The 54,616-nt window shown below is 67.4% G+C and carries 55 protein-coding genes, 1 tRNA gene and 1 pseudogene (2 of these 57 cut by a window edge); 23 read left to right on the top strand and 34 right to left on the bottom strand.

Annotated features, from left to right (window positions below):
• The 4 genes in view from fmt to def (C5F44_RS06210) are tightly spaced (at most 50 nt apart) and all read right to left on the bottom strand, a layout consistent with a single transcriptional unit that may run on beyond the window.
• A protein-coding gene (gene fmt, locus C5F44_RS06225; RefSeq protein ID WP_107672640.1) for a methionyl-tRNA formyltransferase crosses the window boundary here: on the bottom strand, positions 1-24 show its 5' portion. The gene continues 873 nt to the left of window position 1, outside the view; only the first 24 of its 897 coding nucleotides appear in the window; its start codon is at positions 22-24; its stop codon lies off the left edge, out of view.
• On the bottom strand, positions 25-525 hold the full coding sequence (gene def / locus C5F44_RS06220) for a peptide deformylase (protein WP_107672639.1): 501 nt from the start codon (positions 523-525) through the stop codon (positions 25-27).
• Positions 522-1,010, bottom strand: coding sequence for a peptide deformylase (def, locus tag C5F44_RS06215; protein WP_107672706.1), 489 nt, complete (start codon positions 1,008-1,010; stop codon positions 522-524). Before def (C5F44_RS06215) ends, def (C5F44_RS06220) begins: the two co-directional genes overlap by 4 nt.
• A 50-nt stretch (positions 1,011-1,060) precedes the next feature.
• Positions 1,061-1,576: a peptide deformylase gene (gene def, locus C5F44_RS06210; RefSeq protein ID WP_107672638.1), complete on the bottom strand. Its 516-nt coding sequence runs from the start codon at positions 1,574-1,576 to the stop codon at positions 1,061-1,063.
• Positions 1,577-1,783: 207 nt separating this feature from the next.
• Between def (C5F44_RS06210) and C5F44_RS06205 the strand changes: the two genes are divergently transcribed.
• Positions 1,784-2,956, top strand: coding sequence for a MalY/PatB family protein (locus tag C5F44_RS06205; protein WP_107672637.1), 1,173 nt, complete (start codon positions 1,784-1,786; stop codon positions 2,954-2,956).
• A 55-nt stretch (positions 2,957-3,011) separates the two neighbouring features.
• The gene (locus C5F44_RS06200; RefSeq protein ID WP_107672636.1) at positions 3,012-3,551 is read left to right on the top strand and encodes a L,D-transpeptidase family protein; all 540 of its coding nucleotides are present in this window, start codon (positions 3,012-3,014) and stop codon (positions 3,549-3,551) included.
• A 6-nt stretch (positions 3,552-3,557) separates the two neighbouring features.
• Here C5F44_RS06200 and C5F44_RS06195 read toward each other — a convergent pair whose 3' ends face one another.
• A complete protein-coding gene (locus C5F44_RS06195; protein ID WP_107672635.1) occupies positions 3,558-3,911 on the bottom strand; it encodes a hypothetical protein in 354 nt (117 codons plus the stop codon).
• A 224-nt stretch (positions 3,912-4,135) separates the two neighbouring features.
• On the opposite strand from C5F44_RS06195, the gene cbiB reads away from it, so the two are divergent.
• Genes cbiB through C5F44_RS06175 form a run of 4 tightly spaced genes read left to right on the top strand, consistent with a single transcriptional unit; the run spans position 4,136 to position 7,836 of the window.
• Positions 4,136-5,035, top strand: coding sequence for an adenosylcobinamide-phosphate synthase CbiB (cbiB, locus tag C5F44_RS06190; protein ID WP_107672634.1), 900 nt, complete (start codon positions 4,136-4,138; stop codon positions 5,033-5,035).
• Between the two features lie 7 nt (positions 5,036-5,042).
• Positions 5,043-5,981 (top strand): glycosyltransferase family 2 protein, encoded by a 939-nt coding sequence (locus C5F44_RS06185; protein WP_107672633.1) that lies wholly within the window; start codon positions 5,043-5,045, stop codon positions 5,979-5,981.
• A gap of 25 nt (positions 5,982-6,006) precedes the next feature.
• Positions 6,007-6,546, top strand: coding sequence for an MOSC domain-containing protein (locus C5F44_RS06180; protein WP_107672632.1), 540 nt, complete (start codon positions 6,007-6,009; stop codon positions 6,544-6,546).
• Between the two features lie 54 nt (positions 6,547-6,600).
• On the top strand, positions 6,601-7,836 hold the full coding sequence (locus C5F44_RS06175) for a glycosyltransferase (protein ID WP_107672631.1): 1,236 nt from the start codon (positions 6,601-6,603) through the stop codon (positions 7,834-7,836).
• On the opposite strand, the pseudogene smc reads toward C5F44_RS06175, so the two are convergent.
• A pseudogene (smc, locus tag C5F44_RS18235) lies at positions 7,837-11,293 on the bottom strand (chromosome segregation protein SMC).
• Positions 11,294-11,423: 130 nt separating this feature from the next.
• Positions 11,424-12,395: a helix-turn-helix domain-containing protein gene (locus C5F44_RS06165; RefSeq protein ID WP_146161909.1), complete on the bottom strand. Its 972-nt coding sequence runs from the start codon at positions 12,393-12,395 to the stop codon at positions 11,424-11,426.
• 133 nt (positions 12,396-12,528) lie between these two features.
• Here C5F44_RS06165 and C5F44_RS06160 point away from each other — a divergent pair, with 133 nt between their 5' ends.
• The 4 genes from C5F44_RS06160 to C5F44_RS06145 all read left to right on the top strand — a co-directional run bounded on the left by C5F44_RS06160 (position 12,529) and on the right by C5F44_RS06145 (position 15,195).
• Positions 12,529-13,536: an alpha/beta hydrolase family protein gene (locus C5F44_RS06160; RefSeq protein ID WP_107672629.1), complete on the top strand. Its 1,008-nt coding sequence runs from the start codon at positions 12,529-12,531 to the stop codon at positions 13,534-13,536.
• Positions 13,537-13,772: 236 nt separating this feature from the next.
• On the top strand, positions 13,773-14,159 hold the full coding sequence (locus C5F44_RS06155) for a GFA family protein (RefSeq protein ID WP_181318202.1): 387 nt from the start codon (positions 13,773-13,775) through the stop codon (positions 14,157-14,159).
• Positions 14,156-14,626 carry a GNAT family N-acetyltransferase gene (locus tag C5F44_RS06150; protein WP_235822536.1) on the top strand — a complete coding sequence of 157 codons (471 nt, stop codon included), beginning with the start codon at positions 14,156-14,158 and terminating at the stop codon, positions 14,624-14,626. The genes C5F44_RS06155 and C5F44_RS06150 overlap by 4 nt, the downstream gene beginning before the upstream one ends.
• A gap of 32 nt (positions 14,627-14,658) precedes the next feature.
• Positions 14,659-15,195: an NADPH-dependent FMN reductase gene (locus C5F44_RS06145; protein WP_107672627.1), complete on the top strand. Its 537-nt coding sequence runs from the start codon at positions 14,659-14,661 to the stop codon at positions 15,193-15,195.
• Between the two features lie 10 nt (positions 15,196-15,205).
• Here C5F44_RS06145 and C5F44_RS06140 read toward each other — a convergent pair whose 3' ends face one another.
• From C5F44_RS06140 to C5F44_RS06120, 5 genes are all read right to left on the bottom strand, one after another.
• The gene (locus C5F44_RS06140) at positions 15,206-17,647 is read right to left on the bottom strand and encodes a GcvT family protein (RefSeq protein WP_107672626.1); all 2,442 of its coding nucleotides are present in this window, start codon (positions 17,645-17,647) and stop codon (positions 15,206-15,208) included.
• Positions 17,640-18,518, bottom strand: coding sequence for a phosphotransferase (locus C5F44_RS06135; protein ID WP_107672625.1), 879 nt, complete (start codon positions 18,516-18,518; stop codon positions 17,640-17,642). The genes C5F44_RS06140 and C5F44_RS06135 overlap by 8 nt, the downstream gene beginning before the upstream one ends.
• A gap of 118 nt (positions 18,519-18,636) precedes the next feature.
• Complete coding sequence (locus C5F44_RS06130; protein ID WP_107672624.1) at positions 18,637-20,598, bottom strand: ABC transporter permease; 1,962 nt, start codon at positions 20,596-20,598, stop codon at positions 18,637-18,639.
• Positions 20,595-21,605 carry a quaternary amine ABC transporter ATP-binding protein gene (locus tag C5F44_RS06125; RefSeq protein WP_107672623.1) on the bottom strand — a complete coding sequence of 337 codons (1,011 nt, stop codon included), beginning with the start codon at positions 21,603-21,605 and terminating at the stop codon, positions 20,595-20,597. Before C5F44_RS06125 ends, C5F44_RS06130 begins: the two co-directional genes overlap by 4 nt.
• A 67-nt stretch (positions 21,606-21,672) precedes the next feature.
• Positions 21,673-22,626 carry an ABC transporter substrate-binding protein gene (locus C5F44_RS06120; RefSeq protein ID WP_228156725.1) on the bottom strand — a complete coding sequence of 318 codons (954 nt, stop codon included), beginning with the start codon at positions 22,624-22,626 and terminating at the stop codon, positions 21,673-21,675.
• A 180-nt stretch (positions 22,627-22,806) separates the two neighbouring features.
• Between C5F44_RS06120 and C5F44_RS06115 the strand changes: the two genes are divergently transcribed.
• Positions 22,807-23,565, top strand: a complete 759-nt coding sequence (locus C5F44_RS06115) for a DeoR/GlpR family DNA-binding transcription regulator (RefSeq protein ID WP_107672622.1) — start codon at positions 22,807-22,809, stop codon at positions 23,563-23,565.
• A 6-nt stretch (positions 23,566-23,571) separates the two neighbouring features.
• Here the strand turns inward: C5F44_RS06115 and C5F44_RS06110 are convergent, their stop codons facing one another.
• Together C5F44_RS06110 and C5F44_RS06105 are read right to left on the bottom strand one after the other, a co-directional pair.
• Positions 23,572-24,225 (bottom strand): RluA family pseudouridine synthase, encoded by a 654-nt coding sequence (locus tag C5F44_RS06110; protein WP_107672621.1) that lies wholly within the window; start codon positions 24,223-24,225, stop codon positions 23,572-23,574.
• Positions 24,222-25,118: a homocysteine S-methyltransferase family protein gene (locus tag C5F44_RS06105; RefSeq protein WP_107672620.1), complete on the bottom strand. Its 897-nt coding sequence runs from the start codon at positions 25,116-25,118 to the stop codon at positions 24,222-24,224. Before C5F44_RS06105 ends, C5F44_RS06110 begins: the two co-directional genes overlap by 4 nt.
• A 109-nt stretch (positions 25,119-25,227) precedes the next feature.
• Here C5F44_RS06105 and C5F44_RS06100 point away from each other — a divergent pair, with 109 nt between their 5' ends.
• On the top strand, positions 25,228-25,650 hold the full coding sequence (locus tag C5F44_RS06100; RefSeq protein ID WP_107672619.1) for a VOC family protein: 423 nt from the start codon (positions 25,228-25,230) through the stop codon (positions 25,648-25,650).
• Here the strand turns inward: C5F44_RS06100 and C5F44_RS06095 are convergent.
• From C5F44_RS06095 to C5F44_RS06085, 3 genes are all read right to left on the bottom strand, one after another.
• Positions 25,620-26,864 (bottom strand): NnrS family protein, encoded by a 1,245-nt coding sequence (locus C5F44_RS06095; protein ID WP_107672618.1) that lies wholly within the window; start codon positions 26,862-26,864, stop codon positions 25,620-25,622. The two genes, C5F44_RS06100 and C5F44_RS06095, sit on opposite strands and share 31 nt — an antisense overlap.
• Before the next feature lie 76 nt (positions 26,865-26,940).
• Positions 26,941-27,453: a flavin reductase family protein gene (locus C5F44_RS06090; protein WP_107672617.1), complete on the bottom strand. Its 513-nt coding sequence runs from the start codon at positions 27,451-27,453 to the stop codon at positions 26,941-26,943.
• Positions 27,454-27,597: 144 nt separating this feature from the next.
• A complete protein-coding gene (locus C5F44_RS06085) occupies positions 27,598-28,722 on the bottom strand; it encodes an aminotransferase class V-fold PLP-dependent enzyme (protein ID WP_107672616.1) in 1,125 nt (374 codons plus the stop codon).
• A 458-nt stretch (positions 28,723-29,180) separates the two neighbouring features.
• On the opposite strand from C5F44_RS06085, the gene C5F44_RS06080 reads away from it, so the two are divergent.
• Entirely contained in the window at positions 29,181-29,600 is a 420-nt protein-coding gene (locus C5F44_RS06080) for an acyl-CoA thioesterase (protein ID WP_107672615.1), read from the top strand.
• A 262-nt stretch (positions 29,601-29,862) separates the two neighbouring features.
• Here C5F44_RS06080 and C5F44_RS06075 read toward each other — a convergent pair whose 3' ends face one another.
• Positions 29,863-31,797, bottom strand: coding sequence for a methyl-accepting chemotaxis protein (locus tag C5F44_RS06075; protein ID WP_107672614.1), 1,935 nt, complete (start codon positions 31,795-31,797; stop codon positions 29,863-29,865).
• Positions 31,798-31,925: 128 nt separating this feature from the next.
• Here C5F44_RS06075 and C5F44_RS06070 point away from each other — a divergent pair, with 128 nt between their 5' ends.
• Both C5F44_RS06070 and zapE read left to right on the top strand, forming a co-directional pair.
• The gene (locus tag C5F44_RS06070) at positions 31,926-32,579 is read left to right on the top strand and encodes a VOC family protein (protein WP_107672613.1); all 654 of its coding nucleotides are present in this window, start codon (positions 31,926-31,928) and stop codon (positions 32,577-32,579) included.
• A 22-nt stretch (positions 32,580-32,601) separates the two neighbouring features.
• A complete protein-coding gene (zapE, locus tag C5F44_RS06065; protein ID WP_107672612.1) occupies positions 32,602-33,696 on the top strand; it encodes a cell division protein ZapE in 1,095 nt (364 codons plus the stop codon).
• On the opposite strand, the gene C5F44_RS06060 is transcribed toward zapE, so the two are convergent.
• The 9 genes from C5F44_RS06060 to serB form a co-directional block, all read right to left on the bottom strand.
• Positions 33,684-34,385, bottom strand: coding sequence for an energy-coupling factor ABC transporter ATP-binding protein (locus C5F44_RS06060; protein ID WP_107672611.1), 702 nt, complete (start codon positions 34,383-34,385; stop codon positions 33,684-33,686). The genes zapE and C5F44_RS06060 overlap by 13 nt on opposite strands.
• The gene (gene cbiQ, locus C5F44_RS06055; RefSeq protein WP_107672703.1) at positions 34,382-35,092 is read right to left on the bottom strand and encodes a cobalt ECF transporter T component CbiQ; all 711 of its coding nucleotides are present in this window, start codon (positions 35,090-35,092) and stop codon (positions 34,382-34,384) included. Before cbiQ ends, C5F44_RS06060 begins: the two co-directional genes overlap by 4 nt.
• A complete protein-coding gene (locus C5F44_RS06050; protein WP_181318201.1) occupies positions 35,089-35,634 on the bottom strand; it encodes a cobalamin biosynthesis protein CbiL in 546 nt (181 codons plus the stop codon). Before C5F44_RS06050 ends, cbiQ begins: the two co-directional genes overlap by 4 nt.
• Positions 35,635-35,636: 2 nt before the next feature.
• Positions 35,637-36,260 carry a cobalt transporter CbiM gene (gene cbiM / locus C5F44_RS06045; RefSeq protein ID WP_107672609.1) on the bottom strand — a complete coding sequence of 208 codons (624 nt, stop codon included), beginning with the start codon at positions 36,258-36,260 and terminating at the stop codon, positions 35,637-35,639.
• A 1-nt stretch (position 36,261) separates the two neighbouring features.
• Positions 36,262-36,999: a DUF4198 domain-containing protein gene (locus tag C5F44_RS06040; protein WP_181318200.1), complete on the bottom strand. Its 738-nt coding sequence runs from the start codon at positions 36,997-36,999 to the stop codon at positions 36,262-36,264.
• 303 nt (positions 37,000-37,302) lie between these two features.
• Positions 37,303-38,007, bottom strand: coding sequence for an SDR family oxidoreductase (locus C5F44_RS06035; RefSeq protein ID WP_107672607.1), 705 nt, complete (start codon positions 38,005-38,007; stop codon positions 37,303-37,305).
• 124 nt (positions 38,008-38,131) lie between these two features.
• Entirely contained in the window at positions 38,132-38,893 is a 762-nt protein-coding gene (locus tag C5F44_RS06030; protein WP_107672606.1) for a TSUP family transporter, read from the bottom strand.
• A gap of 7 nt (positions 38,894-38,900) precedes the next feature.
• Positions 38,901-39,380, bottom strand: coding sequence for a GNAT family N-acetyltransferase (locus tag C5F44_RS06025; RefSeq protein WP_107672605.1), 480 nt, complete (start codon positions 39,378-39,380; stop codon positions 38,901-38,903).
• A complete protein-coding gene (serB, locus tag C5F44_RS06020) occupies positions 39,377-40,252 on the bottom strand; it encodes a phosphoserine phosphatase SerB (RefSeq protein WP_107672604.1) in 876 nt (291 codons plus the stop codon). Before serB ends, C5F44_RS06025 begins: the two co-directional genes overlap by 4 nt.
• 155 nt (positions 40,253-40,407) lie before the next feature.
• Between serB and C5F44_RS06015 the strand changes: the two genes are divergently transcribed.
• The 6 genes from C5F44_RS06015 (at position 40,408) to C5F44_RS05990 (ending at position 45,529) form a co-directional block, all read left to right on the top strand.
• Positions 40,408-41,565, top strand: a complete 1,158-nt coding sequence (locus tag C5F44_RS06015) for a phosphoserine transaminase (RefSeq protein ID WP_107672603.1) — start codon at positions 40,408-40,410, stop codon at positions 41,563-41,565.
• 61 nt (positions 41,566-41,626) lie between these two features.
• Positions 41,627-43,225, top strand: coding sequence for a phosphoglycerate dehydrogenase (serA, locus tag C5F44_RS06010; RefSeq protein WP_107672602.1), 1,599 nt, complete (start codon positions 41,627-41,629; stop codon positions 43,223-43,225).
• Between the two features lie 105 nt (positions 43,226-43,330).
• Positions 43,331-44,065, top strand: coding sequence for a metallophosphoesterase family protein (locus tag C5F44_RS06005; RefSeq protein WP_107672601.1), 735 nt, complete (start codon positions 43,331-43,333; stop codon positions 44,063-44,065).
• A 139-nt stretch (positions 44,066-44,204) separates the two neighbouring features.
• Positions 44,205-44,281, top strand: a tRNA-Pro gene (locus C5F44_RS06000).
• 313 nt (positions 44,282-44,594) lie between these two features.
• The gene (locus C5F44_RS17790; protein ID WP_146161908.1) at positions 44,595-45,131 is read left to right on the top strand and encodes a hypothetical protein; all 537 of its coding nucleotides are present in this window, start codon (positions 44,595-44,597) and stop codon (positions 45,129-45,131) included.
• Positions 45,132-45,265: 134 nt separating this feature from the next.
• Positions 45,266-45,529, top strand: coding sequence for a Rossmann-fold NAD(P)-binding domain-containing protein (locus tag C5F44_RS05990; RefSeq protein WP_107672599.1), 264 nt, complete (start codon positions 45,266-45,268; stop codon positions 45,527-45,529).
• Positions 45,530-45,594: 65 nt separating this feature from the next.
• On the opposite strand, the gene C5F44_RS05985 is transcribed toward C5F44_RS05990, so the two are convergent.
• From C5F44_RS05985 to C5F44_RS05955, 7 genes are read right to left on the bottom strand one after another with little or no spacing between them, the layout of a single operon-like run.
• Positions 45,595-47,100, bottom strand: coding sequence for a M81 family metallopeptidase (locus C5F44_RS05985; RefSeq protein WP_107672598.1), 1,506 nt, complete (start codon positions 47,098-47,100; stop codon positions 45,595-45,597).
• A gap of 13 nt (positions 47,101-47,113) precedes the next feature.
• Positions 47,114-48,061, bottom strand: a complete 948-nt coding sequence (locus C5F44_RS05980; RefSeq protein ID WP_107672597.1) for an ABC transporter ATP-binding protein — start codon at positions 48,059-48,061, stop codon at positions 47,114-47,116.
• On the bottom strand, positions 48,058-49,017 hold the full coding sequence (locus tag C5F44_RS05975; RefSeq protein ID WP_107672596.1) for an ABC transporter ATP-binding protein: 960 nt from the start codon (positions 49,015-49,017) through the stop codon (positions 48,058-48,060). Before C5F44_RS05975 ends, C5F44_RS05980 begins: the two co-directional genes overlap by 4 nt.
• Positions 49,014-49,853 carry an ABC transporter permease gene (locus tag C5F44_RS05970; RefSeq protein ID WP_107672595.1) on the bottom strand — a complete coding sequence of 280 codons (840 nt, stop codon included), beginning with the start codon at positions 49,851-49,853 and terminating at the stop codon, positions 49,014-49,016. Before C5F44_RS05970 ends, C5F44_RS05975 begins: the two co-directional genes overlap by 4 nt.
• Positions 49,850-50,776, bottom strand: a complete 927-nt coding sequence (locus tag C5F44_RS05965; RefSeq protein ID WP_107672594.1) for an ABC transporter permease — start codon at positions 50,774-50,776, stop codon at positions 49,850-49,852. The genes C5F44_RS05970 and C5F44_RS05965 overlap by 4 nt, the downstream gene beginning before the upstream one ends.
• Positions 50,777-50,799: 23 nt before the next feature.
• A complete protein-coding gene (locus C5F44_RS05960; protein WP_107672593.1) occupies positions 50,800-52,383 on the bottom strand; it encodes an ABC transporter substrate-binding protein in 1,584 nt (527 codons plus the stop codon).
• The gene (locus C5F44_RS05955) at positions 52,380-53,336 is read right to left on the bottom strand and encodes a MurR/RpiR family transcriptional regulator (protein WP_235822535.1); all 957 of its coding nucleotides are present in this window, start codon (positions 53,334-53,336) and stop codon (positions 52,380-52,382) included. Before C5F44_RS05955 ends, C5F44_RS05960 begins: the two co-directional genes overlap by 4 nt.
• A 110-nt stretch (positions 53,337-53,446) precedes the next feature.
• Between C5F44_RS05955 and menC the strand changes: the two genes are divergently transcribed.
• A complete protein-coding gene (menC, locus tag C5F44_RS05950; RefSeq protein ID WP_107672591.1) occupies positions 53,447-54,580 on the top strand; it encodes an o-succinylbenzoate synthase in 1,134 nt (377 codons plus the stop codon).
• Positions 54,577-54,616 carry the beginning of a GNAT family N-acetyltransferase gene (locus tag C5F44_RS05945; RefSeq protein ID WP_107672590.1) on the top strand. It continues 671 nt past the right edge of the window, so the window shows 40 of its 711 coding nt (coding positions 1-40); its start codon is at positions 54,577-54,579; its stop codon lies beyond the right edge, outside the window. The genes menC and C5F44_RS05945 overlap by 4 nt, the downstream gene beginning before the upstream one ends.

The following is a 54,616-nucleotide window of genomic DNA, read 5'->3' as shown; positions in this document are numbered from 1 at the left end:
CGTTCCCATGAAAATGATTTTCACTTACCGCCTCCGCAGCTTGTCGGCCTTGGCAATCAGCATCTTCCGCTTCAGCGCCGACAGCCGGTCAAAATACATCCGGCCCGCCAGATGGTCGATCTGGTGCTGCACGCTGGTCGCCCAGAGATCGACGAAATCCCGCTCCTCGGTCTCGCCCCGGTCGTTCAGGAACCGCACCGTCACCGCGCGCGGCCGCGCGATCACCGCCGAAACCCCCGGCAGGTTGGGCGAGGCTTCCTCATGCTCGCGCAACTGCACGCTGGCATGAAGCACCTCGGGGTTGGCCATACGGATCGCCTGCCCGCGCCTGTCGGAACAGTCCACCACGGCCAGCCGCAGCGGCACACCGATCTGCACCGCCGCCAGCCCCACGCCGGGCATCGCGTCCATGGTCTCGATCATGTCCTCCCAGATCGCGCGGATCTCGTCGGTGATCGCCTCCACATCCCGCGCCGGGGTCTTCAGCGCCGGATGCGGCCAGGGCAGGCAGGGGCGCACGCTCATGCCAGCACCGCCGCTTCCGCCTCGGCCCGCGCCTGCGGCGACAGCCGGTCCAGCGTCAGGATGCCGTCCAGATGGTCATACTCATGCTGGGCACAGATCGCCTCGAACCCGGTCAGCACCGCCTCCTGCGGCCCGCCGTCCAGATCGGTCCAGCGCATCCGCACCGCCTCGGCCCGTTCGACCTGCGTCACCGGCCCCGGAATCGACAAACAGCCCTCCGGCCCCACCACCCGCGCGCCCATCAGTTCCACCACCTCGGGGTTCACCAGCACGCGCGGCGTGCGCGGGCCGTCCTTCCAGCCCGCATCCATCACGAACAGCCGCAGCAGCCGCCCCACCTGCGGCGCCGCCAGCCCGCGCCCCGGCGCGGCATACATCGTGTCCAGCATGTCGTCCGCCAGCGCCCGCAGGTCATCAGACAGCACGGCGGGGGCGCAGGGCGTTGTCAGAACCGGGTCGGGCCAGCGCAGAATGGGCAGGATCATCGGATCACCTTCCTTGTCTGCCCGCGCCATAACCGATCAGCGCCGCAAGGTCACCCCATGCGGGCGCGCTCGCGCTTCACCTTTTCCAGCTTGCGCAGCACCATCTGCCGCTTCATCGGCCCCAGATAGTCAATGAACAGCTTGCCATCCAGATGGTCCATCTCGTGCTGCACGCAGGTCGCCCACAGCCCGTCAAAGGTGCGCTCCTGCGGGGCGCCGTCCAGATCCATCCAGCGCACCGTCACGATCGAGGGGCGCTTCACCTCGGCATATTGTTCCGGCAGCGACAGGCAGCCTTCCTCGAAGATCGACACATCTTCCGACGCCCAGACCAGTTCCGGGTTGATCAGCACCATCGGCTCGGCCGGGCCGTCCTTGATGCAATCCATCACCAGAAGCCGGATCATCGCGCCCACCTGCGGCGCGGCCAGCCCGATGCCGGGCGCGACATACATGGTTTCCAGCATGTCGGCGGCCAGCGCCTTCACCTCGGGGGTGATGTCGCGGACCGGCTCGCATACCTTCTTGAGCCTGGGATCGGGATGGATGAGGATGTTGCGGATCATGGCCCCTGATCTAGGGGAACCAAGCCCCCCCTTGCAAGAGGGCCGCATCACCCCCGCGCCCGGGGCGCGCATCGGTCGCACCGGGTATGATTTCCCGGTTTATTTGCCACTTTTGGATCAAATTACCAAATGTTCCGGTAAAATCAGAATGACATCCCACCAAGGCCGGATTATCAGGAACAACAGACACAACCACGGCAAGCCAGCATGAACTTCGACACCCCGATCAACCGCAAGGGCACCCACTGCGTGAAGTGGGACATGATGGAATCCCTCTATGGCGTTTCGGCCGACACCGGCATCGCCATGTGGGTCGCGGACATGGAGTTCCGCCCCCCGCAATCGGTGCAGCGGGCGCTGGAAAAGATGCTGTCGCACGGCGTCTACGGCTATTTCGGCGATGACCGCCCCTATCTTGAGGCGATTCGCTGGTGGATGGACAGCCGCCACGGCTGGCAGGTCGATCCCTCGCACATCTTCACCACACACGGGCTGGTGAACGGCACCGGGCTGTGCATCGACGCCTTCACCCAGCCCGGTGACGGGGTGGTGCTGATGACGCCGGTCTATCACGCCTTCGCCCGCACCATCCGGGCCGCCGGCCGCCGCGTGGTGGATTGCCATCTGAAAACCGTCAATGGCCGCTACGAGATGGACTTCGACGCCTGGGATGCCCAGATGACCGGCGCCGAGAAGATGCTGATCCTGTGTTCCCCGCACAATCCCGGCGGCCGCGTCTGGACCCTGGCCGAACTGCAGGCCACCGCCGATTTCTGCCGCCGTCACAACCTGATTCTGGTCTCGGACGAGATCCACCACGATCTGGTGTTCCCCGGCCAGACACATCACGTCATGGCCAAGGCCGTGCCTGAAATTGCCGACCGTCTGGTGATGATGACCGCCGCCACCAAGACCTTCAACATCGCCGGCGCCCATACCGGCAATGTCATCATCGCGGATCCGGCCCTGCGCCAGAGATTCGCAGACCGGATGATGGCGCTTGGCATCTCGTCCAACAGTTTCGGGATGCACATGGTCACCGCCGCCTATTCACCCGAAGGGGCCGAATGGGTCGATGCGCTGGTGGCCTATCTGGACGGCAACCGCCGCCTGTTCGACGCGGGCGTGAACGCCATTCCCGGCCTGCGCTCGATGCCGCTTGAGGCCACCTATCTGGCCTGGGTCGATTTCGCCGGCACCGGCATGACCAAGGCGGAAATCCTGAACCGGGTGCAGAAACAGGCACAGATCGCCCCGAACCACGGCGACAGCTTCGGTCCCGGCGGCGAAACCTTCCTGCGGCTGAACCTTGCCGCCCCCCGCGCCCAGGTGGCCGAGGCGGTTGACCGGCTGCAAAAGGTGTTCGCCGACTTGCAATAAGGGTGTCGCAGCATCGTGATGGCACCGCAGCACCTGCTGCGCTAGTTTCCCGGCCATGAAGACGATTGCCCGGCTGTTTGCCCTTCTTGTCCTGCTGGCGGTGATCGGTGCCGCGGCGCTCCTCTGGGTGCGCCCGGCCCCGGCGCCGGTGCCGCAGCCCCTGCCGCCGCTGGTTGGCACCGTTGACCGCATCGTCATCGAAAAGGCCGCCCGCCGCATGGTGCTGATGCAGGCCGGTCAGGCGGTGCGCAGCTACCGCATCGCCCTTGGCTTCACCCCCGCCGGCGACAAGGCGCGCCAGGGTGATGGCCGCACGCCCGAAGGCGTGTTCACCATCAACCGCCGCAACGACAAATCGGCCTATCACCTGTCGCTGGGCCTGGATTACCCGCAGGCAGAAGACCGCGCCCGCGCGCGTGCGGGCGGCTATGATCCCGGCGGTGACATCATGATCCACGGCCAGCCGAACAGCCTGCCCGAAGGCTATATCGTCAAGGGGGACTGGACGGCCGGCTGCATCGCCGTGACCAATGCCGAAATGCGGGAAATCTGGGCCGCCACCCCGACCGGCACCCCGGTCGAGATCCGGCCCTAGGCCCGCTCAGGCCCGGGGCAGATAGCCCACCGGCGCGTTCTCGTCGCGCAGATAGTCCAGCGCAGGGCGGTCGGTCACGGCCGTCGCGCGCTTGAATTCGCACAGCAATTCGCCGTCCTCATTGGCCGAGGCCACGATCAGGCACTGGAACACATGCCGCGATCCGTCGAACACATCGACCAGACCGCGCAGCTTGCCCGGGGCCAGATCGGCATCCAGCGCAAAGCCGTCGTGCCAGAACCGCAGCACCGGATAGACCGCATCGCCCACCTGCACCCGCAGCCGCGACCGCTTGCGAAGCTCGCGCTTGCGCGCCGCCTCAAGACCGTCTCTCACATGGGTCGGCAGGAATTCCAGCATGGTCTCTCTCCTCTGACTCAACTCTGTGTCGCCGCGCGCCAAAATCAAGCCTGCTTCTTTCTGCACCCTCTCTGTTGCAGGAATGTGAAGCCCCAGTTGCAGCATTGCCGCACCCTGCCCCCCGTCCGGGCGATCTTTCCCTTGCGGCACCCCCGCCAATCCGGTCCAACCGGGGCATCCCTGCCCCAGCCCGATTCGCCCCCCGATTTGCCCCGGTTCACCCCATGACCCTTGTCCTTGCCATGATCCTCGACGCGCTCTTCGGTGAACCCGACTGGCTCTGGCGTCGCCTGCCCCATCCCGCGGTGCTGATGGGCCGCCTGATCGCGGCGGCGGAAACCCGTTTCAACCGCGGCCCGGGCCGCCGTGCGGCAGGCGTTCTGGTCATTGCCGTTCTGGTGGCACTGGCCGCCCTGACCGGCTGGCTGATCCACATCCTGCCCGATCATGGCGTGATCGAAGTGATTGTCGCCGCAATCATTCTGGCGCAGCGTTCGCTGGTCGATCACGTCCGCGCCGTCGCCACCGCGCTGCGTCGCAGTCTTGAGGATGGCAAGCGTGCCGTCTCCATGATCGTCGGCCGCGACACCGCCCCGATGGCCGAACCCGATGTCGCCCGCGCCGCCATCGAAAGTGCGGCGGAAAACCTTTCCGATGGCGTCATCGCCCCGGCCTTCTGGTTCCTTGTCGGCGGCCTGCCCGGCCTTCTGGCCTACAAGATGGCCAACACCGCCGACAGCATGATCGGCCACATGACCCCGCGCTACCGCGAATTCGGCTGGGCCGCAGCCCGCCTTGACGATCTTCTGAACCTCATCCCCGCCCGGCTGACCGCGCTGCTCATCGCGCTCACCTCCGGCTGGTTCGACCCGGCCCCCGTGCTGCGCGACGCGCCCAAGCACCGCAGCCCCAATGCGGGCTGGCCCGAATCCGTTCTGGCCCCGGTGCTGGACGTTGCGCTGGCCGGCCCGCGCAGCTATGTCGGCAAGATGACAGATTTCCCCTGGGTCTGGCCCGAAGGCCGCCGCGACCCCGGCCCCGACGACATCGACGCCGCCTGCGCCGCGCTCTGGCGGGCCTGGGCCGGGATGCTGGCCCTCGTCCTGCTGTTCGCCCTGGTTTAGGTTTCACATGACAGAAGACCTGCCGCCAGAAGATCCGCCCGCCTGCATCGACTGGGCGCTGGTCGCCACGATCAAGGCCCCGCAGGACCAGGTTCTTGCCTTCCTGGCCCATCACCTTGATCTGGGCGCCGCCGCCATTACCCTGTGCTTTGACGATCCCGATGATCCGGCCATCGCCGCCGTGCAGGATATTCCGCGCGTTTCCGTGCTGCGCTGCACCCCTGAATACTGGGCCCGGGTCGGCAACGGCATCCGCCCCGACCGGCACCAGAACCGGCAGGCCCGCAACGCGCTGCGCGCCTGGCGCCTCTGCCCCTTGCCGTGGATCGGCCATATCGACGTGGATGAATTCCTGCTGCCTGACCGGCCGATGGGCGAAATCCTCGCCTCGGCCCCGGCCCATCACCCCATGGTGCGGCTGGAACCGTTCGAGGCGATGCACGACCCGTCGCTTCCCGATGACATCTTCACCGCCCGCCTCTTCCGCGGCCCCCTGAAAGGCCCGCGCGCCTTTCTGCGCGACATCATCTTCGGGCGTTACGCCCCGGCCATGCCCAACGGCATGTTGTCCCATTCCGTCGGCAAGGCCTTCTTCCGCACCGGCGTGCCCGGCTTCACCCCGCGCCTGCATGGCGGCTCGATGAACGGTGTCCGCATGGACGGCCCCCCGATGGACCGCCGGGTGAAACTTCTGCATTTCCACGCCCAGGACCGCGCCAAGTGGACGGCGGCCCTGCCCTTCCGTCTGGCGCGCGGCGCCTATCAGAAGAACGAAGCCCTGTTGCAGGCCCTGTCCGGGGCCACACCGGACCAGATCGACGCCTTCTATACCGCCACCCAGATGCTGACCCCGGAGATGGCCGAAATCCTGTGGCAGGAAGGGCGTCTGGTCGAGGTGAACCTTGATCTGCGCCGCAAGGTGGCCGACCTTCTGGCGCAATCCTGATGCCGCTTTGCGAAAGGCCCCGCCGATGATCACCATGGATGCGCTGATGGCGGCCTTGCCGCAGGTGCTGGCCGCGCCGAAACAGGCGACCGTTGCGCGCCAACTGACCTTCCGCCCCGGCTACAACCAGCGCACCCACCCTGACCGGCTGCGCCTGACCGTGGCCGAAGGCGTGCCCGGCGAACGCTGGCTGACCGCCCCCTGGGCGCGGCTGCCCGACGGCCGCCCCGATCCGGCGATCCAGGTCTCGATCCTGCCCAGCCGCGTGCATGATCTTGTCCGCATCCACCCCGACCAGCCGCATCCCGGCGACACCATCCTTGCCGATCTTGACACGACCGAGGCGAACCTGCCCGAAGGCACCCTGCTGCGCGCCGGCACCGCAACGCTGCGCGTCTCGGGCCTGTTCAACGATGGCTGCGTCAAGTGGAAGGCCCGCTACGGCGCCGCCGCGAAAGACTGGATCACGATGCCCGGCCACCCGCCGCTGCGCCTGCGCGGCATCCTCTGCGCCATTGTCGCCGATGGCGAAATTGCCGTAGGCGATACAATCGCAAGGCTCTAGAACCGTCTGAACGGCGCACGGCAACCGCGCGCCCTCGCCATAACGGGGCTGCCGATGCGAAAACCCATCCTTTTCGACATCACGATGCCGCTGCCCCACGCGGTTGATCCCTTCACCACCGGCATCGGCCGGGTTGAACGGGCCTGGCTTGCCCTGCTCGCCTCGGCACCCGAGCCTGCCTATTTCTTTCTGGAACATCGCGGCACCGTCTCGGTCCTTGGCCCCGGGGCAGGGCAGGTGCTGGCAAACTGGATCGCCCGGCGCGACCCGGCCGATCTGCCGCCGCTGTCGCGGCTTCTGCTGCGGCTGGGCCGCACCCGCGCCGCGCTGCGCTTCGCCGTCATGCGCCACGCGCTGCTGCGACGGGTTCCCGCCGGCGAGAATGATCGCCTGCTTCCGGGCCTGCGCAGGCTGTTCCCCGCCGGGGCCTGGTTTCTTGGCGTCAGCCACCGCCCCATGCCCGAAGCGCGGTTCCGCACCTTCCGCGCCGCCGGGGTGAAAACGGCCATCCTCATTCATGACACGCTGCCGCTGGACCATCCCGAATGGCATTTCGAGGATTCGACCGCCGCCGCCGCCCTTGTCCGCGAAACCCTGCGCGACGCCGATCTGATCCTCTGCAACTCGGCGGTGACCCGGGCCGATTATCTGCGCAATGCCCGGATGCTGGCCCCAAACCTGCCGCCGCCGCCCGCCGTGGTGGCCCATCTCGGCCTGCATGACCGCCCCGCCGTGCCGCCCGGCCCGCTGCCCCCCGGCATTGCACCCGACCGGCCCCTGTTCATGGCCCTTGGCACCATCCAGCCGCGCAAGAACCTTGGCCTTCTGGTCGAGGCCTGGGATCGGATGGCCACCCGCATTCCGCCCCAGCACCTGCCGCAACTGGTGATCGCCGGAAGCTGGGGCTGGAAGGTCGAGGAACTTCGCGCCCGGCTTGACCGTTCGCCGCTGCGGGGCACCGCAATTCATGTGCTGGACCGGCCCGATGATGCCACCGTCCAGGCGCTTCTGCGCGCAGTCAACGCCCTGCTGATGCCCAGCTTTGCCGAAGGCTATGGCCTGCCCCTGATGGAGGTCGCCCGCGACGGGATTCCGGTCATCGCCTCTGATCTGCCGGTCTATCGCGAAATCGCCGGCACCTATCCGGCCTATTGCCCGCCCGACGCGCCCGAGGACTGGATCACCCGAATCCTGTCCTTCACCGGCCCGCCGCGCCGCCTGGCCCCGCCGCCCATTCCCACCTGGCAGGCGCATTTCGCCACCGTCCGCGCAGCGATGGATGCCACCTGATCAGGCGACCAGCGCCTCGGCCTTCTTCAGGTCAACGCTGACCAACTGGCTGACGCCCTGTTCCTGCATGGTCACGCCGAACAGCCGGTCCATCCGCGCCATCGTCACCGCATGGTGGGTGATGACCAGGAACCGCGTCTCGGTGCGCCGGGTCATCTCGTCCAGCATGTCGCAGAACCGCGTCACGTTGGCATCGTCCAGCGGGGCGTCCACCTCGTCCAGCACGCAGATCGGCGCGGGGTTCGCCAGGAACACGCCGAAGATCAGCGCCAGCGCGGTCAGCGTCTGCTCACCGCCGGACAGCAGGCTCAGCGTTGCCAGCCGCTTGCCGGGCGGCTGGCACATGATCTCCAGCCCCGCCTCCAGCGGATCGTCGCTTTCCACCAGCACCAGCCGCGCCTCGCCGCCACCGAACAGATGGGTGAACAGCGCGCCGAAACTGGCGTTCACCTGTTCAAACGCCGTCAGCAGCCGTTCGCGCCCTTCGCGGTTCAGCCCGGCAATCCCGGCGCGCAGCTTCTTGACCGCCTCTTCCAGATCGCCCTTTTCCTTGGCCAGCGCGTCATATTCCGCCGAAACCGTGGCGGCATCCTCTTCGGCGCGCAGGTTCACCGCCCCCAGCGCCTCGCGCTGGCGTTTCAGCCGCGCCACGTCCTGATCCAGCACATCGGCCGCCGGCATCTTGTCGGGATCGCTGCGCAGCGAAACCAGCAGTTCCTGCGGCGTGCGGTCCGCCTCCTCGGCAATCCGCTCGGCCGCCAGCGCCACCGCCTCGCGCGCCGCATCCAGCCGCGCCTCGGCCCGTGCCTTGCCTTCGCGCGCCTCGCCCGCCATGCGCTCGGCCTCGCGTTCGGCCATCTGCGCCTCGCGCAGGGCCGTCTCGGCTTCGGCCAGCGCCTCGGCCGCCACGCGCCGCCGCGCCTCGGCGGTTTCAATCGCCTCGTCCAGTTCCTCGCGCTTGGCGGCAATCTCCTCGGGCGCCGCGCTGGCATCGTCCAGCTCGGCCTCGGCCTCGGCCCGGCGCTCGGCCAGTTCGGCGCTGCGGCGCTCTGCGGTCTCCAGCCGGTGCTTCCAGCCCGACAGTTCCTTCATCGCCTCCTGCCGGCGCCGCACCCGCGCCTCGCCCTCGCGGCGCACCTCGTCATGCGCGCTGCGCCGCGTCAGCATGGCGATCCGCGCCGCCTCGACGGTGATCTTCGCCGCCTCCACCGCGTTGCGCGCCGCCTCAAGGTCGGGCAGCTCCTTCGCCGCCGCCTCGGCCTCGCGCGCCCGGCCACGGGCCGACATCGCCTCATCCTCGAACCGCGCCACCGCCGACCGCGCCGCTTCCAGCTTGCCGCCCGCCAGCGCCCGGTCGGCCTCGGCCCGGCTCAGCGCCCGGTCCGCCTCGGACACCCGCTGATCCGCCGCCCGCCGCGCATCGCGCGCCATCTGGTCGGCCCGCGCCAGTTCGGCCAGCCGCGCCTGCAACGCCTCATGCGCCGCGCGCGCGCCCTCGGCCCGCGCCTCGGCCTCGCTCAGCTCGCCCTTCAGGCGCTGCAGCCGGTTCAACTGCTGCAACCGCAGCGCCGCCGCACTGGGCGCGTCCTCGGCCCCGGAACGGAAGCCGTCCCAGCGCCACAGGTCGCCCTCCAGGCTGACCAGCCGCTGCCCCGGCTTCAGCGCCTCTTGCAGATGAAAACCTTTTTCACGGCTGACGACGCCAATCTGCGACAGCCGCCGCGCCAGCACCCCCGGCGCCTCAACCCGGTCGGCCAGCGGCTCCACCCCTTCGGGCAGCGGCTGGGGCGCGATATAGGGTTCCAGCAGCCCCCAGCCCGACCGTTCGCCCGCCGCAACCTCGGGGGCGCGCAGGTCATCGGCCAGTGCCGCGCCCAGCGCCGCCTCATAACCCGGCTCCACCACCAGCCGGTCCAGGATCTGATGCCCCGCCTGCGCCTCGCGGTCCACCAGCCGCGCCAGCGCGCCCGCCTCGGCCCGCAGGGCGCTGGCCTCGCCTTCGGCCTCGCTGCGCGCCGCCCGCGCCTCGGCCTCGCGGCCCTGCACCTCGGCCCGCGCCGCCTCGGCCGCCTCCAGCGCCGCCTCGGACTGTTCCGCCAGTTCCGCCGCCACCTCGCGCGCTTCCTCGGCGGCTGCCTGCGCCTCTTCCGCCGTCGGCCACCGCCGTTTCCGCCGCCGCAACCGCCTCGCGCGCGCGCACCGCCTCGGCCTCGGCCCGGTCCACCCCGGCCTGCGTTTCCGCCAGCAGCCGCGCCGCCGACTGGTGCCGCGCCGCCAGCCGCGCCGAATCCTCGGTCGCCTCGCTCAGCAGCGTCTCGCGGTCGGTCAGGATGGCGCCCGCCTCGCGCGCGGCTTCCACCGCCTCGGCCAGCCGCTCGTCATGCCCCTCATGCGCGCGGGAAATCTGTTCAATCTCCCAGTCCAGCCGGCCGATCACCTCGCCCGCGTCGCGGTTCAGCCCGGCCTCGCGCTCCATATCGGCGCCAAGCTGGGCGATCCGCCCCCGCAGCGTCTCGATCAGCGCCATCGCGCGCGCTTCCTGATCGCCCAGCGCCTCGCGCTGCAGGATCAGCCGTTGCAGGATCGCGCCCGCAATCGCCTCTTCCTCGCGCTTCGGCGGCAGCGCATCCTCGGCCGCCTCGCGCGCCTTGCCCGCCGCGCGGGCCGCCGCCTCGGCCTGCCCCGCCGCGATCAGCCGCTCACGCAGACCCGCCTCGGCCAGCCCCCGCGCCTCGTCCGCCTCGCGCCAGCGGCGATACAGCAACATGCCTTCCGCCAGCCGCAGCTCTTCGGAAATCTCGCGATACCGCGCCGCCTGCCGGGCCTGCCGCGTCAGCACACTCAACTGCTGGGCCAACTGCTCCAGCACGTCGTCCACCCGCGTCAGGTTCTGCTCGGTGCCCTGCAACTTCAGCTCGGCCTCGTGCCGCCGCGCATACAGGCCCGAGATCCCCGCCGCCTCTTCCAGCACCCGCCGCCGCGCCTTCGGCTTGGCGTTGATCAGCTCGGAAATCTGCCCCTGCCGCACCAGTGCCGGGCTGTGGCTGCCGGTCGAGGCATCCGCGAACAGCATCTGCACATCGCGCGCCCGCACTTCCTTGCTGTTCGCCCGATAGGCGCTGCCGGCATCGCGGGTGATCCGCCGGACGATCTCGATCATGTCGCTGTCGTTGAAGCCGCTCGGCGCCAGCCGGTCGGCGTTGTCGATCATCAGCGCCACCTCGGCAAAGTTCCGCGCCGTCCGGGTGGCCGCCCCGTTGAAGATCACGTCTTCCATGCCGCCGCCGCGCATCGCCGTGGGGCGGTTCTCGCCCATCACCCAGCGCAGCGCCTCCAGCAGGTTCGACTTGCCACAGCCGTTCGGGCCGACCACGCCGGTCAGCCCCTCATGGATCACCAGATCCGTGGGGTCCACAAAGCTCTTGAACCCGTTCAGCCGCAGCTTGGTGAAACGCACCTGTCCCTCTCGACTCGCCCAACCCCCGATCCTCTCGCTTTCCCGCGACGAGTCAACCGCAGCCCGCAATCAATGGCGTCCCCCGCCCGCCTTATCCACAACATCTCGCGCCACCCCTGTCGGCTGGCGGTTACCCTTCGCTCCGCCAGCCGCTCGGCGCCTTGCCGGTCACCCGCAGGAACTCGCGGTTGAAGTTGGATTTGGTGGCAAAGCCGCTGGCCAGCATCGCCTCGGTCACCGTTGCCCCTCCGCGCAGCAACTCGGCTGCGTGGGCCACCCGCCAGCCGTTCACCACCCGGCTGATGTTCTCGCCCTTCACCCGGTTCACCGCAGCGGACAAGGCCTTGGCCGGCACCCCCAGCCGCCGCGCAATCCGCGCCAGCGTCAGATCCGGGTCCAGCCACAGCCGTTTCTCGGCCATCAGCCTGTCCAGCGCCTGCACCAGGTCCGCGTCGCCCGCGGTTGCGCGCGGCGGCTCCTCCGGCTCGGCCACCGTCGCCACCTCGTCGGCCAGCATCAGCGCCCCCAGCGCAAGCAGCGAGGCGGTTGAAAACACCGTCACCATCCAGCCCAGCCAGGCCTGATGTCCCAGCACCGCCGCGCCCATCATCACCCCATCCGTCAGCCCTGACACCACCAGCGCCCAGCCCAGCCAGCGCCACAGGCGCAGCGGCCGCTCGCCCGCGCCCAGCCGCGCATGGGCCATCTCGCCCGCCCCACGCAGCGCCAGCAGCACCGCCGCGCCATAGGCCAGGAACGACAGCAGGATCGCGGCATCCAGCACCTCGCGCGCAAAGATCCGGGCGAACAGCCCGAACCCCGGCCCTGCCAGATGCCACAGATCGCCCAGCCGCAAGGGCCGACGCGTGGCCGAAACAAAGGCCACCCAGGCCAGCGGCGGCAAGGCCAGTGCCAGAACGGGCTGCACCCAGCTCAAGGCCTCGATCCCATAATGCAGCCGCCCCGCCACTACGGCCGCCTGCACCGCGCAGGCCGCAATCAGAACCAGCAGCGGCGGCGGCGTTTCCCCCTTGGCCCAGGCGCGCAGCCCCAGAAACCCCAGCACAAGCGCCACGAAGATCGGAACAGGCAAGGTCGGCATCGGCATCTCCTTTCACTGCTCTCATACGTCCTTGAACCCGTCCCGCGCGACCTGAAACCGGTTTCAGGACGCCAAACCACCTCACCTGCCGCATCAGAGCCTCATCGCAACCTCCTCAGAAAGGCCAGATCCGATGAAAACCGTGCTCGCCCTCCTCCTGCTCTCCACCGCTGCCAGTGCCGAATCCCTTCCCGGTTTCGATCACCTCACCATCGACGCCCCCCACCGGCCCCGCCCGCTGCAGGCCGCCATCTGGTATCCGGCCGCATCCGAAACCTACACGGTCCCCCTCGGCGCCAACCCCGCCTTTGCCGGGACCAGGGTTCAGGTCGGCCCCGCCATCGCGGCAGGCGCGCACCCGCTGGTCATCCTCTCGCACGGCTCGGGCGGCAACATCGAAAACCTTGGCTGGCTGGCCGAAGGGCTGGTCGCCCGCGGCGCCATCGTGGCCGGTGTCAACCATCCCGGCGCAACCTCCGGCGACAGCAGCCCCCGCCAGTTGCCGATGACCATTGACCGCACCCGCGACCTTTCCGCCCTTCTGGCAACCCTCAAGGCCGACCCGGCCTTCGGCCCCCGGATCGACGCCGGAAATGTCACCGCCCTCGGCTTCTCACTCGGCGGCGCCACCGTGCTGGCCGCAGGCGGCGCGCTGTTCGATGCCAAGGCCTATGCCGCCTATTGTGACCGCTTCGGCACCGATGCCCCTGACTGCCTGTTCATGGCCAAGGGCGGCGTCGATCCACATGCCCTGCCGCCCGAATTTCAGGCCGACATGCGGATAGATGGCCTCTCCCGCATCGTCGCCGTCGATCCCGCCTTTACCTATGCGGTCATCGACGACAGCCTCTCCCGCCTGCCTCCGGTGCACCTCGTCACCCTCGGCGGCCCCGATCATGTCTGGCCCGCGGTCGATATTGGCCCCGACGGCTCGAATTTCATCGCCCGCCTGCCCGATGCCAGTCGCACCGTGATCAATCCCGCCTGGCATTTCTCCTTCCTCGGCCTCTGCACCGCGCAGGGCCCCGCCCTGCTGGCCGACGAAGGGGATGATCCGGTCTGCGACAATCCGGCAGGCTCGGACCGCGCCGCCGTCCACGCGCAGATCATCGAAGATGTGGCCGCAGCGGTCGGTCTTTGAAGACCGGCCAACCGGGGGGGGCGGGTTCCGACGCCCGCCCCCCTGATTCGCGGAAAATGGTTAACGGCGCAGGTCCGCCGGCGCCTTATGCACATGAACCATACGCAGATCATACGTCGGCCATACCTTGCCTGCACCAAAAATATGACGCCATTTCAGCAGGTTAACCCAACGCACGCTGCCGCCCGTTGCATCGCATCGCAAACCACCGTCCGATGCCCGGAAAAGAGGCCGCCATGATCCCGCCTTTCACCGGCCGCTGCCTGTGTGGCGCCGTCACCTACCGCTGCACCGCCACCCCGCTCTGGCAGGCGCATTGCCATTGCGAAAGCTGCCGCCGCGCCACCGCCTCTCCCTTCACCTCGTTCTTCGGCATCGCCAACGGCGCCTGGAGCTGGACCGGCACCGCCCCTGCGACCTACCCCTCCTCCCCCGGAACCTGGCGTGACTTCTGCCCGGTCTGCGGCACCCAGATGGCCTATCGGTCCACCCGTTTCCCGGGGGAAACCCACTTCTACGCCGCCACGCTGGACGATCCCGCGGCCTATGCCCCGACCGAACATGTCAACAGCATCGAAAAGCTGCCCTGGCTTCACCTTTGTGACGGGCTTCCCCTGAAATGACGCCGTATCAATGCCTTGCGCCCTTTGATTGGTCGGCCCTCCTGACCCTGATCCAGACCGAATTCGCCTTCATGGAAGGTCGGATCGACCCGCTCTCCTCGATGCACCGGCTGACCGCCGCCGCCATCGCCGAACAGGCGGCGAAGGCTGAGGTCTGGGCGATCGGCACCCCGCCGGCCGCCTGCGTTTTCCTGACCGCAAAGCCGGGCGCCCTTTACATCGGCAAGCTCGCCGTCGCCGCCCCGCATCGCGGCCAGGGCCTTGCCCGCCGCCTGATCGACCTTGCCGAAAGGCGTGCCCGCGCCCTGGGCCTGCCGGCGCTGGAATTGCAGACGCGGGTGGAACTGGTTGAAAATCAGGCCACATTCCGCGCCCTTGACTTTGTCGAAACCCGCCGCACCGCCCATGCGGGCTACGCCAGGCCCACCTCTGTCACCTTCCGCCGCCCCCTTGCGCCAACCGCCTGACAGTCTAGCTTGAGCCGGGAAAGGAGCCCCTCATGCTCACCCTTCTCGGCATCCCTGGCGCCCTGCGCTCCGGCTCGACCAACCGCCTTCTGCTGGCACAGGCCCGCCTGGCCTTTGGCGCGGCCCATTACACCGAGGCCGACCTGCGGCTTCCGCTCTATGACGGCGATCTGGAGGATCGGGAGGGAATTCCCGAACCCGTGCAAACACTTGCCGGCCAGATCGCCGCGGCGGATGCCATCGTGATCGCTACGCCGGAATACAACAAGGCGCCCCCCGGCGTGTTGAAGAACGCGCTTGACTGGGTCAGCCGCACCAAGGGCGGGCCGTGGAAGGAAAAGCCCGTCGCCATCATCTCCGCCGCCGGCGGCCGTGGTGGCGGGGACAGGTCGCAATTCGCCCTGCGGCTGATGCTGACACCGTTCCAGCCCCACCTTCTGACCGGCCCCGAGGTTCTGGTGGCCGACAGCGGCAATGCTTTCGATGCCGATGGCCGCCTGAAAGACCCGCGTTATCAGAAGGTTCTGGATGAGCTGATGCAGGCGCTGCGCAAGGCAGCGGGGGGCTGACCCCCGCCCCTCAGCCCTTCACCCGCAGCCCCTTCGGGTCATGCAGCGGCTCCAGGCTGACGGTCGCCGGCACCCGTTCGCTCGCAACCTCCAGCTCATAGTCGCCGGACAGGACGAAGTAGTCGCTCACCCCCCCGGCCTGGCGCACATAGCCCAGGCCGATGGCCCGGTCGACCGTATGGCCATAGCCGCCGGATGACAGCCAGCCCACCCTTTCGCCGTTGCGATAGATGGTTTCGCGCCCCAGCAGCACCACATCGGGCGAGGCGGTGAAGGTTGCCAGCCGCTTCTTCACGCCCCCCGCAAGCTGCGCCTCAACCGCCGCCCGGCCAATGAAATCGACGTTCGATTTCATCTTGCAGGCCCAGGCCAGCCCAGCCTCGACCGGGGTGTGATCCGGCCCGATGTCCGATCCCCAGGCGCGATACCCCTTTTCCAGCCGCAGCGTTTCAATCGCGCGATAGCCCGCATTCACCAGCCCCAGCCCGGCCCCGGCGCCCATCAGCGCCTCATAGACCGTCACCGCCACCTCGGTAGGCATGTGCAGCTCCCAGCCCAATTCGCCCACATAGGTCACCCGCAGCGCCAGCACCGGGCAGCCGGCGACCGAGATCGCCTTCGCCGTGCCGAAGCGGAACCCGTCATTCGACAGGTCATCCGGGCAGACGCGGCCCAGAATCTCGCGCGCCTTCGGCCCCATCAGCGACAGCACCGCCCCGCCCGAGGTGACATCGACCAACTGGCAGTTGCCCTGCAAGTTACGGGAAATCCAGTCGAAATCATGGGTGGCAAAGCCGGTGCCGGTGACGATGTAGAATTCATCCGCCGCGCGCCGCACCACCGTCAGATCACATTCGATGCCCCCCTTGCGGTTCAGCATCTGGGTATAGGTCAGGCTGCCGATAGCCCGGTCCACATTGCCCGCGGCAATACGGTTCAGCGCCGCCGCCGCGTCCGGCCCCTTCAGTGTGAACTTGGCGAAGGAGGTCTGGTCGATCAGCACCGCGGCCGAACGCGCCGCCTGATGTTCGCGCCGCACCGCCCCCCACCAGCCGGGCCGCTGATAGGAATAGCGGTCCACCGGCTGTTCCCCGCCGGCCAGATCGGCAAACCAATTGGGCCGTTCCCACCCCAGCTTTTCGCCGAAACAGGCCCCGGCGGCCTGCAGATGGGCGTAAAGCGGTGACCGGCGCGTCGGCCGGCAGGACCGCATTTCCTCGGACGGCCAGGCAATGGTGTAATGCTTGCCATAGGCCTCCATCGTGCGGTTGCGCACCCAGTCCACCGACCGATGCACCCCGCCGAACCGGCGAATGTCCACCGGCCACAGGTCGAACGGCGGCTCGCCCTTGGCCACCCATTCCGCCAGCGCCATCCCCGCCCCGCCGCCCGAGGCGATGCCAAAGGCGTTGAACCCGGCCCCGACGTAGAAGTTCCGCAATTCCGGCGCCTCGCCCAGAATGAAGTTGCCATCGGGGGTGAAACTCTCTGGCCCGTTCAGCAACTGCTTCACGCCCGCCCCGGCAAGGGCCGGAACCCGGGCGATGGCATTCTCCATGAACTGTTCGTAATGGTCCCAGTCCGGCGTCAGGGTTTCAAAGTGGAACCCCTCGGGAATACCCTTTACCGCCCAGGGCTTGGGGTTCGGCTCATAGCCACCCCAGACCAGCCCGCCGACCTCTTCCTTCCAGTAGGTCAGCCGGTCGGGGTCGCGCAGCGTGGGCAGGCCGGGGGTGACACCCTCGATCCGCTCGGTGATCATGTACTGGTGTTCCACGCTGACCAGCGGCACGTTCACCCCCACCGTGGCCGCCAGATCGCGCGTCCATTGGCCGGCGCAGACCACCACCTTTTCGCATTCGATGATGCCGAAGGGGGTTTCCACCCCGCGAATACGGCCATCCTCGACGATCACCCGCGTCACCGGCGTATCCTCGAAGATCTTCACCCCCGCCATCCGGGCACCGCGCGCCAGCGATTGCGTGATGTCGGACGGGTTCGCCTGCCCGTCGGTCGGCAGATAGGCCGCGCCGACCACATCGTCGATGGTCATCAGCGGCCACAGCTCCTGCGCCTCCTTCGGGGTCAGCAGGTGCATTTCCAGCCCGAAGGAATGCGCCGTAGTGGCCTGCCGCTTCACCTCGGTCCAGCGTTCGGCGTTGCAGGCCAGCCGCAGCCCGCCGTTCATCTTCCACCCGGTCTGCAAGCCGGTTTCCTGTTCCAGCGTGCGGTACAGCGCCACCGAATGGCCCAGCAACTGGGTGATGTTGGCGGATGTGCGCAACTGCCCCACCAGCCCCGCCGCGTGGAAGGTGGTGCCGCTGGTCAGCTTCTTGCGCTCCAGCAGCACAGTGTCGGTCCAGCCCAGCTTGCCCAGATGATAGGCGACCGAGCATCCGACGATGCCGCCGCCGATGACAACCGCCTTGGCGGTGGAAGGAAGGTCAGCCATGGCTCTCCTCGAAGGCGGCCAGCGCCGCGCGATAGGTGGTCAGGTTGGTGGCCGTGTAGGCCGCGAAATCGAAGTCCAGTTCGGAGTGTATTTCCGAAACCATGCTCCATAGCGTCTCACGCAGGGCGCTGGCCGCCTTCATGGCCCGGTAGCGCCGCCACAGCGCGGCATCGGGCACCCGCCCGAAATAGGCCTGCAACATCCAGTCCTCATCCCCGGCGGTCAGCCCGTTGTTGGCCGCCAGCCCGCCCAGATCGAAAAGGGGGGAGTTGAAGCCGGCATAGTCCCAGTCGATCAGCCAGAGGCGTTGCCCGTCATGCAGGAAATTCGCCGGCAGCAGGTCATTATGCCCGAAGATCAGGTCAATCGGCCCCACGGCCGCCTCCAGCCGGGCGGCATCGTCCAGCAGGCCGGGCAGCAGCGGCGCATGGCGGCTGTTGCCGTCATGCAAGGTGCCGGCATAGTCGCGCAGCACATGGAACACCCAGAACACCAGCGCCGGCCCGCGCAGGAAACGGGGCACCTCGCGATGCGCCCGCGCCACCAGCGCCAGCGCCTGTTCCAGCATCGGGCGCTGTTGCAGGTCTTCCGCCGCCAGAGTGCGGCCTTCCACGAAATCAATCACCAGCGCGCCGGGTTCGTGATGCAGCACCGCCGGCGACACGCCCGCCGCAAACGCCGCCTTCGACGCGGCCAGTTCGTTGAACCGCATGATCTGATGCACCGGAATGTCATCCCCGATCCGAACCACGGCGCGGCGGGTGGCATCGGTCACCACGAAATTGCGGTTGGTGATGCCGCCCCCCAGCGGTTCCACCGTCACCGGCCCGGCCCAGCAGGACAGGCCGCGCACCTTGTCTTCTGCCCTCATGCCCTTCCCCCTTGCGCAGCACGCCGCGTCAGGTGCCGGAGTTTTTGAAAACTCCGGGGCGGAGCCTTCAAAGGCTCCGGCACGATTTCTTGCAAGAAATCGTCCGCGCAGACCGCAATCATGCCCCGCCCTCCAGCCGCTCCCGCGCGCCTTTGGCGGCGGCCCCGATCAGCCGGTCGGCGATAATGGCGATGGCCGCCACCGACAGGCCCGCCACCAGCCCGCGGCCCACATCGGCCTTGGTCAGCGCGATATAGACCTCTTGCCCCAGGTCGCGGGTGCCGACCAGCGCGGTGATGACCAGCATCGACAGGGCCAGAAGGATGGTCTGGTTCAGCCCCAGCAGCATCATCGGCACCGCCATCGGCAGCCGGATCTTGCGCAGGATCTGGCCACGCGTGGCCCCGCTGACGATACCGGCCTCGATCAGCTCTTCCGGGACCGACCGCAGCCCATGCGCCGTGTAGCGCACCGCCGGCACCAGCGCGTAGAGCACCACCGCGATCATGGCGCTGAAATCGCCCACCCGGAACAGCATCACCACCGGGATCAGATAGACGAAGCTCGGCAGCGTCTGCAGCGTGTCGATCACCGCACCGATGACCTTGCCCGCCGTCTCGCCCGAGGCGGCCCAGATGCCCAGCGGCACGCCGATGCACATGGCGATCAGCACTGACACGCCGCAAAGATACAGCGTGATCATCGCCTGTTCCCACAGGCCGGTGGCCGCCAGGAACAGCCCCAACGCCCCGGTCAGCGCGGCCAGACGCCAGCCCCCAAGTGCCCAGCCGGCCAGCGCCACCGTGCCCAGGACAAAGGGCCAGGGCAGGGCCAGCAGGAAATCCTTGACCGGGATCAGCAGGTTGACCAGCGTCCAGTTCCGCAGCGCCTCAAGCTGGTCATAGTAATTGACGTTGATCCACTGCATCAGGTCGGCCCAGAACCCCTTGGTCGTGACCGTCCACTCCTTCGGCCAGTCCTGCACCGCCGGGATCAGGTAGCCCGCCGCCGCACTGATCAGGGTCACCGCCAGCACCAGAACGGTGCGCGGATGCCGCCGCAGCCAGTTGCCCTTGGCGCCGCGCCCGCCGCCCGCGCGGGTGGCCAGTGCCTGACCCAGGCGGTCCAGCACCACCGCCAGCGCGGTGATCGCCAGCCCCGCTTCGATGCCGCCGCCGATGTTCAGCCGCCGCAGGCTTTCCAGCACATCCGCGCCCAGCCCCCCGGCCCCGATCATGGACGCGATGATCACCATGTTCAGGCTCAGCATGATCACCTGGTTGACGCCGACCATCAGGTCCGGCAGGGCCACCGGCAGCATCACCTTGCGCATCCGCTGGCCCGGCGTGCAGCCGGCCATATTCGCGAAATCGACAATCTCGGGCGGCACCCCGCGCAGCGCGACCAGCGTCACCCGCACCATCGGCGGCATCGCATAGATCACCGTGGCCAGCAGCGCCGCCACAGGGCCAAAGCCGAACAGCACCAGCACCGGCACCAGATAGGCAAAGGTCGGCACCGTCTGCATCAGGTCCAGCACGGGGGACAGCACCCGCTCGAACGGGCGCCAGTGCAGCGCGGCAATGCCAAGGCCAAGGCCGCCCGCCACGCCCAGGGGCACCGCGATCACGATCGAGGCCAGCGTGATCATCGCGCTGTCCCACTGGCCGAAGACGGCCAGATACAGCATCAGCGCCCCGGCGATCAGGCCCAGCCAGATGTCGCGCGCATAGTGCCCCAGCGCCACGGCCGCAACCGTGACCGCCACCCAGGACAGCGGCGGAACAATGGTGGTGGCCCGCCGCCCGCGCCCCTCGGTGATGCCCTCCACCAAAAGCACCCGCGCCGCCTCATACGGGGCCTCGATCAACCGGGCGAAGCCACGCGTCAGATCCTTCACCGTGACCGGCCCGATGGCGGCGCTGTCGGTCAGCCAGGCCATGCCGGCGCTGATCCAGCGCGCCAGCGGCAGGTGCATGGCCTGCGGCGGCCAAAGCCAGCCGTCCGGCACCGCAACGGCCCGCGCCAGCACCAGCGCCACCACGGCCAGCCCGGCCCATATCAGCGGCCAGGTCTTCATCCGCCCCGCCCGATCAGCACGTCGATCACCGCCTGCGGGGTGACATGGCCGATCACCGCGCCTTCGCGTTCCACCGCGAAGGGGCGGCCGGCGGTCACCACCTGCTCGGCCACGGCTTCCACCCGCGCCTCGGCGGGCAGGGTGCCGGCCACATCGGCGGGCACGCCCGGCACCGCAATGCGCCCCAGCGTGATCACCTTTGCGCGGCTGACATGGGCGGTGAAGGCGCGGACGTAATCATCCGCCGGGGCCAGCACCAGTTCCTCGGGGCTGGCCACCTGCACCACCGCGCCATCCTTCATGATGGCAATGTGATCGGCCAGGCGGATCGCCTCGTCGAAATCATGGGTGATGAAGACGATGGTCTTCTTCAACTGCTTCTGGATGCGCAGGAATTCCTCCTGCATCTCGCGCCGGATCAGCGGGTCCAGCGCGCTGAAGGGTTCGTCCAGGAACCACAGGTCAGGCTCGACCGCCAGCGACCGGGCGATGCCAACCCGCTGCTGCTGGCCGCCCGACAATTGCCGGGGATAATGCCCCTCGCGGCCCTGCAACCCCACCAGCGCGATCACCTCGCGCGCCCGCGCCTCGCGCGCCGGGCGGGCCATGCCCTGCACCTCCAGCGGGAAGGCCACGTTTTCCAGCACGGTCAGATGCGGCAGCAGGGCGAAATGCTGGAACACCATACCCATGTGATGCCGCCGGATCTCGATCATCCGGGCCGGGCTGGCCTTCAGCAGGTCTTCGCCGTCATACAGGATTTCCCCCGCCGTCGGTTCGATCAGCCGCGACAGGCAGCGCACCAGCGTCGATTTCCCCGACCCGGACAGCCCCATGATGACGAAGATCTCGCCCTCGCCGATGTTCAGGCTGACATCGCGGACAGCGCCGACATGGCCCGACGCCCGGATCTCGTCAAGCGAGGGGCTCTTGCCAACCAAGCGTTCGGGATGCGGGCCGTACAGCTTCCACACATGGCGGCAAGCCAGTTTGACAGGTCGGGTCATCTCGGGTCCGGTCCGGGCACAGGGGCGGGGCGGCCGTCACGGGCGCCCCGCCGCAAGGATCACAGGGTCATTTGGCGATCCAGGCCGACCAGGTGGCCTCATTCGCGTCCATCCATTCGTTGACCACATCCTCGACCGTCTGGCCGTCCAGATCGACCTTGGCGATCATCGCCCCCATCGCATCATTCTCGATGTGGAAGGCGCGGATGGCCTTGTCGGCGCCCGGCCATTTCTCGGGCAGACCCGCCCAACCCACCTTCCAGATCGGGCCGAAGGGCTTGCCGCAATCATGCGTGGCGGTCGGGTTCGACCCCCAGGCGGGATCGGTATAGCAGGCGGCCTCATAGGGCGGGAATTCCACCCATTCGCCTTCATATTTCTGCGGCGCCCAATGCGGGGCATAAACCCACAGAAGAATGGGATCCTTGCGCTGATACGCCGATTCCAGTTCGGCGAACATCGCCGCATCGGTGCCGGCGTGGATCACCTCATAGTTCAGCCCCAGCGCTGCGATCCGTTCCTCATCGAATCCGCCCCAGGTGACCGGGCCACCCAGATAACGGCCCTTGGCGCCGGTTTCAGCGGTGGCGAAGGCCGCGGCACAGTCGTTCAGCGCCTTCCAGTCAGGCAGGCCGGGGCACTTTTCCTTCATGTACAGCGGATACCACCACTCTTCCTTGGCCAGCATCCCGGTTTCGCCCATGTTGACCACGCCCCCCTTGGCCACGGCGGCATCCATCGCCTCGCGCCCGGTGGTTTCCCAGATCTCCATGGCGACATGCAGGTCGCCGGTTTCCAGCCCGGCGAACTGCGCCAGGTAATCGGCCTGCACCAGTTCGACGTTGTAGCCAGCTTCCTCCAGCACGGCGGCCATGATGTTCGTGGTGATCAACTGCCCGGTCCAGTCGTGCAGGGTCAGCTTGATCGGGTCTTCGCTTTCCACTTCGGCCAGGGCCATACCACCAAAAAGGACAAGGGCAGTGGCCGTGGCGGCGGCGCGTGCAAGGCACATCCGGGTCATCTGTATTCCTCTCCTGTTGTCATGTGTCCGCCGCCGGTTTTCCCCGGAGGTCGCTGTGCAAAAGCTGCGGCCGAATCCCCGCACCTGTCAAATCCAATGTTGAAAACTGTGGAGTTATGTTGAAATTTAGTGGATATTCACAAACAGGACTGCCAAGAACCCACCACAATCGCAGGCAAAATGCTGTCTTCCCCGCGCGAACGCGCAATTCTTGGGCTGCTTGAAGAAACCGGCACCGGCCGGGTGGATGATCTGGCCCGCCGGCTGGGCGTCACCGGCGAAACCGTGCGCCGCGCGCTGAAACGGCTTGAAGCCGCGGGACGGGTTGCCCGTGTGCATGGCGGCGCGCATCTCAAGGACTGGGGGACGGAACCCAGCTTCGGCCAGCGGATGCAGGTGAACCCCGGCGCCAAGCGCCGGATCGCCGAAGCCGTGGCGCGGATGCTGCCTGACGGGGCGTCGGTCTTTCTCGATGTCGGCTCGACCACCGCCTATGTCGCACAGGCGCTGCGGGTGCGGCGCGAACTGCTGGTCGTGACCAATTCGCTGCCGGTTGCGCAGGCGCTGGCCGGGGTGAACGGCAACCGCGTTTTCATGGCGGGGGGCGAATTGCGCGCCCATGACGGCGGGGCCTTCGGCGCCGAGGCGCTGGATTTCCTGCGCCAGTTCCGCGTGGGCCATGCCATCCTGTCGGTTGCGGCTGTCAACGCCACCAGCGGCTTCCTGTTGCAGGATCTGCGCGAGGCCGAGTTCAGCCGGACCATGATCGGCCAGGCCGATCAGGTGATCGTGGCAGCAGACGCCTCGAAATTCGGTCACGGCGCCCCGATCGCCGTTGCCCCGCCGGGGCGGTTTCACCACCTTGTCACCGATGCCCCGCCCGACGCGGCCCTGGCCCGATTTCTGGCAGACAACGGCCTGCGCGTGACGGTCGCCTGAGACGGTTCAGAAGGGAACCGGGGCGCTGAACGTCACCCGGTCCTGCGTGGCGGGGTGATGCAGCGACAGGGTTTCGGCATGTAGCATCAGCCGGGGCGCGTCACGCGCCGGGCCTTCCGCATAGATCGGGTCGCCCAGAATAGGGTGCCCCAGCGCCAGCATATGCACCCGCAACTGATGGCTGCGCCCGGTATGGGGCGTCAGCCGGACCCGCGTTTCGCCGGGGCTGCGGCCGATCACCTGCCAGTCGGTCTGCGCCGGGCGGCCATGTTCATGGCTGACCATCTGCCGCGGCCGGTTCGGCCAGTCGGCGCAAAGCGGCAGGTCGATATGGCCGCTGTCGCCCGGCACCTCACCCCAGACCCGCGCGACATAGGTCTTCTGCGCGCGGCGCTGTTCGAATTCCTGCCCCAGAAAACCCTGCGCCGCTTTGGTGCGGGCAAAGATCATCACGCCCGAAGTGTCACAATCCAGCCGGTGCACCAGCAGCGCATCCCACCGCGCCGCCTGCAGCCGCGACAGCAGGCAATCCTGCCGCCCCTCCAGCTTGCCCGGCACCGACAAAAGGCCCGCCGGCTTGTCCAGCACCAGAATGTGCCGGTCCTCATGCAGGATCGTCAGCGGCACATCGGGCGGGGCATAGACGAAATCGGGGATCATGCGATCTGGTGGCCCGCGTCGCGCAGCCGCTGCGCCAGATGGCGGATATGGGCCGGCCCCACCTCGCAGCAGCCGCCCACGATGGTGGCCCCCATCCCGACCCAGGACATGGCGAAATCGGCGTATTTCTCGGGCGTCAGGTCATGGCGGCCGCAATAGGCCGGCGGCGCCTGCGTTTCCGGCAGCGGCAGGCCGGTGATCTCGGAGAACCCGTTGGCATAGGCACCGAACGGCAGGCCCAGCGGTTTCAGCGCCGCCATCGCGGCGACCATCGCCTCGGGCATGGAGCAGTTTGCCAGAACCGCTGCGGTCGGGGCCTCGGCAATCACCTCCGCCAGATCCGCCACCGCCTCGCCCGAGCGCAGGCGTGATCCGTCGCGGTCATCGACCGAGACCGACAGCCAGACCGGCCGCCCCGCCACCTGCGCGCCGCGCAGCGCGCCCCGGGCCAGATCAAGCGAAGAGATCGTCTCGATCAGGATCACATCGACATGCGCGGCCAGAATCCGCGCCTTTTCGGCATAAAGCGCCGCCGATTCCGCGACCGGCGGGGTCAGGTCGGGGCGGTAGCTTTCGCCAAGCGGCCCCATCGACCCGGCGATGATCCCCCGCCCGGCCTGCGCACGGGCTTCATGCGCCTCGGCCAGCGCGCGCAGATGCAGCGCGTGATACAGCGCATCCAGCCCGTCGCGTTGCAGGCGGTCATGCAGGATGTTGTAGGTGTTGGTCGTGGCCACGCTGGCCCCGGCGGCGAAGTAATCGTCGTGGATCGCCTTCACCAGCCCGGGGTGATCAATCATCACGCGCGTCGCCCACAGCGGCCCCGGATCGCGCGTTGCCCGCGCCACCAGTTCCTGCCCCATGCCGCCATCCAGAAGGGTGATCGTCGCCATCGCTCTCTCCTTGTCCTTGTGGCAGGTAGCGCCCCGTGCGGCCCAAGATCAAGAAGCTGATTTGACCCCGACCCTATGCCAAGGCAGGGTGGCCGTCAGAGGTGCGCCCATGGATTACGAAACGGTTCCCGCCGCCACGTTCGGCCATTCGCTGACGGCAGTCAGTGTCAACCTGCTGTGCCGCGATGTGCCGGCCGAAGCGGCATTCCTGACCACGGTCTTCGGTCTGACCGCGCATCGCGTCAGCCGCGATTTCGCAATCCTTCTGCATGCCGGTCAGCCGCTGCAACTGCATGGCGACGGAACCTATGCCAGCCATCCGCTGCTTGCCCTGTTGCCCGAATCCGGCCCGCTTGGCGCCGGTCTGGAAATCCGTCTGCACGAGGCAGACCCGGACCTTGCCGCCGCGCGGGCCGGGGCGGCAGGCGGCATTGTCCTGCAGGCACCGCGCGACAAGCCCGCCCATGGCCTGCGCGAGGCGGTGATCCTGTCACCCTCGGGCTATGCCTTCGTCCCGTCGCGCCGGATCTGAGCGGCCTTGTCCCCCGGCTGCCGCAGCACCGGCGCCCGCGCAAGCCGCGGCCCCAGAAAGACGGGCGCCAGCGCCACCAGCACCAGACCGAAGGCCAGCAGCCACAACGCCCCGGCCGCTAGGCTAGCCGGATAGTAGATTTCGGGCCAGGTCGAGGCGGCGAAGCGGATCAGCGCTGCCAGCGGGATCAGCGCATAGGCCACCGCCACCGGCCACGGCGCCACCAGCGGCCGGCCCGTCAGGCCCAATGTCAGCCTTGTCAGGATGGAGATCGTGATCCCGCCGATGCCGCCGATGCCAATCAGGTGCAGCGCCGCCAGTTCGTCGCCCACCCCGACCGCCGCCATACCAAAGGCCACCAGCCCCAGACCGTTCAGCAGGAACGCCATGTGCAGCGTCCAGAGGATCGGCCGTGACCACGCCCACCAGCCGCGCCAGAACAGCAGCCGCACCAGCGCCGCCCCGCCCGCCATCAGCGCCAGTGCGGCAATCGCCCCGGCCGGCGCCCCCGCCAGAACCGCCGGCACCAGCGCCAGCCCCGGCGCGATGGACAGCACCGCCAGGGCGGCTGGGTTCTGCGGATGGCCCTGCTCTTGCCCGGCCTGCATCATAGCATTGCGGGTGAAGCCCGGCACCAGCCGCCCGCCAATGATCAGCAGCATCGCGGAATGGGCCAGCAGCGCGCCGCGCACACCCCGGCTGGCGCCATCGGTCAGCAGGCCAAACCCCTCCAGATGGAAACTCAGGTTCGAAGTCCAGACCAGCGCAACAATCGCCAGCAGCAGCGCCTGTTGCAGCTTGGGCCGCGCCACCAGTTGCAGCGCGATCTTGGTCGCCAGCACCGGCAGATAGGACAGATCCGCCAGCGCCACCAGCGTGGCCGGCAGCAGGGCCGCATTCCACACGGCCACCCGCCCCAGCAGCCACAGCCCGAACACCACCGCTATAAAGCGACGCGGCAGGCCCGAAGGCCCCGTCAACCCCGAGGCCGAGGTCAGCAGGAACCCCCCCAGCGTCGCCCCGGCATAGCCGATGATCATCTCATGCCCGTGCCACAGGTTCGCCGGCCACGCCATAGGCAGGTCCAGCCCCCCGCCCTGCGCCTGCGCGGCCAGCCAGACCTCCCACACCAGCATGGCCAGCAGCGCGAACAGACAGCCCGCCAGAAAGAAGACGCGATAGCCTTCCGAGAACAGCCGCTTCACCACACCCATGCGCCCAAAGTCCCCCGCACCAGACCGGCGCAATATCCCTGCCGCCGGCGCGCTGGCAAGGCGCCGTCCTGTCGCGTCAGGCACCAAGAGCCTGATAGGCACCGTTCCAATAGACCAGCGCCCCCGCCCCTTCGGTCGTGCGCATCGCCCGCACCCGACCGATCACGATGGAATGCGTCGCGCGGTCGATCACCTCTTCCAGGCTGCAATCAAAGGCCGAAGGCGCGCCTTTCAGAAGCCGCGCCCCGGTCACCGCGGTTTCCCATTCGGCCCCTTCATAACGCGCGGCCCCCCGCACCCCCGCCACGCCGGAAAACCGTTCGGCCACCGGCTGATGCGCCGCCCCCAGCGATGAAACGCCAAAACAGCCGAATTCCACCAGCAGGGGGTGCGGCGACGCCTTCCGGTTCACGCAGACCAGCAGAAGCGGCGGCTCGACCGAAAGCGAGATCGCCGAAGTGACCACCAACCCCGAGGCGCGCTCGCCCTCGCCCACGGTGATGATGCTGCAATTGCCGACCAGCCCCCGCATCCCCAGACGGAAATCCTGCGGCGTCACTTCTGCGTCGGCGGGAACGGGGTTGGTCATGGCGGTTCCTTCGGCAGCCCTGCGGCCTGTCCCTGCGGGGCAAGGCCTTCCGGTTGCGAGATAGGCCATGTTCCCCCCGGTTTCCATGACAGACGTGTCGCAGCGCGGTTGCGTCGCTGTCGCGCCCCGGTTGCGCTGCCCGCATCAGCCCCGCAGCAGCAGGCCCAGATGATGCACCAGCAGGTCCAGCCCCGCCTCTGTGGTCAGGATGCCAGGCGACAGCCGCAGCGTCTGGCCACGGGTGTCGGCGGTCACCCCGGCCTCGCGCAGCGCGGCCAGAACCTGCGGCGCGGGGCGGCTGTCGGGCAGGCGCAGCATCACCGACCCGCCGCGCCGCGCCTCGGGCCGCGGGGTCAGCACCGGCAGCCCCAGCGCGTCGGCCATCTCGATCAGCCCTGCTGTCAGCCGGCGGTTCTGCGCCAGTATCCGCGCATGATCCTGGCCCGCGTGCCAGTCCAGCGCCGGCAGAGAGGCCAGCGCCGCCACGCAGCCCGGCGTGCCATTGTCAAAGCGGCGGATGTCGGGCGCGTATTCGAAGCGGGTGATGTCCCAGTTGAACGGGTTGTCCTGGCTGAACCAGCCCGCCACCTCGGGCCGGCAGTGGCCAATCAGCCGCGGCGCCAGATACAGCACACCTGCCCCCGGCGTGCCGCACATCCATTTCAGGCTGGTGGACAGCGCGAAATCCACCTCGGGCGCGGCCACATCAAACGGCAAGAGCCCCGCGCCCTGCGTGATGTCAACGCCCACCAGCGACCCCATCCGCCGCCCCTGCGCCACCAGCGCCTGAAGGTCAATCCGCGCCGAGGTGGTCGAGGACACCCATGTCAGCAGCGCCAAACCAACATCCGGCGTCCAGGCCTCGATGAAATCCTCATCCTCGACATGGGCTGCCCCCTGCCGGAAGGACACCGTCTTCAGCGTGAACCCCAGCCGCGGCGCCAGCGATTGCAGCAGGAAATGGTTTGACGGAAAACAGTCCGCCCCCACCAGCACGCTGCGCCCGCGCAGATGGCCTTCGGGCAGCGCCGCCAACAGCGCATGAAAGCCCGAGGTGACGTTCTCGCATGTCGTCACGCTGCCCGGCGGGGCGTTGAGGATCGCGCGCCAGCGGTCAATGAACCGCTGCCGACGCGGCAGAACCCAGCCCCATTGCACATCATCAGCCCGCCCCCAGACAGCGGCGAAATCCGACAGTGCGGCCGCCAGATCGGCACTCTTGCCCGGATACATGCCGATCGAGTGGTAAAGGAAATAGGCGCCGTCCATCGGTTTCTCCCTGCTTGCGCCTTGCTGCCATGCCGGGGCAGCCATGGGCAAGGCGTTCCGTGCCGCGCATCGCGGCAAACCGGCGCCCGGCCAGCAACAGGCCCGTCGCGCAGGCATATCGCCCCTTCGCCGGATCGCCGCACGCCCGGGCCTGACCGCACGGTCTGAACCGCAGCGGCTTCCTGCATGGGCCAACACCTCGCATCCGGTGGCCGGACGCGCCTTGGCAGGGCCGACTTGGCCCGCCCCCCTCTGGCGCACAACAGCGCAACCGGCGCGCCGCAACCGGCGGCTGATCCCCGACCTGCCCTGCGATTGCCAGATGGGCCGCCGCGCCCATGCCCCTCAGGCCCGCCCCGCCGTCTGGTTCACCCGCCTTCTGGCCTTGACCATACCCCCTGCCCCTGCCCATCTGGTCGCGGCGGCAAAGGGGTGCCGCGCGCTGCAAGGGCCGCCTGATGATCTACCACCGCGACATCCGTATCGAGTTCAACCACTGCGACCCGGCCGGGATCGTCTTCTATCCGCGCTATCTCGAGATGACGAACTCGGTCTGCGAAAACTTCTTCCGCGAGGTGGCGGGCTATCCCTATGCCGAGATGATGGCGGCGCATCAAGGCACCCCCACCGTGCGGGCCGAGGTCAGCTATCACGCCCCGACGCGGCTGGGAGAGGTGATCGACTGGCGCCTGTCCGTCACGCGGCTGGGCACCAGTTCAATCGGACTGCGGAACGAGGCGCATTGCGTCGGCCTGCTGCGCGTCACCGTCGACCTGACGCTGGTCTTTGTCGGCGGCGGCCTGGATGGCGACCTGCGCCCGCAACCCTGGCCGCCAGCGGTGCGTGACAGGATTGCCGCCTTCGCGGGCGCCGACTGATCCCTATCGCAGCGGCCGTCTGCCGGGCAGCGATGGCCGATGCCTCCTTCCAGAACGCCAGACAGGCCCGCAACAGTCCGGTCAATGTTGCCCTGCCAACCGCTCTGCCGCTACGCGTCAAGGCACTGGCCCCCTGATGCCGGGGCATCGTCGGCGAAAACCATACATTCAACCAGACAGAACGCCGGTCAAAGCCATCGGGACAGGCCTTGCAAGGCGCTGCGGAGCGTGGCCAGCCGCGCGGGCGCTGTGGGCCACGGGATCAGAAATCCTCCCAACCGCCCCCCGCATCGGTCCCGGTCCGTGGCAAGGGAACCGGCCGGAACTCCTCGGGCCGGGCGGGCGGGGGCGACGCGGCAGAGGTCAGGTTCACGGCATAGGGAACCGCAGCCATGGCAGGGCGCGGCATCCCCGTCGCCGCCACCTCGGGCAGGCGGAACCGCGACAGGCTTTCCGTCAGGCGGGCGGCGTCCTGATGCAGCACTTCGCTCGAGGTGGTCGATTGCACGACCACCGCCGCGTTGCGCTGTGTCACCTCGTCAAGCTGTTTCACGCCGGTGTTGATCTCGGACAGTCCCAGCGACTGTTCGCGCGCCGAATTTGCGATGTCCGCGATCATGGTGGTGACAGAACGTATCCGCTCGATCATCACGCCAAGGGCCGAGCCGGTGGCGTTCACCAGTGTGCTGCCGGCCTCGACCTGCTCGGTCGACTGGCTGATCAGCCGCTTGATCTCCTTGGCCGAGTCCGAGGCGCGCTGCGCCAGCGACCGCACCTCGCTGGCCACCACAGCAAAGCCCTTGCCGGCCTCGCCCGCGCGGGCGGCCTCAACCCCGGCGTTCAGCGCCAGAAGGTTGGTCTGGAAGGCGATGTCGTCGATCACATCGGTGATGCGGGTGATCTGGCGCGAGGATTGTTCGATCTGCTCCATTGCCGAAATCGCCCGCCGAACAACCTGCCCGCCCTCTTCGGCCTGGCGGCCGTTCTCGGCCATGGCGCTGTCCACCTCGGCCGCGTTCTGCGCCGTCGACTGGACCGAGGCGGTCAGTTCGTCCAGTGCCGCCGCCGTTTCCTCCAGCGTGGCGGCCTGCGTCTCGGTCCGGTTCGACATGTCTTGTGCGATACCGTTGAACTCGGTCGCGCCGGCGTCGATCGACCGGGCGATCTGCTGCACCATCAGCAGGGTTTCGGACAGGGTGTCGACCACGGCGTTGAAGTTGCAGCGCACCTCTTCGTATCGGGCCGGGAACGGCGCTTCGGGCGGGCTGGCGATGCTGGCGGTCAGGTCAAGACCGGCCAGCCGCGACAGGCCCAGCGACAGATCGCCCACCACCCGCGCCTGTTCGGCCTCGGCCTCGCGCGCCAGCCGGGACAGCGCCGCCGCTTCCGCCGTCGCCTCGCGCCAGGCCTCAAAGCCACGGGCGAAGGTTCCGATCTCATCGCGCCGGTTCAGCGCGGGCACCTCGACCGTGGTGTCACCGGCGGAGATCCGGCCCATCACGGCGGACAAGCCCGACAGCGGCCGCAGCAAGGCCCGGTTCACCAGAAACAGCACCAGCGCCCCCAGGACCGAGACAACCGCCACACCGATCACGATCTCACGCTGGGTAGCACCCAGCACATCGGCAAGCGCCGATTGCGGGACAAAGTTGCCCAGGCTACCGATCACACGCCCATCCGGCGCCTTGACCGGTCGCAGGTTCAGCAAATGGGGCTGGCCAAGGATTTCAGCCTCACCCAGATAGGGTTCGCCCCGCAGCAGGGCCGCCCGCGCCGGATGATCGGCCCCCAGTTGCGTGCCATCCATCCGCTGCCCGTCGGCATCGCGCAGGCTGGTCGAGGCGCGGATGAAATCATTGCGCGCCGCGTCCCACCGCAGGATCGTCAGTTCCGTGCCGGTGATCGCGTGCAACTGATCAACGATCCGGTCATCGGGATGTTCGGGTATGGCCGGCCAGATGACATTCACCACCTGTCCCTGCGCATCCACCGAATAGGTCAGGTCGGGATAGACATCCTGCACCAGTTCCGCCGAAACCCGCGCCGCGGTTTGCATCGTGTCGGACAATGACCTTTGTTCGAATTCCCGCAGACTGTGGTCGGCGATGACAAAGCCGACCCCCCCGACAATCAGGAAGAACAGGACGGAAAGGCCGGTCAGGCGCGACACGAGACCCAGAGAGCGCAGGCGGTTCATCTTCTTCCCCGGAATGGCAGGCGGTTCACCGGCAGGTTCACGGCAAAAGGTGCAGATTCGGTTATCGCCTTTTCGCCGCCCTCCGGGCGTGGTTTCCTGCGCACCAGCCCTGAACCCTGGTGCCGCCCATGACCGTGATCCCCGAGCTTCAATTGCGTGACCCCGAGGCCGGGCGGCGCCTGCTGTGCGGCACCTTCGGCTTTGTCGAGGCCGGTCAGGGACGGTTGATCTTTCATGACCAGCAGATCGTGCTGTCGCGTGGCACCCCCGAAGGTCATGGCGCCATCGACCATCTGGCGCTGGCCGTCCCCGATCTTGACGCCGCCGCCCGCGACGCGCTTGCCCGGGGCGCGCAGGTCGACCTCGCCATCACGCCCGACGGCCCGCAGACCATTGCCGAATTCTGGGGTGGTGTGCGCTATCTGTTCCTGCAGGGCCCCGAAGGCGCACGGATCGAGTTGATCGAGCGCCGGGCCACCCCGGTCGGGCCGGGGCATGACCATATCGGTCTGCCCTGCGCCGATCTTGCCGCAACGCTGGACTTCTTCACCGAGCTTGGGGCGCGGCCGGCGGCTTCGGTCCAGCTGCAACGCCCCGAGGGGGTGACCGAGGTGCGTTTCCTGACCCTTGGCCGCAGTATGTTGGAACTGTACCAGCCGCCCGTGCCGCCCGCACCCGCACCACAGGGCCTGTGGCGGCGGTTGCTGATCGCTGGTGCTGCGGCGCGAACCGGCCCCGGCGGCCTGAGCGTGGCCCCTGTCGAGGCCGGCTTTCCAGCCTGAGGCAAGAACGGTATACGAAGGTATGCGAACAACCCTGACCGAGATCTACGAAACCCGCATCGCCGAGGGCAGCCTGCGCCCCGATCCGGGCCAGTATGCCGTTCTGCCGCTGCTGGAAGACCTGCGCGCCTGGCTTGAGGCGAACCCGACCCGCAAGGTCGGCCTGTTCGCCGGGTTGTTCGCCAAGCCGGTTACCCCGCCCAAGGGGCTGTATCTCTGGGGCGGCGTCGGGCGCGGCAAGTCGATGCTGATGGACCTGTTCTTTCAGGCCACCGACATCGGCCAGAAACGCCGGGTGCATTTCCACGCCTTCATGCAGGAAATCCATCGCGGTATGCACGCGGCGCGCAAGACCGGCATCGAAGACCCGCTGGAGCCGGTGGCCGAAGCGGTGATCCGCGATGCCCGCCTTCTGGCCTTTGACGAGATGCAGATCACCGACATCACCGATGCGATGATCGTCGGGCGCCTGTTCGAAAAGCTGCTGGCCGCCGGTGTGGTGATCGTCACCACCTCGAACCGCCCGCCCGAGGGCCTGTATCACAACGGTCTGAACCGGGCGCTGTTCCTGCCCTTCATCGCCATGCTGCGCGACCGCCTGCATATCGTCGAACTGGAAAGCCCCACCGATTACCGCCAGCACCGGCTGGCGGGGGCGCAGGTCTATTTCCACCCCGCGGGCGCCTCGCAAGGCAAGATCAGGGAAATCTGGCAGGATCTGACCGGGTGCGCCAAGGGCGAACCGCTTGTCTTGCCGGTGAACGGGCGGGAAACGGTGGTGCCGCATTTTGCCTCGGGCGTTGGTCGCGCAGGGTTCTGGGAATTGTGCGGCCGCCCCCTGGGCCCGGCCGACTATCTGGCCATTGCCGGGGCCTGCCGGGTGCTGATCCTGGAAGACATCCCGCATCTGGGCAGCTCGAACTACAACGAAGCCAAACGGTTCGTCACCCTGATCGACGCGCTGTATGAGGCGAAGGTGCTGCTGATATGCTCTGCCGCCGATGTGCCAGAGCGACTGTATACCGAAGGCGAAGGCGCGTTCGAATTCGAACGCACCGCCAGCCGGCTGCGCGAAATGCAGGGGGCCGACTGGGGGGCGACGGCTCAGCTTTCGTGAATATGCCGGTGGCTGTGGGTATGCGGGTGGCTGTGTACCTGCGCCGCACGCAGCCGCCCCTGGCCCAGAACCATGGCCCGCGTCGCGATGTCGGCGACGAAACCGTCATCATGTGACACCAGGATCATCGCCCCGGCAAAACCCAGCAGCGCCTCGCGCAGGCGCTGACCGTTGGCCAGATCCACCCCGTTGGTCGGCTCATCCAGCAACAGCACCTCGGGCTGCATCGCCAGCAACCCGGCCAGACAGACCAGCCGCTTTTCCCCACCGGAAAGCCGGTGGGTGAAGCGGTCCGCCAGATGGCCCAGTTCCAGCCGGTCCAGCGCCGCCTGTGCGGCCGCCCGCGCCGCTGCGGGCGGCGCGCCAAGGTTCAGCGGGCCGAAGGCCACATCCTCGATCACGCTGGGGCAGAACAACTGGTCATCGCTGTCCTGAAACAGAAAGCCGATCCGGCGCCGGGCCTTGCGGAAATCGGCCTCGGTCCGGCAGTCGGCTCCGAACAGCGCCACCTGGCCACGCGCGGGCGGTTCAAGCCCCACCAGCGCGCGCAAGAGCGTGGTCTTGCCCGCCCCGTTCGGCCCGACGATGGCCAGCCGCTCGCCCGGCCCCAGCCGCAGCGTGGCGCCATCCAGCACCGCGCGCCCGTCGCGCAGCACCTGCACCTCCTCGATCACCACAGGTGCGGTCATGCCATGTCCCATGCCAGCAACGCCGCCGCCCCGGCCAGCAGCAGGAGGCCAGCCAGCCAGTCCCGCCCCGCCGGCCGTGCCGGTGTTTCCGCCAGAAACCGCCCGGCATAGCCGCGCATCCGCATCGCTTCCTCCACCCGGTCGGCCCGCTGCATGGCCCGCAGCAGCATCATGCCCAGAAGGTGGCCATAGCTGCGCCAGGTGTGGCGGTTCGATCCGGGACGGAACGACCGCATCCGCATCGCATCCTGCAGGCGCTGCATCTCGGCCCGGATCAGGGCCAGATAGCGCACGACACCCAGAAAGATGCGCACCAGCGGCTCGGGCAGGCGCAGCGCCCGCAGTGCGGCCCCCACCCGCTCGGGCTCGGTCGCGGCAAAGACCAGCGTCACCAGCAGGACCGACGCCGCAACCTTGGCCGCCACCACCCCGGCGCGTTCCAGCCCCTCATGGCTGGCCACCAGCGGCCCGATCCGCAGCAGCGGCGTTCCCGGCAGGGTGAAGGGCAACGTGACCAGCAGCAGCACAAGGAACGCCTCAAGGTGCCACAGCCGCCGCCAAGGCAGCGGCTGGCGCTGTACAGCGAACAGCGCCAGCACGGCCGCCAAAGCCGCCGCCGCCGGTCCCTGACGCGACAAGGGCGCAATCAGCACCAGCGCGCCGAACCCGGCCAGCATCCGCAGCCGCAGATCGCCCGGCAGCATCATCCGCGCCGGCCACGCGCCCAAAGCGCCATACCCGCCAGCCCCAGGATCAGGAAGACGCCCGACAGCACGTCGGTCAGCCGCATCCGCGCATCCATCTGCTCGATCCGCTCCATCAGCGGGGCCACCTGCGCCGCAACCGCCGCCTCGACTTCGGCGCGGGTCAACGCCGCCCCGGTCCCGTCCGGCATCGCCGCCGGTTCGGTCACAGCCGACCCCGGCATCGGCGCGCCGCCAAAGCGTTCGGGCTTCAGCGTGGTGCTGGCAACGTGCCCCTCACCCGTGTTCACCGTCACCACGACATCAGCCGTCACCGTGGCGGGGGCGGGAAAGCCAAAGCTGCCCCTGGCATCGGTCTGCCCCTTGGCAATCGTCTCTGCCCCCATCTGCGCAAGCCAGTCCACGCCCTGCGGACGGCCACCGCCGATGAAAAAGCCATAGCCGCTGACCTGCCCCCCCTCGACCTTGGCAAACACCCGCAGGCTGTGCGCCGCCGCAGGCCCTGCCAGCAGCAGCGCGCAAAGCAGGATCAGGAACCGCCGCAAGATCATGCCCCTGCAGCCGCCACAGGCCGCAGCGCCCCCGGCTCGACCCGGGCCAGAAAGCCCACCACCACCGCGGCCACCACCGCCTCGGCCAGGGCCAGCGGCAGATAGGTTGCCAGCAGCACCCGCGCGACCGGCACATAATCGGATGACGACAGCCACAGCGACAGCGCCACCGCCCCGCCCGTGGCCAGCACCGCCAGCGCCGAGCCGATGCCCGCCAGCGCCCCGGCCACCACGGGCCGCACCTGCCGCCGGATCACCGGCCCCAGCACCAGCCCCGCCATCGCACCGGGCAGCGCGATGTTCACCGTGTTCACCCCCAGCGTTGTCAGCCCGCCAAAGCCGAACAGGACCGCCTGCAGGGCCAGCGCCACCAGAACCGCCGGGAATACCCCCATCCCCAGCAAAAGGCCCATCAGCCCCGACAGCAGCAGATGCACGCTGGACGGCCCGACCGGGATCGACACCAGCGAGGCGGCGAAGAACACCGCCGCCAGCAGCGCCACGCGCGGGATCGCCCGGTCGTCAAGGGCGCGTAGGCCCAGACCCACGCCCACTGCCGCCAGCGCACCGCCGCCGATCAGCACCGGAAGCGACAGGATGCCATCGGGAATATGCGCCATGTCAGCGAACCGCCGGATTGGTGTGAACCCAGATCAGCGCCCCTTCCTCGACCGGCACCGTGGTCCCGTCGGGCGCGGTCATCGGGCTGTCGCCTTCCATCAGCGCGGCAAAGCCCCACCAGCCCGAAACCGGCATCGCATAGGTGAAGGTGCCGTTGGCATCCGCCGTGATCACCTGGGTGATATAGGCATCGTTCGGCGGCTTGATCGCGCCGTCGTTGATCAACTCGACCTCGATCTCGGCAAAGGGCACCGGCTGGCCAGCCTTCGTCACCACGCCGGTAAAGACATTGCCGGTCCAAAGCCCGGTTGGCCGGGTCAGCGGCCTGATCTCGACCGGCAGGCCCACCATCGCATCCCAGCCTTCGCCGCTGGCGAAACTGTCCACGATGACCTTGGCATAATGCACGATGAACTTGCCCTCGGCCGGTTCCCAATAGGGCTGGGGCGTGACGTAAAAGACCGACGCGCCGGGTTCGGCCAGCTCATGCTCCAGTGTCCAGCTCATTACCCCGTCTCGCGGCGCCTCGACCAGACGGTCGGTCAGCACCGTTATGGCGCCTGCGGTCAGCACCCCCACTTCCACCGGCCGCGCCATTTCCATCACCGGCCCGCCTTCGAACGGATGGGTAAAGACCAGATCCAGCGCGACCTTTCCCCCTTCGGGCAGCACGTCGGCCGAGGGAATGATCTCCTGAAAATGCGCGGCTGACGGTCCGGCGGCGGCGACCAGCAGCATCGCGGCAAGGACAAAGGGGCGGCTCGGAAGGCAAGGCATCTCGGGTCTCGGTCAGGTATGATTTTCAGGACGGTAGATCATACCACCAGCTTCCAGCAAGACCGCATCGCCAAAGACGGCAGATTTTTCCTCTTAAAAACAACGTGGTAACCTTCTTACCACCCCCTGGAAAACACTTGCCACCCGGCCCCGTTCCGGCCTTGCTGCCTGAAATCGTTGACAAACCCGCCTACGCGCACCCACAGATGGCAAATCGCGCCCCACGCAGAGGTGCCCATTTTTTCAGCAAAGGCTGGCGAGTCCTCACACGCTGCGGGTCAGCCCGCCATCCACCCGCAGGTTCTGCCCGGTGATGTAGCCCGCCCCGTCAGACAGCAGGAAGGCCACGGTCGCGGCAATCTCCTCGGCGGTGCCGTAGCGTTCCATCGGCACGCTCTGCCGGCGTTCCTCGGTGGCGGGCAGGCTGTCGATCCAGCCGGGCAGCACATTGTTCATGCGGATGTTCTTCGCGGCATAGCTGTCGGCGAACACCTTGGTAAAAGCCGCCAGCCCGGCCCGCGCCACCGCGCTGGTCGGGAACATCGCCGAAGGCTCGAAGGCCCAGGCGGTGGAGATGTTGACGATGGCCCCGCCGCCCTGCGCCTCAAGGATCGGGGTCACCAGACGCGCGGCGCGGACGACGTTCAGGAAATAGACCTCAAGCCCCCGGTGCCAGTCGGCATCGCTGATTTGCAGGATGGGTGCGCGCGGCCCATGGCCGGCCGAGTTGACCAGCCCGTCAATCCGGCCCCAGCGGGCCATCACCGCATCGACGGCGCGTTGCAGATCGGCCTCGTTCTGGTTCGATCCGGTAACGCCGACACCGCCCAGTTCATCCGCCAGCGCCTCGCCCTTGCCGGACGAGGACAGGATGCCCACCCGCCAGCCGGTTTCCGCCAGATGCCGGGCGCAGGCCGCCCCCATGCCCGACCCGCCCGCCGTGACCAGAACCACCTTGCCGTCAGACATCCTGCTTCTCCGCTGCTGCCATTCGTTTCGGCCAGACTGCACCCGCCGGGGCAAAAGGTTAAGCCCCGGTCAACGGCCTAGAGGATCATTGAAATCGCAAGGGTGCAGCCGCCTTGCGGGACCGTCACCCCAAAGCCTGCCAGATCAGCCGCAGCGCCATCGCGGTTGAGGTGACCACCAGCAGCGGCCGGATCAGCCGCGATCCGATCCGCATCGCCGCCCGCGCCCCGATCGCCGCGCCCGCCACCTGCGCCACCGCCATGGCCATTCCCACCGCCCACCATGTTGCGCCCGAGGGGATGAAGACCAGAAGCGACCCAAGGTTCGAGGCGAAGTTCAACAGCTTGGTATGCGCCGTGGACTTGAGCACGCCGTAGCCGGCCAGCAGCACGAAGCCCATCATGAAGAAACTGCCGGTTCCCGGCCCGAAGAACCCGTCATAGGCCGCGATCAGCGGCACCGCCGTCAGGGCAAAGACGGCGGGGCGCATCCGCTGCACGCGGTCGTCATCCGACAGGCCCTTGCGAAAGGCGAAGAAGCCCGCGACGCCGATCAGCACCACCGGCATGATCAGGCGCAGCACCTCGGCCGGGATCAGATGCGCGACCAGCGCCCCCGCCGCCCCGGCCACGCAGGCAATCGCGGCCATCGGCAGTTGCGACCCCAGCCGCACATGCCCTGCACGGGCATAGGTCACGGCGGCGGTGGCCGAACCGAAGGTGCCCTGCAACTTGTTCGTGGCCAGCGCCTGCACCGGGTTTGCCCCCGCCAGCAGCAGCGCGGGCACGGTGATCAGCCCGCCGCCCCCGGCGATGGAATCAACGAAGCCGGCCAGAAAGGCGGCCAGAACCAGCAGCGCCGCGATGTCGGTGGCAACCTCGAACATCGGCGGCCTACAGCACGAACCGGCGCGACACCCGGCCGACAACGCGGCCATCGTTCAGCGCCCAGTCGGGATCATGGGCATGATCGACAAAGCCGATGCGGCCATAATAGGCCAACCCCGGCACATTGTCGGCGCGGATGGTGGCGTTCAGCTCGCGCAAGCCCGCGGCCCGCGCCGCGGCCCGGGTGGCCGCGAAAAGCTGCGCCCCGGTGCCTTTGGCCTGCAGTCCCGGCTCGACAAAGGTGCCAATGTCGCCGGTCTGGGCCGAAAGCTGCGGGTTGCGACCGACGGATTGAAAGCCGACCACGCGCCCGTCAAGTTCGGCCACCATGCAGGTCAGCGTGCCGGGGCCGTCGATGTAATCGACCAGAACCCTTTCGGCCGGTTTCGGATGCTGGTGGGCGGTGGTGCCGCCAATGGCGATGATCCGGTTCAGCAGATCGGCCATGGCGGGGGCGTCGGCGGGGGTGGCGGGGCGGATGATCATGCCGCGAAGTCTTCGCGGGAAATCCCCTGAAGGTAAAGCAGCGCCGTCAGATCGCCGTGGTTCACGCGGACATCGCACTCCGCCTGCACCCGTGGCTTGGCATGAAGCGCAACGCCGGTGCCGGCGCGCAACAGCATGGGCAGATCATTGGCGCCGTCGCCCACGGCCAGCGCATCCTGCGGCGACAGGCCCAGCCGGGCGGTGATGTCCTCCAGCGCCTGAAGTTTGGCTTCCTTGCCCAGGATCGGCTCGGCCACCTGCCCGGTCAGCGCGCCGTCTTCGGCCAGCAGCACATTGGCGCGGTTTTCGTGGAAGCCCAGTTTCGCGGCAATGGCGCCGGTAAAGGCGGTGAACCCGCCCGAGACCAGCGCTGTATGCGCCCCGGCCGCGCGCATGGTGGCCAGAAGCACGGGGCCACCCGGCATCAGGGTGATACGGTCGCGCAGGACGCGGGCGATCACCTCTTCCGGCAGGCCCTTCAGCAGCCCCACCCGTTCGCGCAGCGCGGCCTCGAAATCCAGCTCGCCATTCATGGCCCGCGCGGTGATCTCGGCCACATAGGCGCCAACGCCCGCTTCATCGGCCAGCTCGTCAATACATTCCTGCTGGATCATGGTGCTGTCCATGTCGGCGATCAGCAGCCGCTTCTTCCGCCCCGCCGTCGGCTGCACCACCAGATCAACCCGCAGCCCCTGCAAGTCCTGCCAGGCGGACCACAGGGTTTCGGGAACCGCCTCAAGCGGGAATTCGGCGGCAATGCCGGGGTCCAGCCAGCGCGCATCGCCGCCACCCCAGGCATTGCGCAGCGATTCCACGGTAACGCGGTCCAGCACCGGGGTTTCGGGGTTGGTCAGCAGCGTGGCGGTGAACATGAGGGCGTGTTTCCGATAGTGGACAGGAAGGTCGCATTCTTGCGACGATGCGGCGCTTTAGCGCGATTTTCCCGCTTGTGCCAGCCCGCGCCGCGCCGTATGCCCCGCAGCGGGACACCCCTCCCCAACGAGGGGCCTTTAGCTGGAAGGCTACCATGACAGACCTGACTCCGCCGGCCAAGCGCCCGGCCAATCCGCGCTTCTCTTCTGGCCCCTGCGCCAAGATCCCCGGTTATTCCCTTGACATGCTGGCTGACGCGCCTCTGGGGCGGTCGCACCGCGCTGCGGTGGGCAAGGCCAAGCTGAAAGAGGCAATCGACCTGACTCGTGAAATTCTGGGCGTGCCGGCGGATTACCGCATCGGCATCGTTCCCGCCTCGGACACCGGCGCCGTCGAAATGGCGCTGTGGAGCCTGCTGGGCGCCCGCCCCGTTGAAATGCTGGCCTGGGAATCCTTCGGCGAAGGCTGGGTGACCGATGTGGTCAAGCAGTTGAAGCTGGACGCCACCGTCCGCAAGGCGCCCTATGGCCAGATCGTCGATCTGGCGACCGTCGATTTCGACAAGGATGTGGTCTTCACCTGGAACGGCACCACCAGCGGCTGCCGCGTGCCGAACGGCGATGCGATCCCCGCCACCCGCGCCGGGCTGACCATCTGCGACGCCACCTCTGCCGCCTTCGCGATGGACCTGCCCTGGGACAAGCTGGATGTGACCACCTTCTCCTGGCAGAAGGTTCTGGGCGGCGAAGGCGCGCACGGGATGCTGATCCTGTCGCCCCGCGCGGTGGAACGGCTGGAAACCTACACCCCCGCCTGGCCGCTGCCGAAGATCTTCCGGCTGACGGCCAAGGGCAAGGTGTCCGAAGGCATCTTCGCAGGCGAGACGATCAACACGCCGTCGATGCTGGCGAACGAAGATTACCTTGTCGCGCTGAAATGGGCCAAATCGGTTGGCGGGCTGAAGGGCCTGATCGCCCGGGCGCAGGTCAATGCGCAACTGGTGTGGGACTTCTGCGCCGCGAACCCCTGGATCGCCAATCTGGCCGAAACGCCCGAGATCGCCTCGACCACCAGCGTCTGCGTCAAGTTCACCGACCCCCGCATCACCGATGGCGAGGCTTTCGCCAAGGCCGTGGCCAAGCGGATTGAAAAGGCCGGCGCGGGCTTTGACCTTGGCGCCTATCGCGACGCGCCTCCGGGCCTGCGCATCTGGTGCGGATCAACGGTGGAGGCCGCCGATGTGGCTGCGCTGCTGCCCTGGATCAAATGGGCGTTCGACGCCGAAATCGCCGCGCTTGCCGCGGCTGCCTGATCGGGTGCGGCGGGGATTGCCCCGCCCCCTTTCCCCATCCCCATTCTGATAGGAGCCCGCCATGGCCCGCCCCCGCGTTCTTGTTTCCGACGAACTGAGTGAAACCGCCGTCCAGATCTTCCGCGACCGTGGGGTCGAGGTCGATTACATGCCCAAGCTGGGCAAGGACAAGGAAAAGCTGGCCGAAATCATTGGTCAGTATGACGGCCTTGCCATCCGCTCGGCCACCAAGGTGACCGAAAAGCTGCTGGCCAGCGCCGACCGCCTCAAGGTCGTGGGCCGCGCCGGGATCGGCGTTGACAATGTGGACATTCCGGCCGCGTCGAAAAAGGGCGTGATCGTGATGAACACGCCCTTCGGCAACTCGGTCACCACGGCCGAACATGCCATCGCGATGATGTTCGCCGTGGCGCGGCAACTGCCCGAAGCCAATGCCAGCACCCATGCCGGCAAATGGGAAAAGTCCAAGTTCATGGGGGTTGAGCTGTTCAACAAGACCCTTGGCGTGATCGGGGCCGGCAATATTGGCGGCATCGTCTGCGACCGGGCGGTCGGGCTGAAGATGAAGGTCATCGCCTATGACCCCTTCCTGTCGGAAGAGCGGGCCAAATCGCTGGGCGTCACCAAGGTGGAGCTGGACGACCTGCTGGCGCGCGCCGACTTCATCACCCTGCATGTGCCGCTGACCGACAAGACCCGCAACATCCTGTCGCGCGAAAACCTGGCCAAGACGAAAAAGGGCGTGCGCATCATCAACTGCGCCCGTGGCGGGCTGATCGACGAAGCCGCGCTGAAGGACGCGCTGGATGCCGGCCATGTGGCCGGGGCGGCGCTGGACGTGTTCGAGGTGGAACCCGCCACCGAGAACGTGCTGTTCGGGCATCCGAATGTGGTGGTCACGCCGCACCTTGGCGCCTCGACCACGGAAGCGCAGGAAAACGTGGCGCTGCAGGTGGCCGAGCAGATGTCGGACTACCTGCTGACCGGCGCGGTGCAGAACGCGCTGAACATGCCCAATGTCACTGCCGAACAGGCCGCGATCATGGGGCCGTGGATCAAGCTGGCCGGCCATCTGGGCGCCTTCATCGGCCAGATGACGGATGAGCCGATCCGCGCCATCAACATCCTCTATGACGGCCGCGTCGCCGAGATGAACGTTGCCGCGCTGAACCAGTCGGTCATTGCCGGCGTGCTCAAGGCCCACAACCCGGATGTGAACCTTGTCTCCGCCCCCATCGTGGCCAAGGACAAGGGCATCCAGATCTCGACCACCCGGCAGGACAAGACCGGCGCCTTCGACGCCTATATCAAGGTGACCATGGTCACCGACAAGCGCGAACGCAGCGTGGCCGGCACCTGCTTCAGCGATGGCAAGCCGCGCTTCATCCAGATCAAGGGCATCAACATCGACGCCGAAGTGGGCGCACACATGCTGTACACCACCAACGACGACGTGCCGGGCATCATCGGCCTTCTCGGCATGACCATGGGCAAGAACGGCGTGAACATCGCCAACTTCACCCTGGGCCGGTCGGGCGTGGGGCAGGATGCCATTGCGCTTCTGTATCTGGATCAGGCGATCGACCCCAAGGTCGTGGAAACGCTGGAATCGACCGGCATGTTCCAGCAGGTCAAGCCGCTGGCCTTTGAAGGCGCATGACAGACACGGGAAAGGGCCTTTCCCCCTTTCCCGTCTTCCAATATCCGGGGCCCGGGGTCCGCGCGGTTGCGCCTCCCCGGGTTTTTCTTTTGGGGAACGGCTGTCATGCGCGCCTATGCCATCGGGGACATCCACGGCCAGTTGGCCCTGCTCAAGGCCGCGCATGACCGGATTGCCACCGACATGGCCCGCCATGGCCCCGCGCCGGTGGTGCATGTCGGCGATCTGGTCGACCGCGGCCCCGACAGCCGCGGCGTGATCGACCTGCTGCTGGAAGGCCAGGCCGCGGGGCAGGACTGGGTGGTGCTGAAGGGGAACCACGACCGGCTGTTCACCATGTTCCTGAACGACCCGCAGGCGCAGGATCAGCGTCTTCGGTCAGACCTGTCCTGGCTGCACCCCCGGCTGGGCGGGGCGGAAACGCTGGCCTCTTACGGTGTCCGCGCCGCCGCCGACCGGCCCGTTGCCCCGGTTCACGCCGATGGCGCGGCGGCGGTGCCCGCGTCGCACCGCGCCTTCCTTCAGGCGCTGCCGCTGATGCACCGGATCGGTGATCTGCTGTTCGTGCATGCCGGCATCCGCCCCGGCGTGGCGCTGGACGAGCAGGCCGAAGATGACCTGCTCTGGATACGGCAGCCCTTTCTCGATGACGGGCGCGACCATGGCCCGCTGATCGTGCATGGCCACACCGCGCTGGACGCGCCCACGCATTACGGCAATCGTATCAACATCGACAGCTCGGCCGGCTATGGCGGCCCCCTGACCACCATCGCGATCGAGGGGCGCGAGGTGTTCCTGCTGACCGACACCGGCCGGGTGCCGCTGCGGCCACAGCCCTGATCCGCCACAAAAGCCGGGCAGAGTCCCCGCCGCCGATCCGCCTGCCGGCCCCGCCTTTTCGCCGCAGCAACTCTGTCGCAAGGAATCGCCCGCACCCCCTTGCCAAACCCACGCGCGGGGTCTAATCCCCCGCCACGGTCGGAGCGTAGCGCAGCCTGGTAGCGCACCTGCTTCGGGAGCAGGGGGTCGGAGGTTCGAATCCTCTCGCTCCGACCAATTTCCCGCTGATGTGGATTGCAACAGTAGCCGTCCCTTCCTGGACACTATTCTTCCTCTCGGCCAAGAACAGACCACTTGGTCTGTGAGCAGTGGAAGAAATCTCCCGCCCCCCCAAAAGGTTCAGTGACACGCGCTTACAGGCGCGGATTCGCGCGCAGATGCGTGGGCAAAACCGGCCCAAAGATGACAGTCGTCCAAAGCAGTATAGTGCGGCGCGGCCCAACAAAGCTGGTTATTGATGCTTGCGGCAGCATGGTACTCACCGCATCATCTGGGGGATATGCCAAACTGATCGCAACTTGAGGAGTGGATGACAGATAGCGTGACCGTCGAGCAAATCAAAGCTTCGCTAGGGTCGCTCCTGTTGCTTTGGTCGGCAATCGAGCGGACCGCGCGGGACGAGGTCGCCCGCATTAATGGTGGACGCCTTCCGAAGTCGGCCTATGGTATCGCTTCCGTTCTGAACGCCTGGGAGGCCACCGTTATTGCCGCGCGACCTGCAGCACCGTTTCGCGCATTGCTGGCCACAACTCTTCGCATTCAACTTCAGGAGCCTCTAAACATCCGGAATGGGGTCTGCCACGGCCTGGTGGGAATTTCATCTGCACATAGTGGGCAACCGGCAGCATTGATATGGGAAATCAACGACAAGGAACGCAGTATAACCTGGCAAGAACTGCAAGCCATGTTCCGTTGGCTTTCGAAGGTCCCTTTCGCCTTGTCCATGATTTCCGCCTCATCGGCAGAGCAAGTGGGCAGCAGGATGCTGGACAACACCGAGAACCAAGAATGGTGGCTGGCAGAGTTTGGACTCGACCTTCACAAGGTGAAGCCTGGCACAACATGAGGGAGTCGCGTTCCGACCCATAGCCGACGCTTGGCTGCTCGGGGCGCTGCATGGCCGCATTCTTCAAAGCTGACCTTCAAACGCCAAGTAGCCTAAACGCGCTCGGGGGCGGAACAAATATGTGACAGGCCCGCTTGTGTGTCCTGGCGGCCGAAAGCGGAAAGATCAAGGTCTACAACGGCGGCAGCGGTCAGGGCGTCTCGCTGCGCGAGATCATCGCCGCCATCGAGAACGCGATTGGCAAACCGCTCAACCCCGCTTTCAAGGTTGCACGCCCGCTGGACGTTCCGCGCTCGGTGCTGGACATGCGCAAGGCAAAGGCCGATCTCGACTGGAGCCCCGAGACGGGGCTTGAGAGTGGCATGCACCAGACATTTGACTGGTTCAACTCCTTGTAGCGGGCCGTGTCGGCCAGGCCGCCCGGCACCATGTCTGCAAAGGGCAGAACCTGCGTCGCCGGCCGTCAGGCAAGCTGGAACGTGGTGTCCGCATCCAGCGGCCAGACCGGCCGCTGCACGCGGGTGTAGGGGCGCAAGTGGGCCTGCGGGGTGGCCAGCGCGCCGGAATCGCAGACGATGACGCGGCCTGCGATGGGTTCGTAGGCGGCGCGGAAGTGCTGCATCGACTTCACCACAAGGAACCGGAGCGCATCGGGTTCGATCCCGAAGGCGCGGACCTGTTGCAGGTCCAGCATCTGGCCGGGCAGGCTGACCACCAGCACGTCAATGCCCTGCACCCGGAAGACGGCGGTCGGGCCGAAACTGTGGGTGATCCCGCCCAGAATGGGGCCGTCGCCGGTATAGGTGCCGTCGGACAGGTGCACGACCTCTCCAGTCAGGTGCAGCGGGCCGCCGCCGAAGGACGGGTCGCATTTGCCGCCAAGGTCCAGCGTGACCGTGTCGCCAACCTTGTGGCGGTGCAGGATGGCCGCCGCCTCGGGGTCAATCATGGGGGCAAAGGCACCGGGGGCCGCCCCGGCGGCCAGCAGGGCCTGCAACAGCGCGGTGGCATCGCCATAGGCCCCGGCGCCGGGGTTGTCGGCATAGTCGGCAATCACCAGCGGGCCGTTGCCGGGGGTGAAATCGCGCGCCTCCTGCGCTGCCTGATCGGGGGTCAGGAAGGTGTTGCCCACCTTGCCGCGCCCGTCCCAGATGCGGCGGGCCAGACCATTGGCAATCTCTTGCGCCCGGTCCTCATGGCCCCGGTCGAAGGTCACCAGCACGGTCGGCCCCATGTCGGGAATGTCGGCCTCGGAAAACCCGGCGTTGACCGAGACCGCCAGAATACCCGGCTCGGCCTCATGTGCTGCGGCATCGGCGTAAAGGGCGGCGGTATCGGCCACATCGGTGCGGCCGGCATTGGCCTCGTCCAGCATCGGAATCCGTACGCGCAGGGTGCGCGGCGTGACCGCACCGCGCAGCGTGGCGTCCAGCAATTGGCCGGCCTGCCGCCCGATCTTGCGCATGTCGATATGCGGATAGGTCTTGTAGCTGACAAGGATCTGCGCCTGTTCCACCATCGCCGGCGTCACCATCGCGTGCAGGTCCAGCGTCGCCGCGATCGGCAGGTCCGGCCCCACGATGGCGCGCAGGCGGCGCAGCAGCTCGCCCTCGCCGTCCTCACAGAAGGCGGGCACCATCGAGCCGTGCAGCGATAGAAGGATGCCGTCCAGCGTGGCGCGGTGTTCGGCGGCGGCATCGCAGATGAGACCGGCGATGTGATCGAAGGCTTCACGCGAAACGCGCGCGCCGGGGGTGGCATGGGCCGAAACCGTATGCGTCACCTTCCAGCCCGCCGCGCGGCCGGCGTCCAGAAACCCGGCCAGTTCGTCATTCACATCCCCGAGACGGTCGATGGCGGTCTGACCAAGGTCAAGCACGTCATCACGGAAATCCTGCAGCGTCGTTTCACCCTTCTTGAAGGTGTTGCTTTCATGGACAAACGCACCGGTCAGAACGTGGAAGGGCATGGGGTTGGTCCTTTCAAAGCGGATGGAAGCAGGCCACCGGATGGGCGGCATCGCCCCCGAGGGCGGGGGTGTCCCGGCGGCATCGGTCCGAAGCGCGGGGGCAGCGGGTGGCAAAGGCGCAACCGGGCGGCAGGGCGAAGGGGCTGGGAACCTCGCCCGTCAGCATTTCGATCACGCGGCGACGCGCCGGATCGGGCGCGAAGTTCGAATCCATCAACGCCCGGGTATAGGGGTGGCGCGGCGCAGTGCGGGTGTCGGGCAGGACCTCGACCACCGATCCCAGATACATGACCACGATGCGATCACAGAAATAGCGCACAAGGCCAAGGTCATGGCTGATGAACAGGTAGGTCAGACCCAGCCTGTCGCGCAGGTCGGCCAACAAGGCAATGATCTGCGCCTGGATCGACACATCCAGGCTGGCCGTGGGTTCATCCAGCACCACGAAATCGGGCTTCAACGCAAGGGCGCGGGCGATACCCACGCGCTGACGCTGACCGCCCGACAACTGGTGCGGATGGCTGGCGGCCAGCGCGGCCGGCAAGCCGACCGAGGCCAGCATTTCGTCGACCCGGGCCGGCGCGATCACCTCGCCCTGCAAGCGAAGGGGTTCGGCCAGAACATCGGCCAGGCTGTAGCGCGGGTCCAGGCTGGAGTAAGGGTCCTGGAACACCATCGCCATGCGCCGCCGGATCCGGCGCAGCGCACCGGCAGAAAGGGCCGTGATGTCGGTCCCGTCAATGGTGACGCGGCCCGAGGTGGGTTCGATCAGCCGCAGCACCAGCCGCGCAAGGGTAGACTTGCCGCAGCCGCTTTCACCGACCACGCCAAGAACTTCGCCCTTGCCGATGGACAGCGTCACCTCGCGCACGGCCATCATAGTGCGGGGTTTGGCAAACAGGCCGCCACCCGACTGGAAGCGCTTGCTCAGCGCGTCGATCTTGACCATGGGCGCGGTCATTCGGCTTCTCCGGGGTGGTGGCAGGCAACCTGTCCCGCGGTGCGGTGCACGATCATGGGCGGAGTGTTGCGGCAGAGGTCAGAGGCGCGCGGGCAGCGCGGGTGGAACCGGCACCCGGCCGGAAAGGCGGCGGCCGACGGGACCGCGCCGGGGATGCCGGTCAGACTGCCCTTTGCCATGCCGTCCTGCGGGATGCAGCCGATCAGAGCGGCGGTATAGGGATGCGCCGGCGCGGCGAAGATCGGGCCGACCGGGCCTTCCTCGGCCAGACGCCCGGCGTAAAGCACCGCCACGCGGTCGCAGACCTGTGCCACGACACCCATGTCGTGGGTGATCAGCAAAAGCGCCACGCCCCGTTCCCGCACCAGACTGCCAAGGATCTGGATGATCTGCGCCTGCACCGTCACGTCCAGCGCTGTGGTGGGTTCATCGGCGATGATCAGGTCAGGATCGCCCGCCAGCGCCATGGCGATGACAATGCGCTGCTTCATGCCGCCCGAAAGCTGATGCGGCCAGGCGTCGACAACCGCCCCCGCTTCGGGGATGCGCAGCCGGGTCAGCAGGTCAAGCGTGCGCGCCCGGGCGTCGGCGCGCGACAGGCCCAGATGCAGGCGCGACACCACGTCCACCTGTTCGCCGATGCGCTGCACCGGGTCCAGCGCCGTCATCGGGTTCTGGGTGACAAATCCGATCCGCGCGCCGCGCAGCTTGCGCCGCTGGGTTTCTGTCATCGCGGCCATGTCCTGACCGTCGAACCGCACCGTGCCCTTTGTCACGCGGCCACCGATCAGCGGCAAAAGGCCAATCGCTGCCATGGCGGTCAGGGATTTGCCCGATCCGCTTTCGCCGACCAGACCAACCACCTGCCCGCGCCCGACCGACAGGCTGATGCGGTCAAGCAGGCCCAGGTTGCCGATCGAGACGCTGATGTCGTCCAGCTTCAGCAGCGCCGTCATGCTTCCCTCCGCAGCCGCGACCGGATGTCGAGTTCGGCAATCAGCGCATCGCCGTAAAGGTTGATCGCCACCACGGTGATTGCCACCGCAAGACCGGGAAAGATGATGACCCAGGGCGCCTTGAACACCAGCGCCGACCCTGCCGACATCATGCCGCCCCAGCTTGGCACCGGGGGCTGCGCGCCAAGGCCGAAGAAGCCCAGGGTCGCTTCCAGGATGATGGCATCGCCGGTAGCCAGCATGGCCGAAACCAGCACCGGCGCCAGCGCGTTCGGCAGAAGGTGCCGGAACAGAAGATGGGCATTCCCCGCGCCAAGGCTGCGTGCGGCCTCGATGAAGGTCTCGCCCTTCAGCGTCATGATCTGGGCGCGGGTCAGGCGGGTGAACTGCGCCAGATAGGCCACGGAAATGGCGATCATCACCCCGGTGGTGCCGGGGCCGATGATGGCGACAAGGATCAGCGCGATCAGGATTTCCGGGAAGGACCAGGTCAGATCGACCGTCATGGTCACGATCCGGTCAAGCCAGCCGCCGAACCAGGCGGCCGATGCCCCCAGCACCATGCCGCAGAACACCGAGATCGAGATGGCCGTGGCGCTGACCGAAAGCGAGGTGCGGGCGCCATAGATCAGCCGGGTCAGCAGGTCGCGTCCGAATTCATCGGTGCCAAGCCAGTGCTGCGCCGATGCCGGCTGATAGGCGTTCGGCAGGTTCTGGATGTCATAGGCATAGGGTGTCAGCAGCGGCGCGAACAGGGCGGCACAGATCACCAGGATCAGCCACAGGCCAGCAACGGCCCCTTGCGGGCGGCGCAATGCACGCAGGGGCGCGATCATGACAATGCCGCCCGAACACGCGGGTCCATCAGCGCCTGCAGGATGTCGCCCAGAAGCGTTCCCAGAATGACCGCCATGGCCAGCATCAGCAGGCAGGCCTGCACCACCGGATAATCGTGCTGGCTGAGGGATTTGATCAGAAGTGTGCCCAGGCCGGGGCGGGCAAAGACCACCTCGACCGTGACGGCGCCGCCCAGAATCCAGCCAATGCGCAAGGCCAGGATCGTGACAACCGGAATCAGCGCATGGCGCAGCACATGGCGCAACTGGATGCGCAGCGGCGACAGGCCCTTGGCGTGCAACAGCATCACGAAATCGCGCCCCGAGGCCTCGATCATCGACACGCGGGTGATGCGGGCCACCAGCGCCGTGCCGCCAAGCCCGATCGTCAGCACCGGCAGGACAAGCGATTCCCAGCCACGCGCGCCCGAAACGGGAAACCAGCCCAGACTGACCGAGAAGATCAGGATCAGGATCAGCCCCAGCCAGAAGCTGGGCATGGTCGATCCCAGCAGCACCCCGCCCATGATGGCGCGGTCTGGCCAGCGGTCGCGCAGCAGGGCGGCGACCACCCCCAGCGTCACGCCGACAACGGTGGAAAACAGAAGCGCCAACCCGCCCAGGCGCAGCGAATGGGGCAACGCCTGGGCGATCAGGTCGGCCACCGGGCGGCGGGCCACGATGGCGGTGCCCAGATCGCCCGTCAGCACATTGCCCAGCCAGATTCCGTATTGCACCGGCAGGGGCTTATCCAGCCCATAGCGGGCCTCAACCTCGGCGCGGGCTTCGGGCGACGACCCGATCTTCAGAAGATTGTCGATCGGATCGCCGGGGATGAAATGAAGGATCGAAAAGATGACCACCGAGACGGCCAGAAAGACCGGCACGAGCATCAAGAGCCGTTTGACAAGCCAGGATAACATGCCGGTCTTCCCGTTTCCGTCCGTTATTCCTTGACCTCAAGGTCAAGGAAGGCGGCCGCTCCGAAGGACGGGGCGTCAATCTTTTCAGGCAGCGCGATGCGGTCCTTGTTGTAGGCCATGGCCTGCACCGGCTGGTAGATCGGGGCCATCGGGAACTGGGTCAGCACATATTCATGGTAGGCGGTGAAATTGGCGATCCGCTCTTCCATGTTCTTCGATCCGGTCATGGCCGCCGCGCGCAGCTCTTCGGCCTTGGGGTCGTTGAACATCGACACGTTCGGATAGCCCAGACGGTCAGCCCCGAAGAACCAGTCCACGATGTCGGCGTTGTCCCAGTTGTAGGACCGCACGGCGAGCTGCTGTTCGCCGGTCTTGTACTGGTCGCGGATGGTCGAGCTGTCGAAGGTCGTGATCTCGGCCTCGATCCCCACGGCCTTGAGCTGGGCTTGAACAACCTCGGTCAGGCGGCGGAAGATGCTGTCGCTCTGGGTCCAGAGCGAGACCTTCAGCGGCTGGCCATCCTTTTCGCGCACGCCGTTGGCGCCCATGACCCAGCCCGCCTCGTCCAGCAGGGCATTGGCGCGGGCGGGGTCGTACTTGATCTTCGCCCCGTCCGAGACATGGCTTTCCGGCAGGGCCGAGATCAGGAAGGTATCGGCCACGGCGCCGACGCCGCCAAACACGGCCGCCAGGATTTCCTCCTGGTTGATGGCCTTGGCGGCGGCCTCGCGGACGCGGATGTCGTCGAAGGGGGCCTTGGTCACGTTGATCGGCATGTACCAGACATCCTGACCGGCCATGGTCAGAACGGCCAGGTTGGCCTCTTTCTGCACCTCGCCCATCAGGTCGGCTGGCACGGACAGCAGGAAATCCACCCCGCCGGTCTTGAGTTCCAGGAACGCCGTGGAATCTTCGGGGATTTCGCGGAAGGTCAGACGCTCAACCTTGGCCGGTCCGTGGTTCTTGGCCATTTCCGGCCCCCAGGTGTAATCCTCGTTGCGCACGAGAACGGTTTCCTGGCCGATGGAAAAGCTCTCCAGCTTGTAGGGGCCGGTGCCGTAGACCTCGGTCACGCCATAGTTGTCGCCAAGCGCGGCAAACGACTTGGGTTCAACAACGCCCATGAACGTGGAGGACAGGTTGTACAGCAGGTTCGGTTCCGGCCGCGACATGACGAACTTGACCGTGTGGTCGTCCAGCACCTCGACCGAGGCGATGGCCTCGGCCATATAGGCGTTCTCGCCCTCGGTGGTCTTGAACAGCTCAAGCCAGGCCTTCACCGTTTCGGCGTTGAAGGGTTCGCCGTTGTGGAAGGTCACGCCCTGCTTCAGCTTGAAGGTCCAGGACATGCCATCGGGCGCCTCTTCCCAGCTTTCAGCCAGCCACGGGTGATAGGACAGGTCCGCGGCCTGGCTGACCAGCCGGTCGAACAGCAGCCCGGTGGCCGTGTTCAGCATGGTGGCCTTGATCGGGTTGTAGGTGGGGGCGCCGACCTCGTTGGTGGACATCGCGAAGACGGCCTCTTGCGCGGCCAGGGCCTGCGCCGAGAGCAGTGCTGCCAGACTGACGCTGGCGGCAAGAACGGACTTACGGAAAGATACAGTCATTTGTGATCCTCTCTGCTGGAATTTCGGTCCAGGGGTTTGCCCGGGTTGCGTCCCGGGACGGTATGTCCGATGAAATCGTCATAAAGGGCCGAGACACGGGCCATGCGTTGCTCGACCTCGGCCCCAAGCTCGCGGAACACGCCATTGACGAGAAGGCCGATGAGCGAGGACATCGCGCTGGTCGTGTCCCAGAAATGGTTAAGGTCTGTCGGAACGGCGAAAAGCTCTGTCACCAGGCCGGGAGCCCAATCGCAGTAGGGGTCGGTGATCAGCGTCACCGGAATCCCCTCGTCCCGCGCGGCCAGGGCCAGATCGCGCGTCAGGCGCGAATAGCGGCGGCCGTCGATCAGCACGAGGGTGGTATCCTCGGGTTCTGACAGCAGGACTTCGGCGAAATGCCCGCCCGAGGCATCTGCAAGGCCAACTCCGCCCCGCAGGTATTGCAGATTGTGTGCAAGTTCCGCCGCATGTCCGCGTTCGGTCTGGAAACCCGCGACCCAGACCGCCGGAGCATGTGCCAGCCGCGCCACCGCGGTGCCGAAGGCCGGCGTCGCGGCCAGTTCATAGACGCTGACAATGGCCGCGATCTCGCGCTCCAGGGCGCGGCCCAACTCCGCGTTGTCCTTGCGGCTGCGGTCATGGAAATCGCGCAGCCGGTCGCCAATCAGCCAGGCCTTTTCGCCCAGGTCCACTTGCAGGCTGGATTTCAGATCCTTGAGGTGCCGATAGCCGATCGACCGGCAGAACCGGCCGACCGATGCTTCGGACACGCCCACCTTCTGCGCCACGGTTGCCGCGGTTTCGAACGGCAAAGAGGACAGGTTCGCCTCAAGATAACGGGCAAGCGCCCGTTCTGAAGGGGTTCCGGTTTCGGCAGCAAGCGACAGCCGCTGATGCAGATCGCCGGCGGGCGACGGCATCCTAGTCTCGGGCTGATCGGGGAATTCGCTCACATTACCTCTCCGGTTGCAGGGAGAGGTTGTCAGCAAACTTTCATTAGGTCAATAATGCAAGTAATCTGAATTCCAGCTTTCCTGCATCCCACCCAGACCAGAGGACACCGATGCCCGATATTGCGCCAACCCGCGCCGACCTGCGCATCGACGGAGCCAGCCTGCGGCTGGTTCGCCTGCCGCTGATTACCCCCTTCACCATTGCCACCGGCACCATGACGGAAAAGGTCTTCCCGCTGCTGACCCTGCGGTCCGGCGGGCTGGAAGGCTATGCCGAAGGGGTGATGGACCCGCTGCCCGACTATCTGGAGGAAAGCGTGGCCGGGGCGATGGACCTGCTGGACAAGGTTCTGCTGCCGCAGGTGCTGGGCCGGTCCTTCGCCCACCCCGACCACCTGGCCCGATTGTTCGCCCCGTGGCGGGCGAATTTCATGGCGCGCGCCACCGTGGAAATGGCCTTCTGGGATCTTTGGGCCAAGTCGCTGAACCTGCCGCTGCAAACCGTGCTGGGCGGGCAAGGCACGGCCATCGACGTTGGCGTCTCGCTGGGCATCGGCCCGATTGCCGGAACGCTGGATCGCGTCGCGCAGCATCTGGAACAGGGCTACAAGCGGATCAAGCTGAAGGTGAAGCCCGGCCATGACATCGCCTTGTTGCAGGCGGTGCGGCAGCAGTTCCCGGACGCGCATCTGACGGTGGATGCCAACTGCTGCTACACGCTGGCCGACAGTGACCTGATCCGCCGGATGGATGATTTCGCGCTGGATTACATCGAACAGCCGCTGGCCTGGGATGACATCCACGACCACGCCACCCTGCAACAGCGCCTTCGCACGCCGCTGTGCCTGGATGAATGTATCCGCACGGTCGACCATGCCCGCAAGGCGTTGCAGACCGATGCGGCCCGGGTAATCAACATCAAGGTGGGCCGCGTTGGCGGGCACAGTGCCGCCCGCCAGATCCATGACCTGTCCCAGTCCTTCCAGGTGCCGGTCTGGTGCGGCGGGATGCTGGAATCCGGCATCGGCCGGGCGCACAACATCCACATGTCCACCCTTCCCGGCTTTACCAAGCCGGGCGATACCTCTTCGGCCAGCCGCTACTTCACCCGTGACATCATCCGGGAACCGCTGGAATGTGTGCAAGGCCGGATGCCCGTGCCGCCCGGTCCCGGCATTGGTGTGACGCTGGATCACGACTACCTTGCCACCGCCACGCTTTCGGCCAAGGACTATGCCGCATGACCGATGTGATCTTCCGTGACCTGTCCGGCATGGCAG

The sequence above is a fragment of the Fuscovulum blasticum DSM 2131 genome, from assembly GCF_003034965.1.
GTDB classification, from domain to species: Bacteria; Pseudomonadota; Alphaproteobacteria; order Rhodobacterales; family Rhodobacteraceae; genus Pseudogemmobacter; species Pseudogemmobacter blasticus.
The sequence above is the reverse complement of the archived record's forward strand: the minus strand, read 5'-3'. Positions and strand labels throughout refer to the sequence as shown.

Excerpts from the sequence above, each read along its gene's own strand:
- def (WP_107672639.1), bottom strand. The coding sequence starts at position 525 with ATGAGCGTGCGCCCCTGCCTGCCCTGGCCGCATCCGGCGCTGAAGACC.
- def (WP_107672706.1), bottom strand. The coding sequence starts at position 1,010 with ATGATCCTGCCCATTCTGCGCTGGCCCGACCCGGTTCTGACAACGCCC.
- def (WP_107672638.1), bottom strand. The coding sequence starts at position 1,576 with ATGATCCGCAACATCCTCATCCATCCCGATCCCAGGCTCAAGAAGGTA.
- C5F44_RS06205 (WP_107672637.1), top strand. The coding sequence starts at position 1,784 with ATGAACTTCGACACCCCGATCAACCGCAAGGGCACCCACTGCGTGAAG.
- C5F44_RS06200 (WP_107672636.1), top strand. The coding sequence starts at position 3,012 with ATGAAGACGATTGCCCGGCTGTTTGCCCTTCTTGTCCTGCTGGCGGTG.
- C5F44_RS06195 (WP_107672635.1), bottom strand. The coding sequence starts at position 3,911 with ATGCTGGAATTCCTGCCGACCCATGTGAGAGACGGTCTTGAGGCGGCG.
- cbiB (WP_107672634.1), top strand. The coding sequence starts at position 4,136 with ATGACCCTTGTCCTTGCCATGATCCTCGACGCGCTCTTCGGTGAACCC.
- C5F44_RS06185 (WP_107672633.1), top strand. The coding sequence starts at position 5,043 with ATGACAGAAGACCTGCCGCCAGAAGATCCGCCCGCCTGCATCGACTGG.
- C5F44_RS06180 (WP_107672632.1), top strand. The coding sequence starts at position 6,007 with ATGATCACCATGGATGCGCTGATGGCGGCCTTGCCGCAGGTGCTGGCC.
- C5F44_RS06175 (WP_107672631.1), top strand. The coding sequence starts at position 6,601 with ATGCGAAAACCCATCCTTTTCGACATCACGATGCCGCTGCCCCACGCG.
- C5F44_RS06165 (WP_146161909.1), bottom strand. The coding sequence starts at position 12,395 with ATGCCGACCTTGCCTGTTCCGATCTTCGTGGCGCTTGTGCTGGGGTTT.
- C5F44_RS06160 (WP_107672629.1), top strand. The coding sequence starts at position 12,529 with ATGAAAACCGTGCTCGCCCTCCTCCTGCTCTCCACCGCTGCCAGTGCC.
- C5F44_RS06155 (WP_181318202.1), top strand. The coding sequence starts at position 13,773 with ATGATCCCGCCTTTCACCGGCCGCTGCCTGTGTGGCGCCGTCACCTAC.
- C5F44_RS06150 (WP_235822536.1), top strand. The coding sequence starts at position 14,156 with ATGACGCCGTATCAATGCCTTGCGCCCTTTGATTGGTCGGCCCTCCTG.
- C5F44_RS06145 (WP_107672627.1), top strand. The coding sequence starts at position 14,659 with ATGCTCACCCTTCTCGGCATCCCTGGCGCCCTGCGCTCCGGCTCGACC.
- C5F44_RS06140 (WP_107672626.1), bottom strand. The coding sequence starts at position 17,647 with ATGGCTGACCTTCCTTCCACCGCCAAGGCGGTTGTCATCGGCGGCGGC.
- C5F44_RS06135 (WP_107672625.1), bottom strand. The coding sequence starts at position 18,518 with ATGAGGGCAGAAGACAAGGTGCGCGGCCTGTCCTGCTGGGCCGGGCCG.
- C5F44_RS06130 (WP_107672624.1), bottom strand. The coding sequence starts at position 20,598 with ATGAAGACCTGGCCGCTGATATGGGCCGGGCTGGCCGTGGTGGCGCTG.
- C5F44_RS06125 (WP_107672623.1), bottom strand. The coding sequence starts at position 21,605 with ATGACCCGACCTGTCAAACTGGCTTGCCGCCATGTGTGGAAGCTGTAC.
- C5F44_RS06120 (WP_228156725.1), bottom strand. The coding sequence starts at position 22,626 with ATGACCCGGATGTGCCTTGCACGCGCCGCCGCCACGGCCACTGCCCTT.
- C5F44_RS06115 (WP_107672622.1), top strand. The coding sequence starts at position 22,807 with ATGCTGTCTTCCCCGCGCGAACGCGCAATTCTTGGGCTGCTTGAAGAA.
- C5F44_RS06110 (WP_107672621.1), bottom strand. The coding sequence starts at position 24,225 with ATGATCCCCGATTTCGTCTATGCCCCGCCCGATGTGCCGCTGACGATC.
- C5F44_RS06105 (WP_107672620.1), bottom strand. The coding sequence starts at position 25,118 with ATGGCGACGATCACCCTTCTGGATGGCGGCATGGGGCAGGAACTGGTG.
- C5F44_RS06100 (WP_107672619.1), top strand. The coding sequence starts at position 25,228 with ATGGATTACGAAACGGTTCCCGCCGCCACGTTCGGCCATTCGCTGACG.
- C5F44_RS06095 (WP_107672618.1), bottom strand. The coding sequence starts at position 26,864 with ATGGGTGTGGTGAAGCGGCTGTTCTCGGAAGGCTATCGCGTCTTCTTT.
- C5F44_RS06090 (WP_107672617.1), bottom strand. The coding sequence starts at position 27,453 with ATGACCAACCCCGTTCCCGCCGACGCAGAAGTGACGCCGCAGGATTTC.
- C5F44_RS06085 (WP_107672616.1), bottom strand. The coding sequence starts at position 28,722 with ATGGACGGCGCCTATTTCCTTTACCACTCGATCGGCATGTATCCGGGC.
- C5F44_RS06080 (WP_107672615.1), top strand. The coding sequence starts at position 29,181 with ATGATCTACCACCGCGACATCCGTATCGAGTTCAACCACTGCGACCCG.
- C5F44_RS06075 (WP_107672614.1), bottom strand. The coding sequence starts at position 31,797 with ATGAACCGCCTGCGCTCTCTGGGTCTCGTGTCGCGCCTGACCGGCCTT.
- C5F44_RS06070 (WP_107672613.1), top strand. The coding sequence starts at position 31,926 with ATGACCGTGATCCCCGAGCTTCAATTGCGTGACCCCGAGGCCGGGCGG.
- zapE (WP_107672612.1), top strand. The coding sequence starts at position 32,602 with ATGCGAACAACCCTGACCGAGATCTACGAAACCCGCATCGCCGAGGGC.
- C5F44_RS06060 (WP_107672611.1), bottom strand. The coding sequence starts at position 34,385 with ATGACCGCACCTGTGGTGATCGAGGAGGTGCAGGTGCTGCGCGACGGG.
- cbiQ (WP_107672703.1), bottom strand. The coding sequence starts at position 35,092 with ATGATGCTGCCGGGCGATCTGCGGCTGCGGATGCTGGCCGGGTTCGGC.
- cbiM (WP_107672609.1), bottom strand. The coding sequence starts at position 36,260 with ATGGCGCATATTCCCGATGGCATCCTGTCGCTTCCGGTGCTGATCGGC.
- C5F44_RS06040 (WP_181318200.1), bottom strand. The coding sequence starts at position 36,999 with ATGCTGCTGGTCGCCGCCGCCGGACCGTCAGCCGCGCATTTTCAGGAG.
- C5F44_RS06035 (WP_107672607.1), bottom strand. The coding sequence starts at position 38,007 with ATGTCTGACGGCAAGGTGGTTCTGGTCACGGCGGGCGGGTCGGGCATG.
- C5F44_RS06030 (WP_107672606.1), bottom strand. The coding sequence starts at position 38,893 with ATGTTCGAGGTTGCCACCGACATCGCGGCGCTGCTGGTTCTGGCCGCC.
- C5F44_RS06025 (WP_107672605.1), bottom strand. The coding sequence starts at position 39,380 with ATGATCATCCGCCCCGCCACCCCCGCCGACGCCCCCGCCATGGCCGAT.
- serB (WP_107672604.1), bottom strand. The coding sequence starts at position 40,252 with ATGTTCACCGCCACGCTGCTGACCAACCCCGAAACCCCGGTGCTGGAC.
- C5F44_RS06015 (WP_107672603.1), top strand. The coding sequence starts at position 40,408 with ATGACAGACCTGACTCCGCCGGCCAAGCGCCCGGCCAATCCGCGCTTC.
- serA (WP_107672602.1), top strand. The coding sequence starts at position 41,627 with ATGGCCCGCCCCCGCGTTCTTGTTTCCGACGAACTGAGTGAAACCGCC.
- C5F44_RS06005 (WP_107672601.1), top strand. The coding sequence starts at position 43,331 with ATGCGCGCCTATGCCATCGGGGACATCCACGGCCAGTTGGCCCTGCTC.
- C5F44_RS17790 (WP_146161908.1), top strand. The coding sequence starts at position 44,595 with ATGACAGATAGCGTGACCGTCGAGCAAATCAAAGCTTCGCTAGGGTCG.
- C5F44_RS05985 (WP_107672598.1), bottom strand. The coding sequence starts at position 47,100 with ATGCCCTTCCACGTTCTGACCGGTGCGTTTGTCCATGAAAGCAACACC.
- C5F44_RS05980 (WP_107672597.1), bottom strand. The coding sequence starts at position 48,061 with ATGACCGCGCCCATGGTCAAGATCGACGCGCTGAGCAAGCGCTTCCAG.
- C5F44_RS05975 (WP_107672596.1), bottom strand. The coding sequence starts at position 49,017 with ATGACGGCGCTGCTGAAGCTGGACGACATCAGCGTCTCGATCGGCAAC.
- C5F44_RS05970 (WP_107672595.1), bottom strand. The coding sequence starts at position 49,853 with ATGATCGCGCCCCTGCGTGCATTGCGCCGCCCGCAAGGGGCCGTTGCT.
- C5F44_RS05965 (WP_107672594.1), bottom strand. The coding sequence starts at position 50,776 with ATGTTATCCTGGCTTGTCAAACGGCTCTTGATGCTCGTGCCGGTCTTT.
- C5F44_RS05960 (WP_107672593.1), bottom strand. The coding sequence starts at position 52,383 with ATGACTGTATCTTTCCGTAAGTCCGTTCTTGCCGCCAGCGTCAGTCTG.
- menC (WP_107672591.1), top strand. The coding sequence starts at position 53,447 with ATGCCCGATATTGCGCCAACCCGCGCCGACCTGCGCATCGACGGAGCC.